Genomic DNA, 57,671 nt, shown 5'->3' with positions numbered 1-57,671 from the left:
TTTCTTTCAAGGTGCCGATGAAAATATTGCAATCGCACGTAACCATTGTGCCTTACCCGCATTACGCAAGGACTTCCTGATTGATCCTTATAATGTGGTTGAGGCACGAGCCTTACATGCAGACTGTATTTTATTGATTGTGGCATGTTTGTCTGATCAACAGCTAGAAGAAATGTCGAAAACAGCATTTGAACATCAACTGGATGTTTTGGTTGAAGTGCATGACGAAGATGAGCTGGAACGTGCCTTAAGGCTGTCTGAACAATGCATTTTAGGTGTCAATAACCGTAATCTAAAAACCTTTGATGTGGATTTAAATACTTCATTGCGGTTAAAAGCCTTATTACCAGCATCTCGTCTATTGGTCACTGAAAGCGGTATTGCCACACCTGCTGATGTTGAAATGATGCAGGCCAATCAGATTCATACTTTCCTTGTTGGCGAAAGTTTTATGAAACAGCCTCGTCCTGATCAGGCGTTTACAGAATTGTTTGGGAAACCTGAGCAGATTTAAATCACTATATATTGAGAAAACTGAGTTAATATAACTAATATTAACTCAGTTCTTTTATTATTTACTCTGACCAGTTAAAACATAAAATTCAGTTAAACCCTTTCTATCAAATAAATCTGTTTGCTTTGTTGATGATACTAATAGATTATCAATATCGCCTTTAGGTTCATCCCATAATGGATGATTAAATAATCGATCTAAACACCCCTTAATCCTTTCTTTTTGATCATTACTCATAACTTCCCGATATAGTAATTTCTTACGTTCATCATGTGTTATAAAGTTAAAAGCCATACCTAGAATACTTTCCAAATAAGGAGACCAAGTTGATACAGAACCTTTATGCCAAATTCTACGAGCCTTTAATTCTACATTTGTTAAATCTTTTCCACGAATATTATGCACCCAATGATTTAGATAACCACAATCTACTAATAAAGAAGCTAGCTCCTTAAAGTTTTCAAGTTCTGAATCACGATAATCAGTAATCGATTTAAAGTTTGCTGAAGATGGTTCTAAAAATAATGTATTTGAAAAAATTGTTTTTTTAAGTAGATCAATTGACAAGGCATATGCAGCATCTTTTGATGCTTCAGCAATAAATGGCTTTAATGCGGAAAGTTCAATAGCATTATCCATAATAGCACTTTTTAGCATTTGTTTAGCATCAGTTTTACTCTGTTGTTTTTCGGCAACCAGAAACTTAATGAAATTTTCCTCAGAATGCTGCCCTACTGCTTTCATCTCTGTAAATTCATCTAACATTTCTTTATAAATGACAGATAAACGATCTAATAAAGTTGAAGTATAGAATGGTATTTGCTTATGTTTAGAATGAGCCTCAAGATTAGTCATCATCAGGTCATCAAAAAGTTTTTTTGCTTTTAAAGGATCATCTGGTGATACATAAACTTTAATATCAACTTCACTCATATTATTTAATACTTGTCCTGCAAGCTTATGCTGTCCATCAAATAACTTAAACTTATGATCAATTAACCTTGCAATAGAAGGAGCTAACTGTGGATGATCTTTCAAATGATTACGTAAAGAAATTAATCTTTTATAATCAATTACCCTAGGTTGCAACCCTTCTTGATCATCATTTTCGAGCCATTTTATTGGAATGCGCCCATAAAAATACCCAACTTTTAAAATTTCATCAAAAAGTAAAGTAAATGTCCTTTCATCAGTTCCATCATCTACTACAATCTGATTGTCTTTTTTAGAAAAGCAAATATTTTTGTGTGAAATATCTTTAAGTTCAAATATATCTTGTAACTTAATTTTATTTTTCTTGGCATTAAACAATTGCTCAAGTTTTAAGTTATCTCGAACTTCATACAATGTTTGATCAGATTTCCTCCGATTATAATATTTTTTCACAATTCGAATGTTTGATAAATCAGTTTCGCCTTGTTTTGCATAGGGTAATATATGATCATATTCAATATCATCAATATTTAATGTAATAATTTCACCCGAGATAAAACATCTTAATATTCCATTTTGATCACTTTGTTGCTTTTGAACTTGTAATTTTTCAGAATCTGATAATTGTCTTTTCATCATTGACCTATTTAAAATTCATCTTTTATTCGTATGTTACTATAATTACAAGTAAAATTACATTGAATGCAATATAATGACGCAGACAAATTTAGATTTTTCGAGACCTATGAGTAACGATTCTTCCCTCTCCAAGTCACAGCAACAATTGTTAAAACAATTTAAAAAGCAAATTTCCAACCCTCAATCCAGCGGGGTTGCCAAACAGGCTGAGTCAAAAAAAACTCAGGTTGCTGTTGAAGAGTTGGAAGATACCGAGCTTTTTAAAAAAGCACTGGTCGGTGTAAAACCTATCGCCAATGATAATATTGCCAATACCAAAACCACCCGCAGCAAAAAGGTGGATGCCCAGACATTGGCAAAACGGGCCGCGGCTGAGGGTTCTGCCGAACAGGAACATACTGAGATTTCAGATACCCAGGCCATCCTGAATCCTGTTGCAAGCCAAGCTGCTTTAAGCTATCGGATTGCAACCTTGCAGCATAAAGTTTTTGAGGATTTAAAAGCAGGCAAAATACGCTGGTTTGAGGCAGTGGATTTACATGGATGTACCGTTGAGCAGGCACGGTCAGCCGTTTTGCAAATTATCCAGATCGCAAAAGATGAAAATCAAAATGTCATTAAAATTGTGCATGGCAAAGGTCCAGAAGCGATTTTAAAAACCTATGTCAATGGTTGGCTCAGACAACACCGTGATGTATTGGCTTTTGTCAGTGCACCTGAAAATCAGGGCGGTACAGGTGCTGTTTTGGTGCTGCTTAAACGTGCTGAAAAAAATCCAAAGTACAATCAGTAATCGGCAATTGCATCAAAACTCAATTTTTTAATCGTTTTCTGATACAATTGCCGTTTTGTTCAATCCACCTAAGTGAACATTGTTATGTCTATGCAGCAATCGTACGCAAATATCTTAACTGCCGTTGGTGAGGATTTAAATCGCCCAGGCCTAAAAGATACGCCCATGCGTGCGGCTAAAGCTTTTTCTTTTTTAACTTCTGGCTATAGCAAAACGCTTGAGGAAGTGACCAATAGTGCGGTTTTCCCATCCGATAACCATGAAATGGTATTGGTCAAAAATATCGAGTTCTATTCATTGTGTGAACACCATCTGCTGCCTTTCTATGGCCGTGTGCACATTGCTTATTTACCAGAAGGTCAGGTTCTCGGTTTATCCAAGTTTGCCCGCATTACTGAAATGTTTGCCCGTCGTTTGCAAATTCAGGAAAATTTGACCCAACAAATTGCAGAAGCAGTTACTGAAGTGACTCAGGCACGTGGTGTTGCTGTAGTGATTGATTCAGCGCATATGTGCATGATGATGCGAGGTGTTGGCAAGCAGGAATCCACCACCCGTACTGTTTCGTTTATTGGTGATTTTAAGACGGACAAGGAAGCTCGCCGTGAGTTTTTAAGTGCGGTTCCTGAAAGTTATTAACTTCCATATACAACCAAGCTTGCTCTAAGCTTGGTTGTACTAGTTCACTTTATTGATTTAATATAGTCACTTTGACTACCATCCCAATAACAATATAAGCAGTGTCCATTTTGGAAGCTATGCTCACAATTTATATAATTATATAGAATATGTGAACATTCTGGACAAAGTTCCGTCATCATTGAAGCATTCTTATAATATTGACTTAGGCACTCTTCACAGATAACTATTTCTTTCTGCATAATGGTTTACCTACTTTATATTCCCTTATACTAAACAATTAAATATCATTCCTACCAATCCTATGACATCACCTATTAACTCTCAAGCAATATTATTATCGTACTCAAATTTGAATATAGATGAAGCCAGTATTGACTACCCTCGTCCTGATCGCCTAGTTAAAGGCAACCCAGAACGCCTGACTTATAGCCTATATGAACATCCACACATGAGCTGTGGAATTTGGCAATGTGAGGTCGGGGCATGGAATATTGTATTTGCTGACAATAAACAGGAATTTTTTCAGGTGATTGAGGGTACTGTACGTATCCATGATGCACAAACCGATACGTTTATTGAAGTGGCTGCTGGAAATGCAGGTATTATTCCACCTGCATTTATTGGCACATTTGAAGTACTTGAAGCAGTTAAAAAGTATTATGTGATTGTAGAGGTTTGATCAATTCCGAATGCCTTGATCAAATGCTTTTCAAGTCTTAGAAAAACCAGGCATAACCCAGTCCAAATTTCGTCCAATTCTTATGGTCTTGCTGTTCAAAATCCCAATTTAATCGCAGGGCGTTGTTTGAGTTAAAGCTATATTGAAGCTGTGTGCCCACTCTTAAATTCCATTGGTTTTGATCCTGCCAATATGGCAATTCAATTTGCACCACACTATTCATGTGATCTGACCATTGATTCATACAGCCTACAGTTGGCCCCAGTCCAGCACGCCAACCTTTATCCAGAGAACGCCCACCTTGTAGATGTCCCTGTAATTGGGCATAACAGAGATGTTGACGATCATAATCTGCCAGACTATATCCCGCCTGCATATTCAGGTTAACCGCTCCATGCTGCTGTTCTTCATTAAATTGCCCATTATCGATTGCTTCCTGTTTCCAGCCAAAATTAAAGCCCCATGTCAATGGTGGTTTAAACGGTTGAATCGGATTATAAGAATTTACAGACAATAGGTCTAAATGTTCAAGCTTGAGTTGGTCATCACGATATTGAAGTCCACCATCTAGAAATAGCAGTTGTGTTCCCAAGCGGTAGCCGCCCTGTGGGTCAATCAAGTCGTGATAGGCCTGACGATGACCTATTTCCACAAAACTTTTTCCCTGCACCTCTCCCGCATTGACAGAAACATTACGGGCATGATGTCCCTCAACAGGTTGCATTCTTGGTCGTACAGGTTCATGACGCTGCTTATCTACATCAATCTGACTCCGTTCAGCCAGAAGTTGCCGTAACTGCGGCTGGGCAAAGTCAGCATCCACTTTACGACTGATATACTGCAAATATAAATCGTCATACGCCATTTCCAGAATTTTTGCCTGATCCTGAACACTATACGGATTTAAAGCTGCTGAAACTTGCTCTGCTGGCAAAAAAGCTATCTTATGGGCAACTTTTGCCAAAGCTGTACCATGTTGCTTGGCTTGGGAAAGAAGTTGGGTTTCCAGTGCTGGGCGATAAACCACATCCTTAACAAGATTTTGCTGATCGACAGCCTTTAAGGTTTCAATGGGAATGGCTGCATAATTAAACTGTTTTTTTAAGTTTAGGCTTGGGCGAACCAGATCAATCAATCCCAGCAAACGATAGGCACAGTTATCACTGGCAAAATAATAGGGAAAACTGACATGCTGCATTTCCCAGATATGCTCGACCAGAAAACGTGTTTCATCAGGTGTTAGGTTTAGCTCATACTCCCACAAGTCACGGCTTTCAAAGTCACCATATTCTTTCACCTTGCGATAATATGGCATCAAGGAATATTCACCTGGATATTGCCCTGTTAATCCTTTCCATGCATAAGACCAGTTATCTTCACCACTTACCGTTGCCGCATAGTTTACCGCATAGGACACCAGATTCAGCTGTTTTTGATCTTTTGGGTCTAAACGCAACAAGGTATGCCCAAACATTGAACTTGGATTGCCCATAAAATCTGTTGCATAAATCAAGGTTGCTTTATACGGTTTGATTTGATTCATCCATTGGTCAAATTCAGGACAATGAGCTACTGGAAGTTACTGTGGATCAATCCTGAGTTGCTGTATCAACCAACGACTCCGCGCGGGGAATTTACAGCGAATCGACTGGTTATCAGGTGCTGAAATAAATAGGGCTTGAATATCAGCCTGTAATTCATGCTTTAAATTTGTTTGGCCATCTTCAGCGTAGAAATAACCTTTATATACCACCTCGCTTTTTTTTGCCTGATCTGCATACATCAACCGCTGCCAAGTGACCTGTTGATCAAGTTGTTGCTGTTCAGCGTGGTTGAGGTAATTCTGGATATGGGGTTCAATGGCAGCATGTGTAAAATTACACATCAAGGCAGTCATCGCGCAGGTAACTAATTTCATTCAGCAACAAATATTTTAGGAATCATTAAAATTGAGTATAAGAAAACCCTGCCATCAGGACAGGGTTTTCTTGGTTCAACACATTAAACGTAAGCTTTAAGAACTGAATCTTTCGCCATTACACTTTGTAAAGAGTCTAAAACCTGAAGTGTATTCTTGTTTTTGCTTGAGTAGATTTCAGCAAAGTTGGCTTTTGAAACAGCAAAGAAGCGCGCCTTGTCTGTTGGTTTAATTTGCATGAGTTCAGCAAGTACATTTAAGCTTTCGCCCTGACCGACCGCCATATCACGCGCTAAAGATTCAGCATTTTCATTGGTAAAGGTCACGACCTGGGCAGTGACTGTACCACCCTGACGGCACCCTAAAGTACCAAATGTAATCCCAAGCAATTGGTTGGTAAAAATACCATTGGTTGTTGCAGCAAGAATTTTAGGCGCAACACCTTTTTGTCCCGCCCAAATTTGTGTACCAGCACCGCAACCAACATCATTATCAGCCATTGCTACACTTGATCCAGCTGCCAATAAAGCTGCCAATGCAATTTTTTTCAACATAGGAATGATCTCCAGTCCATTATTTTTTGATATTTGTTATCACTATTGTGTGGTGTAGTTTCACTTACACTTAAATTAAAATAGCGGGCTTAGTTTGTTTTAGCAAATAAAATTTGAAATAAATCTGAAATATTCATAACAAAGATGAATCAATCAAAAATCGCTGGGAACAGATGAAGCATTTTTGCCTAATGCAATCGCCAAGTCCCATTTTGATCACGCTCACCCAGTATTTTTAAGACCAGAACCAAGCTTAACAATAACAGTAAATACCAGGAACCAAGTTTCCCCCAGCCGACCATATGCCATGCATCAACCTGACTTGGATAAAGCCAGATTTTATAGAAAGTACTGATATTCTCAGCAATCCAGATCAGGAATGCGAGTATCAGCAAAATCGGCAGCATAGGAACCTTGAAACGATGTTGGGCGAGTTGAAAATATAATTTTGTTTTCCAGAAAATCACCACACTCCAGATAAATAATCCCATACGAATATCAGGAATAAAGAATTTGGTCATGAAATTTAAATAAGACAAAACTGCCAGGCACAACATATTGCCAAACTGGGGGAGATTTTCAAAAGACACCTGATACAGGCGGAGTGACCTTGCAAAAAAGCTGCCGACCGCAGAATACATAAAACCCGCAAATAGTGGCACCGTCAGCAACTTGAATATTGCAGGCTGAGGATATTGCCATGATGCAATCGCAGGATGAGTCAGAAAAATCTCCATCCCCATCGCCATAATATGGAATAAGGCAATGACCTTGGCTTCATCCCAGGATTCAAGTTTTAAATACAGCAGGCAAATCTGGATAATCAGCGCATAAAACAACAAATAGTCATAACGGTAAAAACCGTAATATTCCTGGCTTCCCATCGGTGCAGTCATTGCAAAAGCAATTAAAAGCAGCAATCCAAATAAGGCAGCCGAAGCTGCCCTACTGATAAAATTGAGTGGTAATACAATCAACTGCACGAAACTGATCCTAGCTGGTTTAGCCTTGAAATACCTTTTAAATATCAGCCTAGATATTTCGCGCTATATTCATGTACGGTATCCACAAAAATCTTTGGTTGGGCTGGATCGACCCATTGGGTAATACCATGCCCTAAATTAGCGATATAACCTGTTTTTTCACCATTGCGATAGGCATCATCCAGCATGGCTTTAACTGCTTTTTCAATGGATGCCGTCGAACCATAAAGCGTAGCTGGATCAAGATTCCCCTGCAAGGCGGCTCGTCCAGCAACCACATCTCTTGCAGTATAAAGTGGCGTTGTCCAGTCCAGTCCAAATGCATCTGCACCTGTTGTCAGCATTGCTTCCAACCATTGACCACCACCTTTGGTAAAGACAATAATCGGAATACGGCGACCATCTTTTTCACGCTGAAGCCCAGCAATGATTTTGGTCATATAGTTCAATGAAAATTCAACATATTCCCGATGTGCCAGCGCCCCGCCCCAGCTATCAAAAATCTGGATGGCCTGTGCACCCGCATCAATCTGTGCATTGAGATAATCAATCACTGAATCTGCTAAATGATCAAGCAAGGCATGTAGAACTTCTGGCTGTGCATACATCATATTCTTGGTAAAGCGGAACTCCTTGCTGGAACCGCCTTCCACCATATAGGTCGCCAAAGTCCATGGGCTTCCAGAAAAACCGATTAAAGGCACTTGCCCGCCTAAAGCAGATCGAATGGTCGACACAGCATTCATGACATAGGCCAGGTCAGACTTGGCATTGAGTTTCGGTAGATTCGCAACATCTTGTTCAGTGCGTACTGTTTTATGAAACTTTGGCCCTTCCCCCGCCTCAAAATACAATCCCAACCCCAGTGCATCAGGGACGGTTAAAATATCAGAAAATAGAATTGCGGCATCCAGTTCGTAACGGCGTAAAGGTTGCAAAGTGACTTCACAGGCAAATTCTGTATTTTTACATAGAGATAAGAAATCCCCCGCCTGCGCACGGGTTTCTCGGTATTCTGGTAAATAACGCCCTGCCTGACGCATCATCCATACAGGTGTGGTGTCTACAGGTTCACGTAATAAAGCTCGTAAAAAACGATCATTTTTCAACGTTGTCATTACCAATCTCTAAATTCTTTCATGTGGAACGCATCATAACAAAGTTAGCTTGGAATTTATAATTTCAATTCCATACAAACATTACACCTTTAAACAAAAATTTCGCTTTGACACAAAACTGCTACTGCAAGCTCCATTATTTTCTGTAATACTTGCAACATCTTATATCCCAATATGAATAATTCTTAAGGTTAAATTGCATGTTTGTACGCTCATTACTCGCTGTGAGTTTAAGTTCTATTCTTATCAATGTTGCTTTAGCTGCACCTACAACTGAGCAACCTTTAAATCCCAAAAAAATTTCAACCTCAGTTGAAGATCCAATTGATCCTTTAGCAATTGATGTTGCGTCATCTTCAAGTGCGGTCGCGCAGGCAGCCTCAGAACCACAGGCAGACACACAGGCGGCGGCTTCTGAACCACAACCCAATAATGCCGCCTCAACCGTTTCCCAGAATCTGGAAAAGGCTCCAGATTCAGCAGCAACATCCAAATCAGTGCCTACAGGCTGGAATCTAGACTCGCTTAATAATGCCGAGTGGTCTGAAAATATGCCAAAAGGCCAATACCCTGCCTATGCACGTGCCCATGTCATGTTGAACAATGCACATGCCTCACCAGGTGCGATTGATGGTGCCAATGGTAAAAACACGCTGAAAGCGATTGCGTCATTCCAGCAAATGAATGGCATCACCCCAACAGGTGAACTCACCAAGGAAACATGGGATGCACTGGTTTCCCAGCAAACTAAACCAGCCTATGTTGAATACACCACAACCGATGCTGATTTTAAAGGTCCGTATGCAGACTCAATCCCATCAGATTATGCGCTGCAAGCCAAAATGAAAGGCCTTTACTACACACGTGTGACAGAAATGCTCGGTGAAAAGTTTCACATGGATGAAAAATTCCTGAGACAGTTAAACCCAACCGCAACATTCAAAAAACCAGGTGAAAAAATCGTTGTTGCCAATGTGCGTAACGACTTGCCTGAAGACATTCATTTAATTGTGGCACATAAAGGCGCAAAACAGCTTTATCTGTTTAATAGCCGTAACCAGATGATTGCATCATTTCCTGCGACAATTGGTAGTTCTGACACGCCTTCTCCAACAGGTACCTATAAAGTGGTAGGTGTTGCGAAAAACCCATACTACAGCTACTCACCGTCAAACTTTGTTCAGGGGAAAAACCTTAAGCCACTGACCTTGCCGCCTGGTCCCAACGCACCTGTGGGCAATATCTGGATTGGTTTAAGTAAAAAATCATTTGGTATTCATGGTACGCCAAACCCATCATTAATTTCCAAGACCGCCTCACATGGTTGTATCCGTTTAACCAACTGGGATGCCAATGACTTGGGGAATAAAGTCCGTTCAGGTGTAACCGTAAAATTCCTTGAATAATTTCAGGGTTATTCCAAGTAAATTAAAACCGAATATTATTCACTAATATTCGGTTTTTTTAATCGCCAAGTTTTATTCAACAATAGGCAATGGTTGATAATAGATTTGATTACGACCTAACTGCTTGGCCCGATATAATGCCTTGTCCGCGGTCTGAATCAGGAAATCCTGACTAATTTTAGGATTACCATTAAAAACCGTAATACCCAAACTAATGGTGACATAGTTAGAGACCAGTGATTTCTCATGTACAATCATTAATCGGTCAATGGCGCGGTAAATATTGGTTGCAACCGCATAGGCACCTTGGGCAGAAGTCTCAGGTAACAGCACCACAAACTCCTCTCCCCCATAACGTGCAATAAAATCCATATGGCGAATCGAACTTTTGATCGTTTTCGCGATTTCAGAAATCACCTGATCACCCATCTGATGACCATAAAAATCGTTGTAGTTTTTAAAATAATCAATATCAATAAACAGCACAGATAACGACGTGCTTTCCTTACATGCCAAGTTATAGTAATGGGTAAACATCTCCTCAAAAGTACGACGATTCGACACATTGGTCAGTTCATCATGCTGACTTAGATGGAGCAGTTCGGAGGCTTGTAAGCGTAAGATTTTCTCATCAATCTCAGATATTTTTGATTTTATAAAAATCCGTCGCTCTTTAGAAGTCAGCATCACACTGATGGAAAAACCGAGGAGCAGGCTTCCAATAAAGGTGCGACCTATCATCAAAAGGTCATAGGGAATATTTAAAAAATAAAGAAAAAACAGGGTAACAATTGCCGCGAAAGAACCGATCCACAGCATATGCAAGGGTTTGATACCACTCAGGATAAAGCCCAGCATGTATAAGAAAGCAACCAGCACCATTGCCTGATTCTGCAACACCACATTAGAGACGCCGATCATCAACAATGAAGTCAGTACAATGGTAAAAAAAACAATCGTGCAGGCGGCTGGATAAAAGAAAATTCTTAGGTTTCTAAAACGGGAAAAGGCCCAGAATAAAAACAGTGCGGCCCCCACAACAATTAAGCTTAAAATGCTGTAGATAAAATCGAGGACAAAATGTGGACTTTCACGAAGAACAAAATAATTGGATGGCAAGATCAACAGTACGAAAATGGTATAGGTAATCACACCCTGACCAAAAAACTGAATGGCATTGACACGTGTTCGGTCAATATTGAATGCCCAAAACTCATCCTCCAACTTTTTAGGGAGTAGGGTCTGCTGGTTATTTGATTTAAAATGCTGGGCAACAAGCTGCTCTAGATCTTCTTTTGACCTCCGTAATTGATCAAGATCATACTGGTTATCCATCCTCAATACTCTTTTTATAATGCACTATTCTTATGCCGCATAAAAATAACACAAAATCGCATTTTGTCATGTGCTTTGGTTAACCACTTATCCGTAATTGTAGTTACCATTTTCACACCATATGCATTATTATTTGTATTATTTTTAAGTTTGAAGTACGCCTTGAATACTCTTACACTTTTACAACCAGATGATTGGCACGCACACTTGCGTGATGGTTTAGCCCTAAAACGCACTGTACCTGATTTGGCAAAACAATTTGCACGCGCGATTTGTATGCCGAACCTTGTTCCACCAGTCAAAACTGTAGAAGAAGCTTTAGCATACCGCGAGCGTATTCTTGCCCATGTGCCAGAGGGACTCCATTTCGATCCACGTATGGTGCTGTATTTTACTGATCATACCCCTCCAGACGAAGTTCGTAAAATTAAAGACTCTGAATTTGTGAATGCCATCAAGCTTTATCCTGCTGGTGCCACCACAAATTCGGACAATGGTGTCAGCGATATCCGCAAGGTGTATGCGGTAATTGAACAGCTTGAAGAACATCAGGTGCCTTTACTATTACATGGTGAAGTGACGCACAACCATGTTGACATTTTTGACCGTGAGAAACGTTTCCTTGATGAAATCCTCTCACCACTACTCAAACAGTTTCCAAAATTAAAGGTGGTATTGGAACACATCACCACCAGCGATGCAGCCAATTTTGTGCTTGAGCAGGATCGCAATGTTGCCGCGACCATCACTCCACAACATTTATTGTTTAACCGTAATGATATGTTGGTTGGCGGGGTCAAGCCACATTTTTACTGCCTGCCGATTTTAAAGCGTCAAACTCATCAAACCACATTACTGGAAGTTGCAACCAGCGGTAATCCAAAATTCTTCCTAGGTACAGACAGTGCACCTCATGCGCAAAATGCCAAGGAAAATGCCTGTGGTTGTGCAGGTTGCTATAGTGCACCGAATGCGATTGAATTGTATGCTCAGGCATTTGACCAAGTAGGTAAATTAGAGCGCCTAGAGGGTTTTGCCAGCATATTCGGTGCTGACTTCTATGGTTTGCCACGCAATACCTCTACCATCACGCTAGTCAAGGAAGAAAATACCGTAGCTGAATCATTTGACTATCTTGATGGTCAGAAAATTATTCCACTTCATGCAGGAAAAACACTGCAATGGAGAAAAGTGTGACACAAGCAGAAAGTAAAGCTCCTGTAATTGCCCAGCGTTTTCGTGGATTCCTACCTGTTGTTGTTGATGTGGAGACAGCAGGTTTTAATGCACAAACCGATGCACTTCTGGAAATCGCATGTATTCCAATTGTCTATAATGAACAGGGGCAATTTGTTCCTGGACCATCATTTCATGCCCATATCAATCCTTTTGAGGGAGCGAACCTTGACCGTCGTTCTTTAGATTTTATTGGGATTGATCCATTTAACCCAATGCGTGTGGCAATGGCAGAAGACGAACGTGGTGCATTGAAACGTATTTTCAAATCATTGAACGAGGTTCGCAAGGCACAGCACTGTACCCATGCGGTTTTGGTCGGACACAATGCCCATTTTGATTTAGGTTTCTTGCAGGCGGCAATTGCCCGTACTGGAACAAAGAACCAGAATCCTTTTCATAGCTTCTCTGTGTTTGATACCGTAACACTCAGTGCGGTCATGTTTGGTCAAACTGTCTTGGCGCGAGCGTGTATTCAGGCGGGGATTGAGTTTGATGGTAAGGAGGCACATTCCGCCCTATACGATACCCAAAAGACGGCTGAACTGTTTTGTTATATTTTGAACAAACTGTCACCCCATCTTCTTGACACTTTGGTGACAGAACCCTAATATACACCCACCTCAAGAAGTCCCTATCGTCTAGAGGCCTAGGACATCGCCCTTTCACGGCGGTAACCGGGGTTCGAATCCCCGTAGGGACGCCAAATATTAAAAAGCCACTGCATCAATGAGACAGTGGCTTTTTTATTTTTCATCATTTACTTTAAAATTTAAAAAAGAACTCATTGTTATTCTTAGCTTATTTTCTATCCTCATCTTATAATGTGAATACTAAAACTTATTAGTTAAACAAGATATGCAGATACGTTTATTTCATTTGGAAAATTCACGCTCACAACGTATCATCTGGTTTTTGGAAGAACTGAATCTTGCTTATGAATTAATAATCAATCAGCATTCATATACAAATAACAGTAAAAACTCACCGCATCCATTATCAAAATTTCCTGCGATTGAAATCATAGATCAAGGACAAAGTTACGTTCTAGCAGAAACGGCTGCAATTATTGAATATTTATCATATTTCAATCCTAAATTGGGGCAGTCAGGATTAAGCGGACAACAATTACAACATTTTTATTATTGGAAAAATTACTGTGAAGCAACTTTAATACCCGATTTGTTGCTCAAACAAATCTTTAAACAGATTGTGCAACGAACTCCTTTACCAGTGCGCTTCGTTTCTAAATTTTTAAAATATGGCTTTGATCAAGGCTATTTAAACGCTTCATTACAGCGACAAATGTGTATGGTTGATGAGCATTTAAAAGATCATGTTTGGTTTGCTGGAGATCAATTAACGCTTGTCGATATATTAATGTGGTTTCCGTTATTGGCTTGCTCTCAAAATCTAAAGCAATTTGAGCATATCCAACGTTATCTCCAACAAATAGAAAACAGACCCGCCTTTAAAACTGCTCTCATTAAAGGACAATGGTCTGCTTCTACTTTCCAAACTTATTGGACAACAGCGTGGTAAACCAGCTTATGCTGATTTACGTGAATTCACCTGTCCTTTGATCACTGCCTTAATATTGCCTTTGGCATAATTGAGGAACACCAGTAAAGGAGATAATTTCGGATTCGGTTTTTTACCCTGACCAATTGCCTTAAATTGCGCTGCGTACCAGATAATTTCCATAATGGCCATTTTATCAACCATTGGAATACCTGTTTTAATCTGGTTTACGGCATAACGCACATCATTGCCTGCAATTAAGCGATCTGTTAAATCAGTCTCAACTGCCAATGGACGGGCAATACCGATAAAGTCACATGCACCACTTTCAAGTGCAGCATTCATACCTGCAACAGTACGAAAACCACCTGTTACCATCAACTTACACGATACATGCTGACGAATCTTTTCGGCAAACTCCAGAAAATAAGCCTCACGTGCAATGGTACTGGCTTTGCGTGATTCAGCTTTTGCACCCGCCATGGCAGGTGCTTCATAGGTTCCACCTGAGATTTCAATCAGGTCAATCCCTGCGGCATCAATTGCCTTGAATACGGTGATGACATCTTCCTCAGTAATCCCGCCACGCTGGAAATCAGCAGAATTGAGTTTGACTGAAATAATAAAGTTATCAGAGGTAGCAGCACGTACCGCCTTATAAATTTCTAGCAAAAAGCGGCTGCGATTCTCAATTGAACCGCCCCATTGATCAGTACGTTTATTGGTCAGTGGCGATAAAAACTGACTGATCAAATAACCATGTGCACCGTGTAACTGCACACCCTCGAAGCCTGCTTTTTCACAAATGGCTGCTGCCGTGGCAAAACGCTGGATAATATCCAGAATTTCTTCATGCTTTAGTTCACGCGGTGTGCCAAACATGGTGGCCAGCATTGGGCTAAATGGCACAGCCGAAGGTGCAACAGTTTCCTTATTCAAACCTTTTGGACATTGACGACCTGGATGTGACAATTGAATCAATTGTACCATTCCATATTTTTTACCCACTGCCGCCCACTGTTGTAATTTCGCCAGATCACGTTCAGTTTCCACTGCAACCACACCTGGCTCATTCTTGGCTGCGATGTTGACCATGACATTGCCTGTAATAGCACAACCTAAACCACCTTTTGCCCAAGCCTCATATAAGCCGATATGCAAATCATTCGGTTGCCCATCATGATTGGCAAGCGCTTCACTCATGGCACCTTTGATAATGCGGTTTTTAAATGTGGTGTTACGAATCTGGATACTGTCTGCAATCTGACTCATGGTCATCCTCTGCTACAATTAGAGTATTTACTCTAATTTAATCTGATTATTGTGGGTGTCAAGGGTTCTTCCGATAAATTGACAATATCATATGTCAGCTTAATTACAAGATGCTCAGTACTGGCTGGCTGCGATCAACTGTCGTGTATATTCAGTTTGAGGCTGGGCAAATAATTGCGTGGTTTGTTGATACTCAAGGACTTTGGCCTGATGCATCACCATTACTTTTTGGCAAAGTGCTTGAATGACTTGTAAGTCATGACTGATAAAGATGTAACTGATCTGGTCTTGCTGCTGTAATCGGCGTAACAATTGAATCATGGCACGCTGTGTACTGCGATCCAGTGCAGAGGTAGGTTCATCCAATATAATGAGTTTGGGCTGCAACACCAAAGCTCTTGCCAATGCGACTCTTTGCCGTTGCCCACCAGACAGTTCATGTGGATATTGATGCTTAGCGTCTATTGATAATTCAACTTTGCTGAGTACCTCTTCAATTTTAGTTGTGATCAGTGCTTTTGAAATTGATCTAAGCTTTAAGCCCTCCCCAATGATCTGTTCAACTGTCATGCGTGGATTTAAGCTACTCAAAGGGTCTTGAAATACGATCTGAAAATCACGTCGTAAAGGTCTAAGTTGTTTTTGATTGAGTTGGTTTAAATCTTTGCCCTGAAAAATAATGTCTCCCTCACTGACAATCAGACGTGCAATCGCCAGAGCCAAAGAAGATTTTCCTGAACCACTCTCCCCGACGATGCCTAATGCCTCACCCTGCATCAATTCCAGATTAATCGCTTCGGCTGCCACTTTATAATGTTTAACTTGGTTGAATAAGCCGTGTTTAATTGGATATTTTACCGTGACATTTTCAAGCCTTAATAACGTTTCTGCTGGTTCCAATACCAAAGCCTGTCCAAAATCGTGATTGAGTAAATTTCGGGTATATTCCGTTTTTGGATGGTCAAAAATTTCAGAAATTGTACCTTGCTCTTCAACTTTACCTTGATTCAAAACCAGCACATGATCAGCATAACGTTTAACCAGATTTAGGTCATGGCTAATCAAAATCATCGCCATGTTACGTTGCTGTTGCAGCTTTTTAAGCAAATCTAAAATCTGTGTCTGCAACATCACATCTAGCGCAGTGGTTGGTTCATCAGCAATTAAAACATCAGGTTCTAAAGCCAGTGCCATTGCAATCATGACACGTTGCCGTTGCCCACCCGAAAGCTGATGCGGATAGCATTTGAGAATTTGCGTAGCATCCTCAATGCCCACATCATGCAGTAAATTGATCACTTTTTGCTGAGCTTCTGCTTTGGACAGACCTTGCAACACTAAACTTTCGCCAACGATCTTTTCCACCTTGTGCAAGGGATTCAGTGCGGTCATCGGTTCCTGAAAAATCATGGCAATTCGTTTACCACGAATCTGCTGTAATTGTTGCTGGTTAAGCTTTAATAGATCATCATTTTCAAATTGCACACTACCTTGCACAGCCAAAGTTTCAGGCAATAAACCCAATAATGCCAAAGCACTGATGGATTTACCTGAACCACTTTCGCCCACCATTGCCAACGTCTGAGCTGGATATAACTCAAAATTTAAATCATCAAGCAAGGTCTGCCCTGTTTCATTGGCAATGCAAAGCTGCTGCACTTTTAACAACGGCTTAACGTCTTGGGTCAAATGCATCACGTGCCGCCTCCCCAATATAAATCAGCAAAGACAATACAATCGCTAAAGTAAAGAAACCTGATAATACCAGCCACGGCGCATCCAGATTATTTTTGCCCTGTAATAACAGTTCACCTAACGAAGCGGCATCAGGCGGCAAACCATACCCCAAGAAATCTAGCGCAGTTAAAGCAATAATATTGGCGGTCAACATAAACGGAATCTGTGACAGACTGGAACTCATGGCATTGGGTAAAATATGCTTAAAGATAATTTGAACATCACTGACACCCAACGCTTGTGCGGCTCTGACATAATCAAAGTTTCGGGCACGTAAAAATTCAGCCCGTACCAATCCAACCAGTTCGGTCCAGCCAAATAACAGCATAATCAGGAACAGCCAATACACGCTGGGGCTAAACATACTGACCAGAATCATCACGATAAACAGCATGGGCAAACCGCCCCACACTTCCAAAATGCGTTGTCCAATCAGATCAATCCAGCCGCCATAATAGCCTTGTACTGCGCCAACCATAATGCCGATGACTGCTGAACATAAGGTTAAAGCCAGTCCAAACAATAAAGAAATTCGCAACCCATATAGGATTCGGGCAAATACATCTCGCCCCTGATCATCTGTTCCGAGCCAATTTTGCGTGCTTGGTTTTGAGGGTACAGGCATGGCAAGAGATAAATTGGGTGATTGATAGGAAAATGGCACAGGCGGAGAAATCATCCAGCCTTGTTGCTGAATCAACTGTTTGACCGCAGGATCTTGATAATCCGTTGCAGTTTCAAATTGCCCACCGAAAGTCGTTTCTGGATAATCTTTTAAAATTGGGAAATAAAATTTCTGCTGATACCGCACCAATAAAGGACGATCATTGGCAATAAATTCCGCACATAAAGACAGGATAAAAATAATCAGAAATACGATTAAACAGCGAAAGCCTAATTTATTTTGTCGAAAACGATGGAAACGCTGCTGCATTAAAGGCGACATTATTTACCACCTCTTGCTTCAAAATCAATCCTAGGATCAATCACTTGATAAAGCAAATCGCCAATTAAACGTAAGATCATGCCAAACAAGCTGAATAAAAACAAGGTGCCGAAAATAACAGGATAATCACGCTGGGTAATCGCCTCGAAGCCCAATAAACCAATGCCATCCAGATTAAAAATAATCTCGATAAATAAATTACCGACAAAGAAAATCCCAACCAATGCTTCAGGCAAAGCTGCCACAATCACCAAGATCGCATTACGAAAAATATGACCATAGAGCACCTGATGATCACTCAAACCTTTAGACCGTGCTGTCAGCACATAAGGTTTTTTCAACTCGTCAATAAACGAATATTTAGTCAAATAAGTGAGCGCTGCAAAACTGCCTAACACCATACTCAAAATTGGCAGACACATATGCCAGAGATAATCTTTAATTTTTTCTAATAGACTAAATTGAGCAAAATTTTCTGAAACCAGACCTTGTAATGGAAACCACTGCAAATAACTGCCACCCACAAAAAATACAATCAATACAATGGCAAATACAAATGATGGAATGGCATAACTCACTGCCAATAACAAGGAAGTCGATTGATCAAACACCAGACCATTTTTTTTGGCTTTCTTGATGCCCAATGGAATCGCAATCAGGTAAATCAGGAAAGTGCTCCACAATCCTAAAGACAAAGTCACAGGCAATTTTTCATAAAGCAGTTGGGTGACAGGTTTATCCTTAAAAAAGCTTATACCAAAATCGAATGTTAAATATCCCTTTATCATCAACCAGAAACGTTCATACGCAGGACGATCAAAACCATATTGTGCTTTAATTTTATCAATCATTTCAGGACTAAGCCCACGCGCACCCTGATATTGTGCCAAGTTACTTAGGCTGGACGAAGAACTTGTTCCTATGCCTAAACCCTGTGCATTTTGTATTTGCTGAATGGCTTGTTCGACAGGCCCACCTGGTGCAATTTGCACAATAATAAAGTTAATCAACACAATGAAAAATAATGTGGGAATCATCAATAACATTCTTTTCAGAATATAGTGAGACATTTAAATATCCTTGATTATTTTCATTGATGTTTTTGGAACGATTGATTTAGCTTGCTGGCTTTATCTGCATCCACCCACCAATATTCCCAACCCACTGAAAGTTTTGGTTTGATCGTAGGCTGCTGATAGATATCCCAATAAGCAAACCAGCGTTCAGGCTTGCCATAGGTCAAAATTTGATAATAACCTGCCCGTAATAAACGATCCAGCACATGGGTATAGAGCACCACCTCATCACGAGTTTTGGCGGCGACAATCTTGTCAATCATCTGATCAATCACAGGATTTTTGATACCTGAATAATTATAGTTATTCGACTCATCTGCGGCAGCACTGCTCCAAAACTGCGCCTGTTCTTTCCCTGGAGTCAGCGTTTGTGGCATTTTCATCACCATCATATCAAAATCCTGATGGCGAATTCGCTCCATATATTGTGGAACATCGACTTGTCGCAGATTAACCTGAATCCCCAAACGATTCAGGTTACGCACAAAGGGCATCAACTCCCGTTGTGGATTTTCCAGTTGCATAAGTAGTTCAATTTGAACCACTTTACCCTGCCGATCATATAACTTGCCATTGCGAATCACATAGCCCACATCTTTTAGGATTTTTTGGGCAATCAGTAAATTCTGACGGTTAAAACCACTGCCATCCGATATAGGATAACGCCAATCGGCCAAAACCACTTGTCGCATCACAGGATCAAGCTGTTTCAAAAAAGGCTGAATGATGTTTAATTCTGCTGCACTTGGCTTACCTGTTGCAGCCAAATCGGTATTATCAAAATAGCTTTGTAAACGTCGGTTTTGATTAAAAAATAATGCTTTATTTTGCCATTCAAAATCATAGGCATAGGTTAAGGCTTTGCGCAAATTAATATCATTTAAAGGTGAACGACGAATATTAAACACCAGACTTTGAATATCCAATGGTGTGCCTAAACGGGCTTTATACTTTTTAATCCAACCCGATTGCATCGCTGGAAAATTGTAAGCGGTCATCCAATTACGGATATTTTTTTCTTCATATAAATTAAACTGCCGAGATTTAAATCCCTCAAAACTGACCTCTAAATTACGGTAATAGATATATTTCAGCCGATCAAAATTATAACGCCCTTTATTGACAGGCAGGTCTTTTGCCCAATAATCTGGATTACGTTTATAAGTAATGCTACGTCCCGCATCAATACGCTCCACCATATAAGGTCCAGACCCTACAATCGGCTGCAAAGTAATACGGGTAAAATCCTTATTGCTCCAGTCCTGCTTGGAATAGATCGGTAGGCTTGCCACAATCAGCGGCATCTCCACATTGTTCCTGGATTTAAAAATAAATTTAACCTGATACCTGGAAATGACTTCTGTTTTTGCCAAATCGGACAAATACATTTGAAAACCCAGATTGGCTTTGGTCTGGTAGGTATCAAAAGTAAATTTGACATCATCTGCGGTGACAGGCTGACCATTATTAAAACGGGCTTTGGGATTTAAATGGAAAATTATAAATCGTAGATCATCAGGATCATAACTGACTTTTTCGGCCAATAAAGGATACATCACCCGTGGCTCATCCAAAGATCGATCCATCAAGGTATCAAACAGATAATTTACGCCCTCCGTGGCACTGCCCTTACCATTCATACTATTTAAATTGTCAAACGTTCCCAGACTGGACTGGCTAAGCACTCCACCTTTCTGTGCATTGGGATTGGCATAAGGCATGACATTTAAATTTGCATACTTTGGAGTCACATGAATTGCCAAATAAGGCGTAGTATATACGGCTGCAAATGAGAACTGAGCAAAAAGGCTTAGTCCATACAATAGACTAAGCCTCTTGGTAACAAGCAATCCAATCATGCGTAATTACAGGTTCGGGACTTTAATCACATCACCAATACGCAATTGAGTTTTCGGCGTTAGGTCATTCATCTCAGCCAGTGCATTAATTTCCATGCCATACTTACTCGCCAAGCCAATTAAGGTATCACCACGTTTTACCTTGTACTCTGTCACCGTCTTTGGAATGGAGATACTCTGACCACGCTGCAGGCTGGTATTGACTTTCAGGTCATTCAACTCTGCCAGTTCACGTCCAGACATGCCCAAACGGCTGGCAATGCTGTTCAGTGACTCACCTGCTTTCACTGTATATTTTTCGGTGTTCTTGCTTGATACCGCCTTGGTGTTGGCATTATTTTTACTGTTATCCGATTTGGTAGATTCAGTTTTCGGTAAATCACCTGTCAGTTTCAGTTTTTGCCCAATACGAACATTACTGTCACGAGACAAGTTGTTTAAGGCAGCAACATCTTCAAGCTGTAAGGCATAGCGGTTCGCAATACTGGTTAAAGTATCGCCAGACTTCACTGTGTAAGTATCTGGCACACTGTCTTCTTTGGCTTTGGTATTGGCACTGCTATTATTTGCTTTGGATGGCACATCACCCGTGAGTTTTAAGCGCTGACCAACACGCACACCAGCCGTTCTCTCCAGTCCATTCAAGTCCGCAATATAGTTGACGGTCAGGTCATACTTGCTGGCAATTGCATTCAGGCTGTCGCCAGACTGAACCACATATTGTTCAGGAACAGTCGAACCTGCTGGAATTTTGATAGTCTGCCCCAGACGAACACCACTACTGGACTTCAGCTTATTTAACTCGGCCAATTCATTCAGCGTGATTTTTGATTTTGTCGCAATACTGGATAAGGTATCACCACGCTGCACCGTATAGTTCTCAGTCTTGTAGCTGGTTGCAGCACTTACATTTTCATACTTAACCGTATTTTTAGGCTCGACAGCAACCTCAGTTTGTGACACCTCATGCAGAGGCACATTAATTTTCTGTCCCACCAACAAATTGCTACCTGCGGTCAATCCTGAAGTCAGATCAGCCAGTTCCTGATTCGACAAGGCATAGCGATCTGCAATCAGTTTGAGATATTCACCACGTTTCACCGTATAGGACTTGGTCGCCACTTTTTGAGCTGTGGATATCTTTGTGTCTGGCACACGTACGGTTTGTTGATTGTTACGCATATTGGTTTTAGGCTCAACCAATGTGAGTTTTTGCCCTACAAACAAGCCATCCGTTACAGAGAGATTATTATAGTCAGCCAGTTGTTTGAGGCTTAGATCAAAACGCGCCGCCAAATTGGTCAGGCTGTCGCCTGACTGCACCACATAACTTTCTGGCTTGCTTTCCACTGCTTTGGAGGTATCAGCTTGTGGTTTTGCATCATAGAGATACAGGCTTGCCCCGACAAACAGTGTTCCTGTTGGATCAATCTGGTTCCATTTGGCAATGTCACGCCAGTTCACCCCATTCTTTTGGGCAATTGAGGCCAGCGTATCGCCAGGCTGAACGGTATAGGTACTGCGCTTGCCTTTTGGTGCAACCACCACAACATCGGTATCGGTCTTGATGTAGGGCTTACCCTGATTACGCTTGGCATCTTCACTATTGGCAATTTCTGGGCTTTCAGCCAAGGTTTTTGGATAAGCAAAGCCCTTGCTGACTTCCTGACCTTTCTGATCGGCAACCGATTGGCTGGTCTGAATGGCGGTCAGCTTAATCTTGCCATCAAATGGATCAACAATTTCTGTTCCCTGTGGGGCAATGGCCTTAATTTCAGCAACCACCTGATCTTTTTCAGCCTGTGTTGCCTGCGGTTCCAGAACTTGTGTTACCGTCTTCTTCTCACCCTCCTGCTTCACCGCAGCAACAATCTGCTCACGCTCCTGCACTGAAATTGGCGGTTCAATCCTGACAGGTTTAACATTTGGTGCTGGGGTAATCGCCACAGGAATACGCGGTGCACTCGGCACATCCGCCGCCGCGGCAAAAGAGGCCAACGCATTTGAACCCATAGGAGTGGCTATCTTGGTCGGCGTTTTTGTTGTTGTGGTAACGGGTACAGTAGTATTGGTCTTCGTGGTTAATGGTGGCGGTGGTGTGGTGGATGGCTTAACAATTTGCCCCACATTACTTGTAGTTGAGGTGGTTGTACGTACTGTGGTTGAGCTGGTCAATGGGTTCATTGCAGGTGGCGGCGCACTACTTGCCCAGAATCCACCAGAACCTGCCTTGCCAGAACGTAATTTTGCATCAATCGATGGACTTAAATCCGCAGGAATCAAGATGCGCATTGGACTCATCGGGTCAACCATCTCACCACGGTAGGCGGGGTTCAATGTATACAGTTCAGCACGGCTTAGCCCCGTAATTGAAGCAATCTGGTTTAACTCAAGCGGCGCGGACAAGGCAACTTCACGAAAGTGAGGTCGGTTGGCAATTGGAGGTAATGCCACACCATAAGCGCCTGGATTTTTAATAATTTGTGCAACTGCCAGAAAACGCGGAACATAGTTCATGGTTTCCTGTGGCAATTTCAAGGACCAGTAGTCGGTTGGCAACCCTGCCGCCTTATTACGGTTAATTGCCTGCTGGATTCGGCCTGGCCCTGCATTATAGGCAGCCAGTGCCAGTTCCCATGAACCAAATTGATTATATAGGCTGCCTAAAAACTCATAAGCGGCACGTGTGGACTCAACCACATCACGGCGGCCATCATATAAACTGGTTTGCTGCAAACCGTAGATACGCCCCGTACTTGGAATAAACTGCCACAAACCCGCTGCTGCCGCACTACTGGTTGCCGCTGGGTCATAAGAGCTTTCAATCACGGGCAAAAGTGCCAATTCAGTCGGCATACCACGGCGTTCAGCCTCTTTTACAGTGTGGTATAAATAACGGCTGGCACGCGCACTTAAACGGTCCAGATAAGGTTGACGGGAAATAAACCAGCTACGCTGTGCCTCGATACGCGAGTCCCAATGGTTTAAGTCCATCTTGAAACCCACAGTCATCCTTTTCCAGACATCACCATGTTTCAAGACCAAAAGACGGTCGCCCTCCACCGCACGCATATCGGTTGCGGAAAGCAGGTCTTCCAGGGAATCCAGACTGCTTGCATCCAAAAAGCCTGAACCCACTTGTTTTGAAGATGAAACCTTGCTTGTCTGAGGGGTTGATGAACAACCTGTGGTAATTCCCAACGCGGCTAGAGCGGAAGTGAGTACAGTAATTTTGAATAATGATGTTGCAGATGTTTGCCACACCAATGTGCTCGATTTATACATAAAAACTTCCAGTCAACTCACGCTAGTTCTTTTTCAATTAGCCATTGTAGTAAAGCATGCCGCTTAGACAAGGCAATAATTTAGCGTGATTTGCATGGAAATGTTACAAGAAATTAAAAAATATGTGTTTTGTAACGTCCAGAGGAAGAATTTCACCTTACAATACAAGAAATAGGATGGAAATGCTAAAATCTTCCATCCATACGGGCAAACTACAGTGTTATTCCAATTGCTCAAGGTCACAGCAGAATATTTGTCTAACCCGATTTAGATGGCAATGCTGGAAACTTTTTATTCCATTTATGATTTAGGTTCAAATATGTCACAAACAATCACACTCTATGTTGATGGCGCATGCAAGGGCAACCCAGGTTTAGGGGGTTGGGGTGCATACATCATTACCGAACAGGGTGAACACAAGCTGTGTGGTGGCGAACCAGAAACAACCAACAACCGCATGGAACTGACTGCTGCAATTGAGGGAATTGCCTTTTGCCCTACTGATGCACGCCTAATCATCTGGACAGACTCCAATTATGTCAAGCAAGGCATTACTGAATGGATTCATGGCTGGAAAAAGAAAAACTGGAAAGATGTCAAAAATCCAGACCTCTGGCAAAAGCTTGATGCAACCTGTGTTAACCGTGAGATTGAGTGGAACTGGATCAAGGGCCATGCAGGTCATGCTGGCAATGAGATGGCAGATCAACTAGCCAATCTGGGTGCTGAACAGACTGCCAAGCAACTAAAATCCACAACACAGGCTAACGCTGATACAAAAAAGTCTGAACCAGACTGGCTTCTGGATGATCCTTTTGGTTTGGATATGATGATGGCGGATCAGGATGAAATTGTAGAAGAGCTTGAAATAGAAGTAAATGTTCAGGACAACATGGCTGAAACAGAGATATTGCCCGACACCTCAGCAACACCAACAGGCAGGCTACATCCACAGATTGTTGTGACTGAAGCCAAGTTAAATCTTCAGGGTCCGCGTCAGTTGATTCTGGATACCGAAACCACAGGTTTTTATTATCAGGATGGCGACCGCATTATTGAGGTGGGCGCGATTGAAATGATCAACCGCAAACTGACAGGCAGCTCGATTCATATTTATATCAACCCTGAAAAACCTGTCGGTGACTCAGAGGCCATCCACGGCATCACCGACGATTTTCTACAAGACAAGCCCAAATATGCAGCGATTGCCGATACCCTATTTGCCTATTTAAAAGGTGCCGAGATCATTGCACACAATGCAACTTTCGATATGAACTTCCTCGATATGGAATTCAAGCGTGTTGGCCTGCCCTTACTTTCCGAAGTGTGTGAAGTGACCGACACATTGGCACTGGCAAAAAATAAGCATCCTGGCCAGAAGAACTCTTTGGATGCCTTGGTGAGACGTTATGAAATTCCTGCACGGGACCGTACTTTCCACGGTGCGTTACTGGATGCCGAGATTCTGGCAGATGTCTACCTTGCCATGACGGGTGGACAGGTTTCCTTTGATATGGATGCCCTGTCACAAACAGAACAAAGTCAAAATAAAACCACCCGTCAACGTGTTCAAATTGAGCTTCCTGTCATTTATGCATCAGGCGATGAATTGGCCCAACATGAGACATGGGTCAAACAATTTGAGCAGAAACATGGAAAGCCTTGCTTTTTTGCAAAATAAATTTGCTGATCAATGTTATTTTTTGTATTTCAAGCTTTCAAAGTTACGCTATATTAGCCTATAGAAGATTTAAACCTCCTGTTGCGGGAGGTTCATGGATATAACAACTCAGGAAAGGTGTAGGTCATATGTCTTACCAAACCTCGATTCATTTCGACCCAACGGCATTACTAATAATAAAAAATGAAATCGACAATTCGATTAAATTGGTGGAGACAGCAGTTAATACGCTTGCTGAAGAACAAGCCTTACCTTTTGGTATTGATGACGCACTCAATCAGTTTGAGCAATGCACACAGGTGCTTGCCCTGATTGATATGCCGCATTTGTCACAGATCACCCAGTATTCGGCTGAGTTGATGCGCAAGATCATGGCTCAACCGCAGCAAATCAAAACCAGTGATGTGGTTGCCCTCAGTGAAGGCACCACTATGCTGAAGCGCTATATCGAGTTTATCTGCCTGCGTGAAGTCAAGGTTCCCCAGTTCCTGCTTGATACCCTGAACCGTTTGGAAAAGGCGCTGGGAAAACCAATCACCAAAGAAGGCCAGACCATTCAGCCTTTGCTGGACTGCATCACACCAAACTTTAACCTGCCACAGGCGCCAAGTCTGGAACAATCCCAATATATTCACCAGCTTTACAAGCTATGCCTAAACAAACTGATCAAGCAGGCGGAAACGCCACTGGACTTGCAGGGCATCAAGCTTGTTGGTGTCTACCTTGCGGGCATGGCTTCAAATCTTCCAAGTCAGCAATACTGGCAACTGGTCAATGTTGGTTTAAGCCACATTGAAGAACTGCTGATCACCGAAGCGCGTTTACGCACCCTGATTCAGGTTGAAACCAATATTGGCAAATTCCTGGCACAGCAGTCTGCCTACCAAACCAACCTGAGCGATCTTGCAGATATTCTCAGCATCTGCATTAGTCAGGAAGATGATGTTTCCCAGCATATCCGTGAACAGCTCAACATTGGCGATGAGTTATTAAGCGATACCCAGTTGCAGGTGCTCAGCCGTCATTTGTATGGCCCTGACTATGAAACCATTCATACCATCAGCCAGTTGATGACCAATGAAATGGCGCAGATTCGTAATGAAATTGAATACAATCATCAGAATATGTCAACTGAGAAAACTCAGGAGCTACAACTGAAGCTGAACCAGCTTGCGAATGTGTTCAAGGTGCTTAACCTGAACGAGGCGGCAAAAGAGCTGATCCAGCAGGCTGAAAAACTCAGTCAATCCAATACACTAACGGATGTGGCTTCAGTACAGCAGTTGATGAACAGTATTTTAGCGTCGATGAACTCAATCGGCATTTTGGAACGTAACTACACCTCTAGCCGTTTGCAGTTGCGTGTCAACAACATGCATATCTCACTAGACCGTTTAGATGAAGCACATAAGGCGTTGTTGACTGAGACAAAAACACTGATTGAGACACTGACCCAAACCCTAAGCCTGTATGTTCAGGATCCAGCCGCACATAGCCTAGAGGCATTGCCAGAGTATCTTAAGGAGTTATCAGGTGCTGCCCTGTTCCTTGGCAGTTCTGCTCAACAGACAGCATTGTTGACTGCGGCGAACTTTGCCCAGAATCGCTTAAACCAGAATCTGGCTTTGGACGCAGAGCAGGTGAACTGCATTTTAAATGTGGTTGCAGGTCTGGATTTACTGGTGGATAACCTTAAGAATAAACAACCCGTATTGCAATCCATGTTTGATGTGGCATTATCAAGCAGTCAGCAATTACAAAGCATCGCCGCATAATGACTCAGCTCTCACTTGCTTATATTTTTCAGCACCAGAAACTGTTAGTTGATGAAAACCTGCAACTGCCAAAGGTTGAAAAGTTAGCAAGTGACCTCCCCATCCATCACAATGATCATGTCATTGCACGTGATCTGCTTGAACATGAATCTGTTCCCGATGGCTATCAACTGATTCCAATTCGGGAACTGATCCAGTTATGGTCCACAACAGAATTTCTACAGGCCAGCCGTGCGGTGCAACTGCTTGAATGGCGGCGTAACCATAAATTCTGTAGCCACTGTGGACATGCCACGGAAATCCATCCCAAAGAATATGCTATGGTTTGCCCTGCCTGTGGCTATCATCAATACCCACGTGTGCAGCCCTGTGTCATTACCATTATCACCAAAGGCAATGATGAAGTGTTGCTGGCAAAATCAGCGCATAAGCATTATGGCAATATGTACGGATTGATCGCGGGATTTGTTGAGGTTGGTGAAACACTGGAGGAGGCGGTGCAACGGGAAGCGTTTGAGGAAGTCGGTGTCAAGCTTAAAAACATCCGCTATATGTCAAGTCAGCCGTGGCCATTTCCAAGCAACCTGATGATCGCCTTTCATGCAGAATATGATTCAGGTGACATTCAGCTCCAACTTGAAGAAATTAGTGATGCACAATTCTTCAAGTTTGACCAATTGCCTGAAATTCCTTTTAAAGGCAGTATTGCCCACAGTATGATCATGCAGGTCATAGAAAGTAAAAAAGCATCCTAAAAGATGCTTTTTTAGTCTTTAGGACTCTAACGCCTCTTCGAGAAAATGCAGAATGGTGCGCTTGGTCTTGAAGTAATGGCTCATCAAACTGGCAAGTGTTGCCACGATGGTAATATGACCTGTCTTTGGAATCACGGCGATATGACTATGATTGCCCTTTTGTCTCAAGGCAATATCCAGATCAAGCGTATTTTTTCTTTCCACCAACTGATCCTGTTCCGCCACCAGCAAATAATGCTTGATTTGGTTCGGTTCAATAAAGTAATAAGGCATCACCTGCTGATAGGAAATCTTCTGGTCAAAGGCATGTTCGGATAAAGGATCGCCCACATAGTCAAAATGGTAAGGTCCAGCCAGACCCACAATCGCCTTGATCTGGTCTTTATATTTAAAGTTTTGTGACTGGGCTGAATAGACAACCGACATCACATTAAAGGCCCCTGCCGAATGCCCCATCAGAATCATGTTGTCAGTTGAGATATTCAGCTTGTTTTGATTTTGGGTCAAATAATGAATGGCCTGCGCAAGGTCATCAATAAAGGCTGGAAAGATATGTTCAGGCGCAAGATGATAGTTGATCACCGCAACATCATAACCCTCACGTGCGAATGTCTCACCAATAAACAAATAATCACGTTTATTGCCATGCTGCCATGAACCGCCATGTACAAAGACAATCAATGGCCTTTGCTTTTTGGCATTTTTACTGCGATATAAATCCAGACGCTGTCTTGCTTTTAAACCGTAAGCCAAATGCTCTTCTTTTTCAAAAGTGTCCTTTGGCGTCAAATAATTGATTGAATAGCTGGCAAAATCATACAGGCGAAATTCCTGATATAAGTTTTTCGCCCGTATCACGTTTTCTTGTACTTGCTGAATAAGTTGCTTCATAAATTAAGGTGCGGTTGGTGTCGTCGTCACGGGTTCATCTTGATCAGGATCAATTGCAACTGGTGTTTCAACTAAAGGCTGTGTTGTCGCTGCACCGACCATTGGCGTGGCAGCAGATGAGTTCATCGTCCCTGAAGATTGATCAATGTTGTCAATCAGCGTGACAATTTTACTCACATTGCCCACTTTTTGTAAGACATCATCCAAATCTTTCACTTCAGCGGTATTAAGGCGCCCCATCACATACAGCACACCATTTTCAGTATGCACCAGTACCTTACTGTCAGAAACCACAGGTGCTTTCATCAGTAGGCCACGGGTGTTCGCCGTTACCGTGGCATCCTGCATGATGGTGCTATAGCTTACTTTATCGCCTACAGTGATGTAGTTGTGAACCGCCTTAACATCGCTCATGGCGCGCAGGTTATCTTCCGCCAACTGTTTTAAGTAAGGATCAGGAACCTGGCCAGTCAACAAAACATTACTGTGGAAACTTTCAATATTGATGCGTGACTGCTTAAAGCGATGGTCTAGTTTGTATAGGTTGATATTTGCAGTACGCTTGATTGAAGAATCAATAAAAACCTGCCCTAGACTACGTTCACCACTGCTTGTACCAACAGGCGCCGATCCTGTTCCACCAGAAATAAAACTCGCACATCCCGATAAACTTGCAACGCAAACCAACGTCATCGTTAAACGTTTCAACACTTGGCAAGACTCCCTATCCACTAACTTGTTCAATCTACTGCACTTGTCTTGAAATGACTCAACCGTATCTCAATCCAAAGTAAACGCATGTTTAATCCATTGCTGATCATACTGCAATTTTGAAAAATCTGGTTGTACTGTTTTTGCAAGTTTCTGTGGAAAATCAAAACAGATCACATCAAAACGACAGTCAAAATTGTAATAATTGGGATATCTTTGTAAAAAGAACTGGGCCGTCTTGATAATCTTGCGTTGCTGTGAATACGAAATCACTTCACAGGCCTCTGCATAACTGCCTGCTGAACGGGCTTTCACCTCCACAAAAACCAGCTCATTGTCGCGTTTGACAATCAGGTCAATTTCTCCAAAACGTGAATGGTAGTTTTTATTGACATATTGATACTGCTGGGACTGTAAAAATAGCAATGCTGTTTGTTCTGCCCACTGTCCCAAAAGATGTTTCTGCTGTTCCATTGTGCCCATATCTTATTTTAAAATTTCAATGCTATTTTTTTGCTGTCTATAACAATAAGGCTGCCTAGAGATTTTATGGTCTTTTAGCTCAATTGCACCTGTGCGCCCAACAAAAGAGAACTGCACCTGTCCAGTTTGCTCAAGGAACTGTTGGCTCATGCTCCATGCATCCCCCCCAAAAGCCAGCAAACGTTGAAATGCCATATTTTCAGGCTGTTCCCTGTAGGCTTCAATCAAATCTGCCCATTGACCATTATATAACGCGGGTACATCACAGAAACTCAATCCCAAAGGTATGAACTGCCCCTGTTCAATACTCAGGGGTGTCGCATAAATATTCTTCTCAGGTAATGATCCCAGTTGTTCCATCCATTGATGGTCACCCAATAGCAACACACCCTCTTTTCTGGAGAGTTTTTTCGGTAACTGATTGACCATTTCAATATCTGAACCAAACTCAGCCATCAATGCCACTAAAAAAAGCTCAGTGGCTGACTCAGTTCCTGTCTGGCGTAAAACAAATAGTTTTTTCACCCCATCTTTTTTCAGTAGTTGGTTGAGGGCAACCGCATCATCCTGCTTGGCCAGACTATATTGCCAGACATTGGCTGACTGTGTGTTGACATCATTGAGGGCCAGTACGGGAATTTTGGGACTAAGCTGTATAACGTTTTCAATTTCAGGTCTTGCCAATGGCCCAACAATCAGTCTGGTCTTATTGGTGACTTTTTTCTTAAAAATTGAGTCAATGCTATTTTTTGCGGAATCTACAAAAATAATTTTTTCTTTGCTGCCAGATGCTGTATAAGCACTCAGGAAACCACGTTTGATGCTCTGGCCTGCTCGCGCCATCGTGCCAGATTCAGGTAAAATCACCAGTACGTCCGCATAGGCTGGACTCATACATGCTGCCAAACACAGTAGCAGCCAATATTTTTTGTAAGACATGAGGGAGTTACCTTTTATGAGTGCTCAATTATTTGTTGTAGCAACCCCGATTGGGCACTTGGATGACATGACCTTTCGTGCAATTGATATTTTAAAGTCTGTATCGGTGGTTGCAGCAGAAGACACTCGTCAATCTGCTCAATTATTCAAGCACTATAATATCTCAACTCCGCTAACAGCGTGTCATGATCACAACGAAAGTAACAAAATTGATCAACTTCTCCAAAAAATGCTAAATGGTGAAAATGTTGCCTTAATTAGTGATGCTGGCACGCCCCTGATTAGTGATCCAGGTTTTAAACTGGTTCGTGCAGCTCAGGAACATGGCATTCGTGTGATTCCTGTACCTGGTGCCTGTGCTGCAATTGCGGCATTAAGTGCGGTTGGCTTGCCAAGTGACCGTTTTAGCTTTGAGGGCTTTCTACCATCCAAAGCATCGCAACGGATTAGCCAGCTTGAAAAATTAAAAGATGAAACTCAAACCCTGATTTTCTATGAAGCACCGCATCGTATTTTAGACAGTGTAAAAAATATGGCTGAGGTATTTGGGGAAGACCGTCCTGTCGGTTTTGCCCGTGAAATTACCAAGACTTTTGAGACCATCAAAAAAATGACCTTAAAAGAATTGGTCACATTTATTGAAAATGATCACAACCAGGAAAAAGGTGAAATTGTGGTTGTGGTTGGTGGAGCATCTGCGGAAAAAGATATGGAGCAGGATAAACTGGATGAGTTGTTAAAACGCTTATTACAGGATTTATCGGTAAAAGCGGCATCACAATTGGCTGCTGATTTAACAGGTATTAAAAAGAAAGTGGCTTATCAACGCGCTTTGGAATTGACTCAAGATAATAAATAATACTTACAAAAGATACGTAGGAAATGGCTATAGACTCATTACCCATGTTAGGTCCCCATGAAGGCAGAGAACTTGAATTGCTGCTTTCTGGTGAAAAACCAATTGCCTTTTTTTATGAGGGTATTCCTGATGAGTTTTTGCCTTATCTTGAATCTGGCATTTTAAAATCCAGAATTAAGATGACCACAACTCGTATCCCCAATATACAGATAGAAAATGTTCTTATTTATAAAAATGTTGCAATAGAACAAGTGGATGAATTAATGGCTGTCATTGAACAATCCCTCAATCAACCAAAAGCTGGGCTTGTGCCAGAGCTTGAGCGAAGAATTGGACAATTGCTGGGCTATCGAGAGGAAGATATTGAGCACTATATCCAACATATCCTCAGAAAAAAATAGCCCTAAAAACTACCCTTTTAAAATCAGACTTTTATTCCTAGACTATGACGGTCCTGCTTACGCTCTGCTTTCGCCTGCTTAATCACAACCAAACCAGAAGAAACACCAAGATAAGCAATCACAAAAGCCACCAATAAATCAGGGAACATAGTCCCAGTTCCAAATACACCAACAGCTGCGACGATAATCGCAATATTGGCAATGGCATCATTACGGCTACATAACCATACCGAGCGCATATTGGCATCGCCATCACGGAATGCATAGAGCATCAATGCACAGATAACATTGACAGCCAATGCCAGTACACCAATCGCCCCCATGAGCATTGGTTCAGGTGTTACACCTAGCCACCATGACCAGAATACTTTAACAATCACAAAAATACCAAATGCGGCCATGGTAATCCCTTTCAGTAAAGCTGCGGTTGCTCGCCAATACAGGGTCATGGATAGCACTGCCAATGAGATGGCATAGTTAGCGGCATCACCTGCAAAATCTAGCGCATCTGCCCACAATGACACAGATCGTGCATGTGATCCTCCAATAATCTCTACGAAGAACATCAATGCATTTAGAACGAGCGCAATCCACAAAGCCTTTCTAAACTTTGGACTAATTTTTTGTGTTGGTGAACATGTTGTATTGCAACCACACCCTGCCATGACTTTTCTCACATAATCTTTTATAGTGATTTAAAACCCTAGAGTAACTCCAGAGTCAAGCATGATCAGTTTTAGCATTGGACAATTGGCAAAAAAGTCAGGTGTATCTGTAGATACGATTCGGTATTACGAAAAAATTGGGTTGCTGGAAAAAGCCCAACGAACGGCAGGAAATTACCGTCATTATTCGGAACAAATGCTTTCAGAATTGTTATTTTTAAAACACTGCCGAGAACTGGGCATCACCATACAAGATATTCAAAAGCTTAAGGGTCTAGCCGAAGATCCGAATCAAACCTGCATGGAGGTAGATCATCTGATTGATCAATATCTTGCCGAGGTTTCACAGAAGATTAAAAATCTGGAACATCTCAAACAAGATCTAAGCCATTTAAAACAACAATGTTCACAACATCGTACCATTGAACAATGTGGCATTTTAAAAGAGTTACACCAACCACTTGAGTGCGAACATGAGTCACACCAACATAAAAAAGCACCACAACCGTGATGCTTTTTTATGTCAATTCAGACTTAATCTTGATGCTCACCTGGCGGAACTTCAGTAATGCGCCCACCACGTGCAAGAAACGCAGCCACTTCATCTTCTAAAGCCTGGCGCTGTTTCTGCTTCGCAGTCACGGTTAAAGTTTCCGCTTCAGCAAGATCAGCGTCATTGGCGCTCGATTCTTCACTCTCTGCACCACTTTCCGCCGCTTTCGCCTCTTCGTCGTCTACAGCAGAATCTTCTGTGTTTTCGTCGTAATCATTCATTTCCGTCATCTTCATCTCCCCACAATGACTCAACTCTCATCATCGCTATTTGGCCATCAGAACTAGGTGGAATTTAGCAAGCTCTTCAGATTTAGCAAAGCACAATATTTGTTAAAACGTACTTTTTATGACCAAATTCACTCTGATTTATAAATGATTGTTTAAAAAATATCTACTATTTTTTAACATGCATATTGTGTGTCTTTCAATGTTCCTAATCCATTGGCTTGTTGCATAAAACGATCCTTAAACCAATCGAACTGTTCAACCTGTTTCAGACCAAAATTTCTTGCCCAAACAAAAGGAAATAATTCTGAACTTTCAATCCATCCAATCGCAGACATGCTATGCATCATGGCATCATTTTGCCCCTTACGTTGGTGTTCATAACGCAATAAAGTTTGTTCGTTGGCCCACACACCACGTTTTAAATCGTGTAGTAATACATCACACAATACCGCAGCATCTAAACAGCCAATATTCACCCCCTGTCCAGCCAAAGGATGAATCACGTGTGCGGCATCACCAATCAATGCCAGACCCGATTTAATATAACGCTGAGCGGCACGTGCTTTTAATGGGAATTGTGCTCTAGAACGCACATCAACCACTTCACCCAACATATGTAGACTTTCTTGCGTCAATAGTTGCATAAACGCTTGATCGCTGAGTGCTGAATATTCATCGGCATAGTCATCAGGTAAAGTCCAAACAATCGACTGCCAATAACCGTTTTCTTGAGGATCAAGACTTGCCATCGGTAAATAGGCCAATGGTCCTGTCGGTAGGAAAATCTGTCGAGCCACATATTGATTCGGGCGCGTGGTTTTAATCGCACAGCTGATCGCGGCTTGCTTATAATCCAATACATCTAGATCAATATACGCCTGCTCACGTACAAAAGAATTTGCACCATCTGCACCAATCAGCAACTTGGTTTTTAGTGTTGTACCATCTGCCAATTGAATTGACCAGCCTTGTGGAATTTGTTCGATCCGAATGACTTTGACTTGGGTTCGATAGTCTTTAAGTTGTTGCAGCATTTTTTGTTGAATCGCAACATTCAAAACGCTTGGCTCGACCATTGAACCTAAAGCCTGATCTGATTGAGGTTGCTGTTCAGAGGCATGGCCAAAATTAATTTCACCATAGCCATTTTTATTCCAAACTTGCATGCCTGAATATGGCATTTGACGCGCTAAATCATTCCAGACATTGACTGTTTTGAGTAAGTGAATCGTCGCCTGACTGAGTGCTAATACACGCGGATTCATCACAGCCAGCGTTTTTTCTTGATCAAGCACAGGTGCAGCATCCAGCACCGTCGCCTGCACCCCACCTTGCGCTAGCAGTAAAGCTGTTAAACCACCAACTAATCCACCACCAACGATGACAGCATCTAACATTTCACTCATGCTTTTAGTCCCATCGCATAATTGGCAACCAAAGGCTTAATTCCTGGAATTACATCAAATGCAATCAGTCCGGTATTGCGTAATAATTTCAGCACTGGATTTTGATTGCTAAAGCTGCGAACGACTGAATCACAGAATTTAATGACACGTTGTTGGTCTTTTAATCGTGCTTGCTCATAGGCGAGTAAATTTTCAGGCGCGCCAATATCATCTGATTTTGCCAGTTGTTCCATTAAGAAACGAACCAGTACATCTGCATCACGCAAGCACAGGTTAAAACCTTGTCCAGCAACGGGATGAATGGTATGTGCCGCATTCCCCATTAGCACTACACGCCCAACGGCCTGTTTATGTGCCAAAACCTGAGCCAATGGATAGCTAAAACGCTTACCCGTTTTTTCAAATTTACCAGCACGATCACCATAGGTATGCTGTAAAGCATCAAGGAAGTGCTGATCATTGTCTTCACCTAACCACTCGGCTTCAGTGCCTTTTTTCACAGGCCAAACCACTGAACGGCGGTATTCACCTGGTAAAGGCAATAGAGCTAATGGTCCCAATGCACTAAAACGTTCAAAACCAACGTGCTGATGAGGTTTTGAGGTCTGTACAGTGGTGACAATAGCCACTTGATCATAATCATACTCATCGACACCTACGCCAATCGCTTGTCGGCAGAAAGAGTCACGACCATCAGCAGCAATCACCAATCTAGATTTTAAAGTATGTATATATTCACCATTACGTATGGCTTCGATGTGTACCTGATCTACATCTTGAGTCAATGAAGTCACTTGCACACCATCAATCAATTCAATCAGAGGCTGCTGGCGAACCTGAGTCAGCAATACACGACCGAGCCAAGCATTTTCAATCACCTGCCCAAAGCTTTCTACTTTTTCTTGTTCTGCCACCAAACGAGCCTTACCAAAGCTACCCTGCTCGGTAATATGCACTTGCAGAATTGGCGTGGCATGTTGCTGTAAGGCTTCCCACAAACCTAATTTTTGGTAAATCTGTACGCTACGGCGTGACAATGCGGTGTTACGCGCATCAAAGCTGGAATGATAAGGGGCAACATTTTCATCATCGTAATTTGGATATTTCACAGCTTCTAATAGCTTTACTGCGATATTAGATTTTGCCAACATTAAGGCAAGGCTGAGTCCAACCATACCTCCACCGACAATGATGACTTGTTGCTGCATATCGTTATTCCTTATCACTTTTTCGTCATTTCAACTATCTTACTCTAAGCACAAGCAAAAATGGAGTGTAGGCTTTGTTTGCGCTGTGTATTTTATTAATAATTTCCATAGTCCCCTTATACAATAGTCTATGATGAAACAGAACAAACCGCCTTACTCATCTTCATCCAGTTTTCTGAATCTGGTAAATTAAACATAATATCTAAATACCAAATTCCAAAAATTGCAGGCAACAATAAGAAAGATGCATGTATAAACCTCATTACTGCCATAAAAACAGCCCATTTCCCATAATAATATTTAATTTTTCGTATCGTTTTTTTATGAGGAGCAGGATACTGTTTAAATAAAAAAACAGGGAAACAGTCTCTCCACCAAATAAAAAGAAGAACAGTAGATGCAATTAAAGGAAAAACAACCATTACACCATAAAATAAAATTTCATATCCAAATGGAAAACATGCCGCCCAAAAAATGATAGATTCAATCCAATATAGGATTGAAATAAATAAAAATAGAATAGGTAAAACCCATAAGCTATGTAACGCAATTATTTTTACTCGCTCTTTAAACGTATATTGTGGAGCATATTCACTCATTATTATTCTCTTTTAAATGATAAAAAGGCTTAACTCCATTTAAGCCTTTTGATTTTTTATTCTGCTTGAGCCATTAATGCTTCAATCTCTTCAACCGTTTTCACTACATCCTTGGTCAGAACTAACGGTCCATTTTCAGTCACAACAATATCATCTTCAATACGAATGCCGATACCACGCCATTTTGCATCAACCGTTTCATCGTCTGGTGCAACATATAAGCCTGGTTCAACGGTCACGACCATACCTGCTTCATAAACACGCCAGTCTTCACTTGTCTTGTATGCACCGACATCATGTACATCCATACCGAGCCAATGCCCTGTACCATGCATAAAGAATTGACGAAACGCTTCGCTTTCAACCAATTCATCCACATTACCACTGAGTAAACCAAGATCAACCAGACCTTGGGTTAAAATTTTAACAGCAACTTCATGCGGATATTTATAGTGATTGCCGATACGGGTTGCATCAATTGCAGCAAGTTGTGCTTCAAGAACCACGTTATATAACGCTTTTTGTTCAGGACTAAATTTACCATTGACGGGGAAAGTTCGGGTGATATCCGACGCATAGAACTCATATTCACACGCTGCATCAATCAGAACTAAATCACCATCTTTTAAGGGCTTGTTATTTTCAACATAATGAAGAATACAGGCATTTTCACCACCACCAACAATACTGTTATACGATGGAACACAGCCATTTTTACCAAAGATATAATTCAGTTCCGCTTCAAGCGCGTATTCCATCATCTCTGGTTTTACGCTTTGCATGGCACGGGTATGCGCTTCAGCACTGATATTGGAAGCAATCTGCATCAGCTCAATTTCTTGCGCCGATTTTTTTAAACGCATCTCATCAACAATACGATCCAATTGAACCACTTCTGCGGGTGCAGCGCCACCACGACGTTGTTGTGCATCCGCTTTTTGAATCCACTGGCTTACACGCGCATCAAATTCAGCATTCTGCCCAATACGATAATAAAGACGCTGTTTATTTAAAAGCTTGTCGATGATTTCTTCATCCAACAAATCAATTGCATAAGCCTCATCTGCATCATAAATTTCAATCGCACCATCCATACCCGCACGATAACCATTCCAGATTTCCATCTCACGATTACGTTCACGACAGAATAAGCTATAGCTATATTCCTCGCCCTCTGCAAAGGTTTCGATCACAGCAACAGCTTCTGGTTCTGCAAATCCAGTCAGATAATAAAAACTACTGTCTGCACGATATTTATAATCCGCATCGCGGTTACGATACATTTCTGCCCGAGTCGCAATAATGGCAATGCTATTGCTGCCTATGTGTTGAGCAAGAAGATCACGGCGTTGTTTAAAATCGGCTTGACTTAATTTCATATTGTCCTTCTGATGAAGATGAATGATTGTAAGTATCTTTATTTATAAGCTGTTAAGGCACCGCCCGAGTTAACTCGGACGATGTGGGGTAAACATTTCAACGACATTTTGTGCGTCGCCAATATCACCCTGATTCTTACTTTTTGCATGGAAGTTTTGTAGTAATGAGCTTTCGGCTACAGCAATCTTTTTACGGCCAATCGACAGACTCACAGGAATCAGCCGTACAAACTCATACAGTTCCTGATAGCTTTCCTCGCCTTCTTCATCATTGTCTGAATCTTCGAACTCAACAGCAGCAACATCTTGTAAATGTTCAATCAGCTCTTGTTCTTCTGCACGAATATGACCCGAAGCCAAACCAAAACCAAGAACCACACCAGCACACCAATCCGCCAATGCCTGAACACGGTCTGCAAGCAAATGAGTGTCGTCTGGCAATAATGGTAGATAATCCAGCTCATCATCCGATAAAGCATGGGAAACATCTTCCGCCTCATCTGTCAGGCTTTCCAGCGCCTCTGGCTGTAAAGCAGGCACATTCAGGGTGTTTAATATTTGTGACCATTCATCGGAGGTCGGCGCCTGTGTCACACAAACTATACCTGTGAGTAAACCATGTAACTCACTAGGGCTTGAAATTTCCTCAATCCCATCAAAATGGGTATTCCATTCCGTCCAACCTGAAATATCGTCTTGCATTCGTTTATCCAATCTCTATACTGCTGTATATATTACCTTTGATTGCAACTCTGTGCGACCTTCGTTATGTTAGAACAATTACAGCGTCTACAAGCGCATATTGGTGTTTTAAAAACACGCTTACATCATTTAGAGCGAGAAAATGTATCGCTCACTGAAGCCAAACAACTCGCTGAAACTGATCATCATGCACAAGTTGTGCAGAAAAATAGCATCATCACGCAAAAGCAGGAAGAAGTTGATAACTTAACTGAACAACTGACTCAGTTACAAGATCAATTTAAACAACTGAATACTGATGCAACAACTTTGGCTGAACGTTATGGACGTTTAGAGAAAAGTACCACTGATCTTAAAAATCGCTTTCAGGAAATTCTGGCGGAACGTAATGATCTACGTGTCACCAAGGAAAAACTACAGGCACAGCAACGTCATAGCCAACAAGAAATTCAGGACTTGCAGCAGGACCGTGACCGCTTGTTGCAGAAAAATGAGTTGGCAAAGTCTAAAGTTGAGGCGATTATCCAGCGCCTAGCTGTTCTTGGTACAGCCCAGGATCAACATGCACAAGAGATTCAGCAACTCGCCCACCCAAATGCTGAAACACAAGAGGAGACCTGATCATGAGTGAACTGATTGTTGTCGAACTTCGCCTAATTGAACAGACGTTTCGGCTGAACACGACTGAAGAAAAGCGTGAGGAACTGGAACGTGCTGCTGAATTACTGAACCAGAAATTTCATGATATGCGCCGTAATGCCCCACGTGTTGAACATAACAAACTTGTGATTATGGTTGCACTGCAAATGGCTCAGGAAGTGTTTAGCCTGAATAAATCTTTGCAGGAATATGCACATTGTGAACACCTGCTCCAGACCATTTTGGAAGATGTGGAACAGACTGTGTAGAAAAATACTTAAATGTTAAGATTATTTGCACAAAGCCCCATCAATTGGTAAGTATCTTTACAGATAATTGATCTGCAAGGATTGTCATCGTGTAAAGATCCGTTATACTAAAACTGTCTCTAGGGTGTTCGCCAGTACGTCTAGTCCCCTGCCGATACTTAAATTTATGGATGTGTTCTGTGTATTTTGAGTGTATGCCTGCCTTGAGTAGGAAACCCATTAAGTATACGTCACCTCCACCTTGAACTCATCGGGTTCAGGGTAACGACCATGCAGCGGCACCTCTGGAGCATTTTATTTTTAAATAAAATTATAATTTAAACCGATAGTCTGGATTAAAACCCAGTTCCTGTTTAGCTTTTATATTTCGATAAATTAAATCATCTTCAACAACTTGATAAATCCCCTGTCCATTTTCAATCGCCAGATATGCAGCATAAGCAGCCGCATCCACATGAATCCTACACAATTCAGCGGCCAAACAACCTGTCGCATTTCCATAAAGTTTTCCATATCTCAAAATGACGGCATCCACATCGCTTTCCATGACCTGTTGTTCCAATGCACAAATACCCTCTGCATTTAGCTTTAGTACAGGATGACTGGAATTCAAGTCAAGCGCTGAACTTTCATCATAAAATGGCTGATCGGGAACATAGGCAAATGCGATACTTTGTGCGATGAATCGGCATTGAAGTTTACTTAATGCTTGAAGCAGATGACGTGTACCGAGTTTACGAATCCTTGCATTATTCAATCTTGCCTGTTCCATTAAAGCGGGATTCAGGCCATAAGGTAGATCAGTCAGTTGATGGATCACCACATCTGGAGTAATTTTTTCTATAATTTCCTTAATCTGCTGATCATTAAAAATATCAGCAATTACAGGTATAACCCCGATAGCCTCCAGAAATTTCGCTTTCTCAATTGAACGGGTCATACCATAAACAACATAACCCTTTTGTTTCAGGATTAAGCAAAGTTTATAACCTATGGCACCTGTAGCTCCAGCAATAAAAATAATTGGCTGTTTATCGAATGGCTGAGTCGTTTTTTTCATCATCATATCCACATAAAAAAGCGATAGATTAAGTCCGTATTAAGACTATTATTCTATCGCTGATGTTTCTAATCCAGATTATCTATTATTCATCACTTGTTGCACATTCATAATTACTTGGCTCTTGTGAGCAACGTACCTGCTTCAGCAACTTCATCATATCCTTATCGTAAAAACCCTCTTTGGTCATTTGAATACGTGCTTCACGCATCAATCTGACATAGCCAGGCTTGTCACTCTCATTCAGGCTTAGCCAATATTGATTAGGAATGTCTGCTTCGATCTTATCGACAAATTGAAACGCTGGTGTGAGCTGTTTAGAGATAATTTCCCGTGCAATACTGCCCATGCCTGCTGGAAACTTGTTGCGCTGCATAATAAGCGTACCTGTCACCTGAATCACAGGAAACTTGATAATACCACCGACCACCTTGCCTGATTTATCGGTCATGCCTTTCTTGAGTTCAAGCGGTTCAAACAAAATGGCTGGCCCTGCCATAATATCCACTTCTTTATTATTAAATTTCCCACCCACACTGATTAAATCCACAGATACAGGCTGCGCCCCGACATTTTGTACCAGTTTCTTTTGTGTTTCATCGAATTGGAAAACGGCAACTTTCTTACCCGCCGCCTTAGCCAAGGTATTGATATTGCGGTCTGTCACTATGATATAGGCCGCACCAAGTGGAACAATACCCACCACTTCATAATCCTTGTTTATCATTTTTTCATCAAATTTTGGATTGGCCAAAACCTGAATCACGGCACTAAGCTGCTTATAGGTTTGTAGTGCCCCAATTGCATCAATACTGCCAACAAACTTGTTGAACTGTTTGGCGCGTAAATTACTGATTCCTGCTCCATCACAGCGTTTGCTACGGAAGTCTTCGGTGAGTACCGCTTCATTGGTATAAACTTTTAAATTCACCAAAGTTGAAGCTGACTTTTTAAGCTTGGGATAATCAAAATCCAGCTTAAACTGCAAATGCGATGGTCGAGTCACATTCATATTCACGCCAAACTGCTTGGCTACGCGGACCATTCTCGGAATTTCAGTAATATAGCTGGTGGCCTGCTCGAAAGCCTCACTGTGTTCACCATTGGGCGAAAATACACATAAGGTGACCTGTTGTGGAATCTGTTGCCATGTTTTTGGATCATTTAACAGTTGCTTGATTTTATTTTGTGAGTGCGCTGAAAGGGTTAAATCCAGCTTTCCCTCAGGGGCAGCATGGCTGGTATTCATCAACAATGGTGAAGATACCATCACAGTTGAGATGAGAAATGATTTCATAAACTTGGTGAATTTATTGTTTTGCATACTTGCTATCCTTAGCTATTTCCCAATAGTTTTATTCAAGTTACGGCTAAAGCATAAAAATAGAATTGACTGTATTTATTTGGATCATGTCAGTTGAGTCAAAAATAAAACCCTATTCTCAACTGATGAGAATAGGGTTTTATTTAAGGGAATTGACTAAGATTTATTTAATCGTAGCGCATTGACCACCACAGACAATGAGCTGAGTGACATCGCCACGGCTGCAAACATTGGCGTAAGCAATAAACCCGTCAGTGGATAGAATAATCCTGCTGCGACAGGTACACCCAATCCATTATAGACAAAGGAGAAAGCAAGGTTCTGCTTCATATTCTTCACGCCCAGTTTGGCCATATGAACAGCTTGGGCAATGCCCTGAATATCACCTTTAACCAAAGTCACCTGCGCCGTTTGCTTGGCAATATCCGTGCCCGTACCCATGGCAATGCCGACATTGGCCTGTGCCAGTGCAGGCGCATCATTAATACCATCACCCGCCATTGCCACGATTTTGCCCTGAGCCTGTGCCCGTTTCACAATCTCCAGTTTTTGTTTTGGATCAAGGTTGCCATAGACCTTTTTAATGCCTAATGCTTGTGCCACCATCTGCGCATTTTTATCGTGGTCACCTGTTGCCATGATCACATCAATTCCATCAGCATGTAGTTGGTCAATCACGGCTTTGGCATTGTCCTTAATTGCATCATGAATCGAAACATAGGCAATCACCTCTTGCTCTGACATCAGGAAGCTAATGACATCACCCTGTGAGCGTTTTTGATCAAGCTGCTTGCCTAAAGCATCTCCCAATGTTAAGCCCAACTGTTCAATCAGTTTCTGGCTGCCAATATATAAGGTCTTGCCCTCAATATTACCTTTCACACCAAAACCTGTGACATCTTCAAAATCAGTAACATTCAATAACTGGTTTGTATCCACCAACTTGGTTAAGGTCTGTGCAATCGGATGGGTCGAATACTGCTCAATGGAGGCAATCCACAACTCAATTTGCGTCTGGGTAAAGGTTTGAGAGAGTGGCTGAATTTCTTTAAGGCTTGGCTTGCCCTCGGTCAGTGTTCCTGTCTTATCAATAATCAGGGTATTGACCTTGCTCAATGCTTCAATCGCTTCCGCATCTTTAAACAACACCCCTTTCTGCGCGGCACGGCCTGTGGTTGCCATCACCGACATTGGCGTTGCCAAGCCCAATGCACATGGGCAGGCAATGATCAGCACCGCAACCGCACACATCAACGCCAGATCAAACTGTGCCTGACCGAAAACCATCCATGCAATAAAAGTCAGAACACTGATACTGAGTACCGCAATCACAAAATACTTTGCCACCACATCAGCAATCCGTTGTAATGGTGCTTTGGAACGCTGTGCATCGGTAACTATCTGAATCATTTTTGCCAATGTGGTATTGGTCCCCACCGCAGTCGTCTGGATACGGATAGAACCTTGTTGATTAATGGTTCCACCAATCACTCGGTCATCCTTTTCCTTTTTCACAGGAACTGGCTCACCCGTCATCATGGACTCATCGACATAAGTTTTTCCATCCACCACCACGCCATCAAGGGGAATTTGTTCACCCGATGAAATTTGTAAAATATCACCTTGTTTGACCATGGCAATATCGACATCCACGACCTGATCATGTTGAACCAGTTTAGCCTTGCTTGGCTGTAAACGTAACAAGGCTTTTAGGGAATTGGCAGTTTGTGAACGTGCTTTCAGTTCCAGAATCTGTCCCAACAAACTCAGCGAAACAATCATACAAGCTGCTTCAAAATACACTGCCACGCCATGCCCTGTTTTGGCTTCTACAGGAATCAAGGCTGGGAAAATGGTTGCTATCACACTATAAATAAATGCTGCAAGTACCCCAACCCCAATCAAACTCCACATATTCAGATGGCCTGTTTTATAGGACACCCAACAGCGTTGTAGAATTGGATAACCCGCCCAGAGCACCACAGGCAGGCTTAACACCAGTTCAATCCAAGGCTGTATATGCGGTGAGATAAAGACATGAATATGCGAACCCATTGCCAGAATCATCACCAATAAACTAAGTGGCAAGGTTGTCCAGAAACGCTTGCTAAAATCCACCAGTTCAGGGTTTGGTCCCTCATCCAAAGTGGGTTGCATCGGTTCAAGTGCCATGCCGCAGATTGGGCAAGTGCCTGGGCCTTTTTGTACAATCTCAGGGTCCATCGGACAGGTATAATCCATATCCATTGCTCCCTCGGGAACTGGACGCTGATCAGCGGGAGTTAAATAAAATTCAGGGTCCTGTTGAAATTTATCCAGACAGGATGGATTACAGAAATAATAGGTTTTCCCCTGATATTCTGTTTTTAAATCTGTGCTGGTTTTGACTGACATCCCACAGACAGGATCAATCTCGGTTTGATGATTATTTGCTTCATGCTGGTGTTGATGCTGCCCTCCACCACAGCATGAGGAATTTTTTACCTCTTCTTTAACAGGTGATATTTCTGGTTTAGCGCCGCAACATGAATTACTTTTTTGCTCAGTCAGTTTTGGTGTACAACAGGATAAGTTTTCGACAGGCTCATCTTTCTGTTCCAATTCAGTTCCACCACAACACGACGTTTGCTTGACTGGCTTTTCTTTGGAACAACATGATGAAGCTGCCTGCTGCTCTTCTTTAAGGCTTAGATAATTTTCAGGCTGCGTACTAAACTTTTGCTGACAGCCCGCTGAACAAAATAAATAACGAATATCCTGATAATCAAAATAATGCTTCGACGTTTCAGCCACCTGCATTCCACATACAGGATCAGTATATTCATAAACAATTGCTGTTTTCTGACCTGAACAGCATGATGAAGCTTGTTGCTGAGTCATCACTACACCTATCTTTTATTTTTTGATGGTTATAGGATAAAGTCTGTACCCAGGTACAGAGTCAAGCATTTTTTCAGGCTATTTTTAAGGAACAGGCACATGAACTTGACCATTGGTAAACTGGCAAAGTCCTGCAACATCAACGTCGAAACCATTCGTTATTATCAGCGTATAGGTTTAATGCGTGTACCTGAGAGCACACAAAGCTATCGTTACTATCATCAACAGGATGTGGAAACCTTAAGCTTTATTCAGAAAGCCAAAGATGCTGGCCTACAACTGAATGAAATCAAGGAATTACTTACCTTAAATCTGGAAGATCGTATTCAGGTAAGGCATGTGATTGAACAACGCTTAAGCAAGATAGATGAGCGGATACAGGAATTGCAGGGACTAAAACAAAGGCTTTCAAGCTGGCTAGATGAATGTAAAACCACAGAAAATGATTGCTGCCCGATATTGATGGAACTTAAACAATAAATTGAACTTATTTTATATGACAAGCACCTGATGATTATATTCAGGTGCCTGCGATTTTGTTATTTATACAAATGACCAAACTACATTTTCATCCCGCTGTTTGAGCAGGAAACTGGTCTGTTGATCATCTTCTACTACGATATGTTGATTCGAAATCATTTTTACCTTAAGTAGGGTATCATTTTCATAGACCAAGTCATTTTTGCCCTCTTTGGTTAGGACAAGCATTTGATCAAGCACAATTAGATTTTTAGATTCCAACATCGTTTTCCCTCTACAATTGTTTAGCAAATTCTGAGTATTTTTATAAAGTCGATAATTTTATATCCTCTCGAATCGTCTATTTATAAGAACTATTCGCACTTCAAAACACTCATTTTAATTATATAAATACATGAAACTGACATCTTATGATGCTATTTCACGCTGGGCATTTTAGCCTATTTTTTAAGCAAGTAAATGTTTTTTGTCGGACATTTGACAAAAAATGTCATTTTGTGCAAAAAAAGGCAGTTCAAATTAATGCTTTATTATCAATATTTAATTGTATTGGCAAAAAAACCTGCATTCTTAAAACCAAGTCACACACATAGACCAAACGTAAAAGCATCGCTGAATTTAGTTGAGAAGTATCCAAAATTAAGCTGATTTGCTTGACTAAAAGATTCATTCCCGCATCCTGTGCCAACTGTTGTTGCTGCTGTAGGATTTCAATCTGTGATGCACTCAGCAACATACGTCCTGAACAACTGAGACTGAGCAATACCTCCAAAATTGGTTCACACACTTTCTGGCTCAAACTCATCTGGGTAGAAGCAAGTTTAGCTTGCTGCTGTTTTTTCTTTGCCAACAGTTGCTCAATACGTCCAACGATACTTTCTTTTAAGGTCCTTTTTGGTTCAGCCAGTTGGTCAAAATCAAGGTTAAACAGTCGAGTCTTGCCATTTTGAGTGATCAACAAACTCATGGGTGATAGAACCAATTGATGCCCTTTAATTTGGCAGTATCCAAAAATAGAGTGGGCCTGTAGCATTTGGGTACATAAGCGTTCAAGCTGACGAATTTTCTCTAAGTCTTGTATTTTCCAGTCCAAACGCAAATGCAATGTTGATCGGTTTTGGTCATAAACCGTCCACCACAAGCATTGTTCAATTTCATCTACTTGAGGAATGTCATAAGCAGAGATATTGAGCAGTACGATTTGATCAATTCCGTCTATAGTCTGTAACTGTTGCTGCCAATGCTGCTGTAATGTCCGCCAATCATTGAACCCAATCTTTTGGTAGAAACTAAAGTCTTCAAGCTTACTTAGGCTATTTAAAGGCAAGGCACGACTTGTTCCTGATGCAGATAAACGTCCATCTTCACTAAACCGAGGTTGCTGCAAACATACTTTTTTCTGCATCAGTTGTTGGGCTGTCAGCATCCAGATACTCTGCTGTGACCATGCATTATGACGGGTAAAGTTTGGGTCATTATTTTCAGCACGTGCCAAAGTGACTTCAAAAGTTTTAGGATTTTCCAATTCTGAAAAATACAGGCTCATCCCGCGTGCTCCCCCAAGCGTCCGCCACCAACGTGCGCCTAAAGGCAAAAGCTCCAAATCAGCTTGTTCTTCATCGAGCTGATAATGCTGTCGCAGCTTCCCTCTCAATTTTAATAGCTGTTCACCTTGTGCATGTTCCAACCGATAGAGATAAGCACTCATCTGTGCCAAATACAGTAGCGTATCATGTTCTGAACTGTGCTCATCACGATTTAACAGTCGGCCCACCTGCCCGCTGAGTTGTCTTAACATTGCTGCTAGACGTGGCAATGATTCACTACGGGCTGACATATTGAGTAAATGCAGTTGACGTGCAGTCATCTCATTGACATGGGATAGACCAAATTCAAGCAATTGCGCTAAATCATCTTTTAATTCAACAATAAACTGGCGTTCACTCTCACTTAAAATCGCAGGGTTCTCTGCTTCACTCAGTTCCAGTTCAGCCCACAATTTTCCTTGCAGACGCTGAACTTCACTTAAAGCAGCCAGATAGTAGGCAGGTTGATCTTTTTCCAGATTAGACAGCATACCTGTGAAACCTGCTCCCGCGACATAGATGATGTCCTCAGCCAAACTCTTGATCCGAATTTTTAAGCGGTAGCCCTCTTCCAACAATTCCGTTTGCTGTTCTTGCTGCCAAAGACGAGCAAATTTAATCGCTTTTTGGGTTTGGGCTTTGCCTATTTTCTTGGCAAGTTGACTTAAATCGAATACCAGAATCTCTTCAATAAGGTTGGGTTTATTTAAACTTACTTGAGGCTGTTCGCTAGATGGAACAACCGAAATCTCAACCAATTCAGGTGTATCTTGGATCTGGTTTTCAGTATTGTCCTGAACTGGATTTCGTAGATGTTGTTGTAAATACAGTACTGCGGCAACGATATGCTTACATGCACCTGTTGCAGGGCAAGTACATGATGCATTGATCAAGCCTGTAGCCGATAAACACACTTGCTGGCCATCACTCTCAATCGTGATCTGTTCAGCTTGCTCAGCCTGTAAAGTGACCTTTTGCGCTTCAATATCCTTTAAGGCACGGCGTACCAAGCCAGCATTGGCATAGGTTGCAAGGCTGTCTTGATCATAAGCCAAATATTGTTGTTGCCAGCTCATTGCATCACCTCGGCCATCCATTCCGCAAAATGTTCAGGTGTTAAAGCTGCCACAGACATGCCTCGTTCATTGAGTTTTTGTGCCATTTGAATGTCATACACTGGATTTGCCTGTTCATCCAAAGCGGCCAAGCCCAGTAATTTTACCTGCTGGCTTTGCAAGCGACTGATCGCATTCAGCAAATGCGCCACTGAACCGCCCTCTTCAAAATCACTAATCAAGGTAAAAATAGTCCGATTGGGTTGAGTCACAAAACGTTCACAATAATTCACTGCTTTGGCAATGTCTGTTCCGCCGCCCAACTGCACCGTTAGCAATACCTCAACAGGGTCATGCGCCATATGCGACAAATCCACGATATTGGTATCAAATAGTACGAGATGCACTTTAACAGCAGGTAAACTCGCCAAAATACTGGCACAAATCGCACTATACATCACCGAGTTCATCATCGAACCACTTTGATCCACACACAACACCGCCGTCCAAGGTAAATGACGCTGTACCCGTGCATTGAAGAATGGCTGTTGAATAATCAGCTTATTTAGATCATGGTTATAATGTTTTAGATTTTCCCGAATGGTACGTCGCCAGTCGAAGTTCTGACTATTGGCAATCAATGAACGACGAAAACGGTTACGACGACCATGAATCGCATTGATAAAATTCGGTTTTAAGCGTGCAACAATCTGCTCCACCACCGTTTTAATGATCTCTCGAACAGCCTCTCGGGTCTGCGCATTCATTCGCCCACGCATAGTCAATAAAGCCTTTGCCAACTGAGGTGTGGGTTCCAGACTTTTTAAACTTTGCGGATCTTTGAGTAAGGCATCTAACTGATACCGTTCAACTGCTTGGGTCTGTACACGCTCAAAGGTACTTTGTGGAAATAGTTTGCGTGCCTGATTGAGCCAGTTAATTGCAGTGAGTTGTGAATCATCAAGTGAACCATGACGTGATTCTCCCGCTACATGTCCGCGCTGTTCATACTCTCGGTTGTATAAATAGTCGAGGGTTCGCTCCAAGCGAAGTTGTTCTGCATCGAGTTGCACTTGATTCAATGCCCGATCACTATAACGACCTAAAATTAAACGCCAACGGGCTGCAAGGTCTTTAGAATTTGAATCATCCATTACGCTAACCAACCCTGTAAATTTTGCTCAACTAAAAACTGCTGTAGTTGTTGATTTAACTGCACGCCTTGCAACATTTCAGCCTGCGACACTTCACTGATATATTGAGAAATATCCAGACTTGAAACATCATTCAACTGTGCAATTTGTTCCGCAAAAGCTGCCGTTTCTTTTGGTTTAAAATGGGTAAATGCTTGGCGCAGATCAGGTAAAATCGTGACAAAAGCAGCCTCATCCCACTGCAACAAAAGCTGGTTCAGTAACTGTGCCATAGCAGGATAACGCAATAATAATTCAGGAGCACTTTGCATCATGCCAGACAGATATGCCACTGCATGTTCAGGGCTTGCACCGATGCCAAAATGTTGCTGAATCGATTGCTGCAAGTCTAGCTCAGCGAAATCACCATCAATAAAACGTAACGCATCCACTGCACCAGCCAACACATCTAGCTTTTGCCAATCGGTATGTAAACGCGCCAGGGTTTGATAGAACTGCGCCAACAAATCAGCCTCACCACCAACCACGCGCTGAATCTGTTTAGACAAATTGCGTAACTGCAACACTTGATTGAGAATCTGCTGCTGTTGATCTGCGGGTGGCGTTGCCAATTGTGAAAGCAAGAACAATGCGCTTGGAATCACCTGTTGCAACAACGCTTTTAGTTCAGGCTGCTGTTGGAAAGCCAGAAAATCCTTACCTGTCCATAAATTTAATAATTTTTGCCCACATTGAATGACCGAGTCCAAATCAGGATCATTGGGTAAATACTGTTGAACTTCCGCAAAAAGAATCGGGATTTGTTTATGTAATCCCATCAATGCTGCACGAATTAAAAGCTGTACCGCAAGATGTGAAGATCGCCCTTGTCCAGACTGACAAAAAGTCTCTTTCAGTTGCAATAACTTCTTTATAGCAATGGTATTGAGATCACTTCCTAATTCTGACAACTCAATCAATCGAGCTTCAACATGCGGCGTCCATGCATAGTCCCATTCTTCAAACAGCAGATGTAAACGTCCACCTCCCAAGAAATCTGGACCACTCACGGATTTGGCAAACCCCACTTGTAAAAAATCCAGTAAATGCAGAAAACGACTGCGTAAACGATGTTTCTGATTGCGGAACACATCCAGTTTCGCGCGTTTGCTGGTGGTTTCATCCAGTTTAAAACGATGGATTTTGGCCAACTCATAGACTTGTGCTAAAAGTGGCGGCGTTTGAGTAGATTGAACCACCTGCCCTAAATGTGCCCCACTTAAAATCTGGCGCAGTAAATGCTGGAATGCTTGCTGCCCTTCATCTAGACTGCCTTTGACAAAACTACTTTGGCAAGCATCAATCAAGTCGAAACGGCTGATTAAATGATGCTCTCTTAAAGTCGCTAACCTGATGGCCTGTTCGGTAGCATTTTTAACGGTAATAAAACTACTGTCTAAAATCTGTTGTTCACGCAATTGCCTAGAAAAATCAGAAAGCAACTCAACGGTCAAGGTTTGCCGTTGTTCAACTTCATTTGCAGAATCATCCATCATTTGCTGCCAACAACGTTGGTAAAATGCAGGTGATGGCATCCCTGAAGCATAACCATTTAAAGCATCCAAACGATCAAAACTATAACGAATTAACCAAGCTTGATCCTCCTGATCAGCTGACTTTATTTTTTTGATTTTCTTTGGTTTTGTCGTGAGAATTTGTGCTGCCAATTCCTCAATTAACGCCAAGGTATGGAAGCCCCCTGTAATAATGCAGATTGTGCCCTTATTATTCTCATAGCACTCTAAAATGCTCTGCAACATGCATTGTTCACGAATCAGCGAGGCATCAGTTTCCAACACACTGTCTTCATAGTCCAGACGAGACATGGCACACCAAACCAAAACTTCATGGAAAAAGTTTTGCCAGTCATTCATTTCCTGTTTGGGCTTTAACTCAAATAGATGATCCCAAAGTTCATCATGGTTACGGCAATGCAACTTGTGTGCTAAAGCTTGTAAATACTGACTATGCGCTAAATAGCGCTCTTGTTGTAGGCTACGGCTTTGCCATGTTTGTTCAGCAAAAGCCTGTAATTCATGCTCAACCTGACTGCTCCATGCCAAATCAATAAACTCAACCTTGGCATTGATTTCTGGCGCATAACGTAACGCGACCCATTCAGGTGAATAATCACAAAATGGATAGTAGGCCGTACGACTTTGTTTCTGCTCAATCGTTTCCTCATTTACAGCATCAACATTCCGTTCAATGATCTCGGTTTGACACAATACGGCCAAGGGCGGCTGACTGTCTGGATGTTGTAAATCTGCAATTAAACGGTTAAATGAACGCGGTGCTTCAATCAGCACATGCGTAGCTTGCAACTGCTGTAATGCCTGTAACGTAGCGTATGCACAGGCTGGACTATGATGGCGAATCGGTAAAAAATGAATACCCTTTTCAGCCAAAGCCTTTTGCCATTCTAAGGCTTGTCGTAAGCGTTGAGGTATCGTCATATCTTTATATTAACCATTCATTAAAAGAGCTTGCAGAAGCATTTTATTGCACAGCCACACTTTGTATCGCTAAAACAAAAGTTTACGTGTAGGCGACACCTTACTTTTCATAGGTGAGGAGTGTACTCCGCAAGGTAACAAAAATCCTTTGTTGAGCAGAGGGTACATCCTTGTAACCCCTGCTCAACGGCGGCATCCATGCCGCCCCCACGATAGCTAATCAAAACTAGAATTTTAGGTTATATTTACTCATCCACATTCCACTACTGCCAAAACGTCTTCCCAGCATCAAAAAAAGCTTTCCAGGTTGCATTCTGTTTCGCCCGTTCACGTGCCACATTATCCATATAAAAACGCATACGCTTGGCATCATCCACATTATCCTTGAGCACCACGCCAATCAACTGCCGCGCAATCGCTGCCCCACTCAAGGATTGATTACCTAGATAATAGCCCTCCAAAGCCGCTGCATAGGCAATATTCACCGCCTCCGCTGTTGACATCACTGCATCAGGGGTTTTAATTGATGTACCATCTTTGGTTGTGCCTTGGCGTAATTCTTGGAAAACTGTGACTAGTAGATCGACCACAGATTCAGACATTTGAATCTGACCAAATAAATCCCCTAACTCACGTTTTAACTGAGTCAATACTAATTCACGCTCAAACACAGGGTCAGCAATCGGGCGAACGGTTTCAAAATTAAAACGACGTTTCAGTGCCGATGACATCTCGTGTACCCCCCGATCCCGTAAATTGGCAGTGGCAATAATATTAAATCCTGCTTTAGCATAAACACGACCTTGCTCACCTAGCTCAGGAATCATCATGGTCTTCTCAGACATGAGAGATACCAGCACATCCTGAATTTCAGGTGGACAACGGGTAATTTCCTCAAAACGAATAATCTTGCCTTGTTGCATCGCTTGATACACAGGAGATGGTACTAAAGATTTTTCATTTGGGCCCTCTGCAAGTAATAAGGCATAGTTCCATGAGTATTTTAAATGGTCTTCGGTTGTTCCCGCTGTCCCCTGAATGGTCAGTCCAGAATCACCGCTAATCGCAGCTGCCAACAACTCAGAAAGCATGGATTTTGCTGTACCAGGCTCGCCCACCAACATCAAACCTTGTTTTCCCAATAAAGTGACAATGGCTCGATCTACCAAGGCATCATCACCATAAAATTTACGGCTGATGGCAAGTTTTTCATCACCGAGAATGAATTGACGCACTGCATGTGGTGAACGTAACCAACCTTGTGGCTTGGGTGCATGATCATGCTCAGTTAATGTGGATAGTTCTTCTGCAAAGCGTTGTTCAGCACTCAGTTTAATAATGTCTTGTTGATTCATATCTTTACCATTTTCTACCAAGGTGTTTTCTTCTGCCATTCAGGATCAAAACCAGAACATGCCTCAGCAACTTTTAAATAATCCGCATAGGTCTCAGCCAACAACACAGGCGGAACATCTGCCAGATTCATCCCACTGTCACGCCAAGAACGCACATTTTTTTTCTCAAAACTCAGGTCATACAAGACCGCTGCAAGATTTTCTTCTGGTACATAACTACCACTAAAACGAATCACAGCAGATAAACCAATCTGGCTAAAGGGCTTAAAGTAACTATCAAAGGAACCGCCATCTTCAATCGAGGCACGTTGATAACCCAACTTGGTGATCACACCACGTAAGGTGAAAGTATCGGTCAACCAGCCTTTACGATCTTCAATCATCTCAGCCTGTGCTTCAAAAACTGGAAGCTGGTGTGTCATTTGTTCAAACAGAAACTTCTCTTTATAGTCTTTAAAATGTGCTTGCCATGCCTCAGCATCTTGAGCACTGATCAGAACCACATGCGCAATTTTGATCTGGCTATCTGCCGACAATTCAATTTCATCATCTTCCAGATTTAACAAACTGCCATCATCACTTGGGCGGAAGCTTTGTAAAACTTCACCATCAATAGAAATTTCCAACCAAACCAAACGTTGAATCAAACGCTTCATAATCGGATGTGCAAACAGGTATTCTTGCCAGTCTGCACTGCTCCAGACACGTTCACTACACATCGCTTCGTATAAACGCTGTGTCTGCAAATCAATGACCTGCTTAAATTCTTTCTTACTGCTGCTAAATAATGCTTTGGCTTCTTTAATTAAGCTCTCATCATCGCCTTGTCGTGCAGCAGGCAGGCTTTTGATGATCTTGCCATCTTCATTCTTCAGTACAAATTTATCTTTTTCATCCACATAAGCAGTCAGAATCCGTGAACCATATTCTAAACTCAGTACACCTGCATCATCCAAGCCCGCGGTTGGAATGGTACGATCTGCCAACTCATCACTGCTCCATTGATTACGCTCAGCAATTTGCTCAACCAGTTGTTTTGCCAGATTCTGAACCGATGCAGTACGGTAACGACGTGAAAGGCTGAGTAGCAATTGAATCATAAGTGGATCATCACTGACCGAAAAACTACTCAACATTGCTTCAATTTGCGCACGACGTTGATAGTGTTGCTTCATATAATCCTGCAACAATTTCACCGCAACACTGCCCTGTGTTTTAAAGGTGAGTGCCAACATACCTTTGCTTTTTATTGCAGAGCCTAGATAGATCGCTAGACGTTCGCGTTTAATTTCCTCAACCACTTCTTCTAACGTGATGTGCTCATAACGCCCATAGTACTCTGGGTACTTTTGTCCCCAACGCTTAAATGAGTCCTGATAGGATGTCAACCGACTCGGTGCTTCTTTAGTTGCAACCTCCATCGCCTCTTCTAAAGTTGGATTACGTGTATCTTGGTAGATGAAGCTTTGTAGTAAATGTAGCGAAAGTGTTTGCTGACTCTTTTCATTAAGCAACCCCATATAACGCTGCAACAAGGCATTTGGAATCGGATCTTTTAATTTATCCGCTAAAATCACCCACCATTGAATAATTTTAGGATCAACTTGGCTGCCATCCTGCCATTGGGCTTGAGGTAAATGCTGTAAATCAAACCAGCTAAAGCTACTGACAATTTTACCTTTTAGCCCTTTTTCAGCATCTTTCAGCAAAGTCTCAGGTGAAAGATAGCCACTGATATCTTCCCCTAATTGCTCCAAAGCCGTCAGAATTGCCGCAATAACAACTTCTTTTTTCTCTTTTTTCAACAACTCATATAAGGCAGGTACAGCGGCTTGATGTTGTAAACGTGCCAACCATTCAATCGCGGTAATACGAATTTCCTGTTTACCATTTCCTAAGGCTTCAATTGCCCTTAAATGAATATCAGGTAATTTTTTCAAAACTTCCTGAGCATCGAAACGTAAACGTTTACCATCCCCTAAAGCAAACTCAAGCAATCGTGGAATAAACTGTTTTGGCAATTGTGGGAAACGTTGCAACACACCAATTGCATATAAAGCTTCAAAACTACGATAACGTGATTCACTTTTATCAGGTAATAAACCCAACGCTTCAGAAATAAAGTCTAAATGCTCCATGAAAAAAGGAGCAACCTTGTCATCATCTGCAATATAACTACTCAAGGTTTCATAGTAATAGTTTTCTAAATAACTCTCAGCGATCATTCGCGCAGGCTTTTCAAAACCAACCTGTTGCATCAACTGCTCAAGCTGACGTAACTCAAGATTTTCGTAATGATGTGGTTTTAGCAAACTATTGAATAAATCATTCCAGTTAATCCAGTTACGTCCGTGATAACTTAAACGTAGCGCATGTTCCAAGCCATACTCAGGCAAGTTTTGCAACTTATTCTGGTGGGTCAGGATATTATAGTGATGACCATGTATCTGGGTTCTTTTCTGACCATTAATTGTGGAAAACAACTGCTGGCTAATCTGCTCTATTTTGAGTTTTTGCAGCTCTTTGTAATTACTTTGTGCCCAGGTACTTTTATAGGATGCAGTCTTATTATCTTCTATTTCCTGCTCAGCACGCTGTCTGGCTTTTTCCAGTAATGCTTGATAATTTTCCACAATGATTGGGATAAAACTTTCTGGAATCTCCTGCGTTTCGATGGCTTTAATTTCAGGTAAGGTGTAATCAACCTCAACCACCTGCTGCAAGCTTTCAAGACGTTGTAAAGCAGCAATAATCAACACTTGCACCGATTTTAATTTTTCACTGTCTGCGGCTTGTTGCAAAATGTCTCGGTTTTGCTCACCCAGACGCGCCAGTAAATCCGCCGCAAAACTGCGCTGCTTGCTCTCACCATTCAACAGGAAATGTTGCAAGTATTGCTGACTTTCAGTTTGGTTAAGCTGTGACAATAATACCGTTGCCTGTTCACGAACTGTTTTGCTTGAACTGAGCGCAAGGATAATTATCAGCTCAGTTTGTTGTTGTAACAAGTCTGGATGCTGGGCAATAAACTCTAAAAAAATCCCCTGTGCTGCGGCAGATAGCTTCGGTAAAATCTCACGAATCTGTTCGGCATGTTCAGTAAAAAACGCAACACTATCTGATAACTTAAATAAAACATTAAGCTGATCATGATGATAGTTATTGACGCCATCTCGCTCAAACAGTGTTGCAATAAACCCCTCACTGTTATTTTCAGGCTCAGATAAATAAAGTTGTTTTAATACTGCTAGTGTCCAAAGATCACGATGTGATTTTTTCTGGCGATCATCAAAACTTTGATGGTTAAAACTGATTAATAAACCATCTACCAAAACATAGCTAAACCACACAGGGGTTTGTTTGGACAATTGAGAGTAATTTCGTTGTTGAGTGGCTGCTTCCAAGAATTTGCCATAACGGATAATTTGTTCACTGTTGAGTTTTGAAAAAATATTGATATACAGTTTATAACGTGCGTTTTGAGAGGCTTTGCATAATTTCTCCTGAGCTTTGGTCAGTTCTGAAGAGGGCCAAAACCAGCCATAGGTGCCAGGACTGCCCAACAATGCGCAGGCTTTATCTGTCGCTTGTTGTTGTAAGGCCAGTAAAACCTCAGGATTTTGTCCATTTACAACATAGTTTAAAACCTGATTGGGCAATGATGCATCCACCTCTGCCAAAGGTTCAACAA

Annotated in this window: 48 protein-coding genes, 1 tRNA gene, 1 other RNA gene and 1 pseudogene (2 of these 51 cut by a window edge); 19 read left to right on the top strand and 32 right to left on the bottom strand. The window is 41.8% G+C overall.

Annotated features, from left to right (window positions below):
• A protein-coding gene (gene trpC / locus N5J47_RS03495) for an indole-3-glycerol phosphate synthase TrpC (protein WP_279959210.1) crosses the window boundary here: on the top strand, window positions 1–514 show its 3' portion. Its footprint begins 293 nt before the window's first position; only the last 514 of its 807 coding nucleotides appear in the window; its start codon lies off the left edge, out of view; it ends in the stop codon at window positions 512–514.
• Window positions 515–571: 57 nt separating this feature from the next.
• On the opposite strand, the gene N5J47_RS03490 is transcribed toward trpC, so the two are convergent.
• On the bottom strand, window positions 572–2,083 hold the full coding sequence (locus tag N5J47_RS03490) for an HNH endonuclease domain-containing protein (RefSeq protein WP_004759653.1): 1,512 nt from the start codon (window positions 2,081–2,083) through the stop codon (window positions 572–574).
• Window positions 2,084–2,192: 109 nt separating this feature from the next.
• Here N5J47_RS03490 and N5J47_RS03485 point away from each other — a divergent pair, with 109 nt between their 5' ends.
• The 3 genes from N5J47_RS03485 (at window position 2,193) to N5J47_RS03475 (ending at window position 4,200) form a co-directional block, all read left to right on the top strand.
• Window positions 2,193–2,879 carry a Smr/MutS family protein gene (locus N5J47_RS03485; protein ID WP_279959211.1) on the top strand — a complete coding sequence of 229 codons (687 nt, stop codon included), beginning with the start codon at window positions 2,193–2,195 and terminating at the stop codon, window positions 2,877–2,879.
• A gap of 90 nt (window positions 2,880–2,969) precedes the next feature.
• Window positions 2,970–3,518: a GTP cyclohydrolase I FolE gene (gene folE / locus N5J47_RS03480; protein WP_279959311.1), complete on the top strand. Its 549-nt coding sequence runs from the start codon at window positions 2,970–2,972 to the stop codon at window positions 3,516–3,518.
• A 304-nt stretch (window positions 3,519–3,822) separates the two neighbouring features.
• Window positions 3,823–4,200 (top strand): cupin domain-containing protein, encoded by a 378-nt coding sequence (locus N5J47_RS03475; RefSeq protein ID WP_279959212.1) that lies wholly within the window; start codon window positions 3,823–3,825, stop codon window positions 4,198–4,200.
• A 37-nt stretch (window positions 4,201–4,237) separates the two neighbouring features.
• Here the strand turns inward: N5J47_RS03475 and N5J47_RS03470 are convergent.
• The 4 genes and pseudogenes from N5J47_RS03470 to hemE all read right to left on the bottom strand — a co-directional run bounded on the left by N5J47_RS03470 (window position 4,238) and on the right by hemE (window position 8,773).
• Window positions 4,238–6,118: pseudogene (locus N5J47_RS03470) on the bottom strand (DUF4105 domain-containing protein).
• Window positions 6,119–6,201: 83 nt separating this feature from the next.
• Entirely contained in the window at window positions 6,202–6,672 is a 471-nt protein-coding gene (locus N5J47_RS03465; protein ID WP_267980918.1) for a DUF3015 family protein, read from the bottom strand.
• Between the two features lie 188 nt (window positions 6,673–6,860).
• Complete coding sequence (locus N5J47_RS03460; protein ID WP_279959213.1) at window positions 6,861–7,655, bottom strand: DUF817 domain-containing protein; 795 nt, start codon at window positions 7,653–7,655, stop codon at window positions 6,861–6,863.
• 44 nt (window positions 7,656–7,699) lie between these two features.
• The gene (gene hemE, locus N5J47_RS03455) at window positions 7,700–8,773 is read right to left on the bottom strand and encodes a uroporphyrinogen decarboxylase (protein ID WP_279959214.1); all 1,074 of its coding nucleotides are present in this window, start codon (window positions 8,771–8,773) and stop codon (window positions 7,700–7,702) included.
• 200 nt (window positions 8,774–8,973) lie between these two features.
• Between hemE and N5J47_RS03450 the strand changes: the two genes are divergently transcribed.
• The gene (locus tag N5J47_RS03450) at window positions 8,974–10,179 is read left to right on the top strand and encodes a L,D-transpeptidase (RefSeq protein WP_267980921.1); all 1,206 of its coding nucleotides are present in this window, start codon (window positions 8,974–8,976) and stop codon (window positions 10,177–10,179) included.
• A gap of 72 nt (window positions 10,180–10,251) precedes the next feature.
• On the opposite strand, the gene N5J47_RS03445 is transcribed toward N5J47_RS03450, so the two are convergent.
• Window positions 10,252–11,514: a diguanylate cyclase gene (locus tag N5J47_RS03445; protein WP_279959215.1), complete on the bottom strand. Its 1,263-nt coding sequence runs from the start codon at window positions 11,512–11,514 to the stop codon at window positions 10,252–10,254.
• 162 nt (window positions 11,515–11,676) lie between these two features.
• Here N5J47_RS03445 and pyrC point away from each other — a divergent pair, with 162 nt between their 5' ends.
• From pyrC to N5J47_RS03425, 4 genes are all read left to right on the top strand, one after another.
• On the top strand, window positions 11,677–12,711 hold the full coding sequence (gene pyrC, locus N5J47_RS03440) for a dihydroorotase (protein WP_267980923.1): 1,035 nt from the start codon (window positions 11,677–11,679) through the stop codon (window positions 12,709–12,711).
• Window positions 12,696–13,361 (top strand): ribonuclease T, encoded by a 666-nt coding sequence (gene rnt / locus N5J47_RS03435; protein ID WP_279959216.1) that lies wholly within the window; start codon window positions 12,696–12,698, stop codon window positions 13,359–13,361. Before pyrC ends, rnt begins: the two co-directional genes overlap by 16 nt.
• Before the next feature lie 19 nt (window positions 13,362–13,380).
• Window positions 13,381–13,456 (top strand) — tRNA-Glu (locus N5J47_RS03430).
• A gap of 152 nt (window positions 13,457–13,608) precedes the next feature.
• Complete coding sequence (locus N5J47_RS03425) at window positions 13,609–14,292, top strand: glutathione S-transferase (protein WP_279959217.1); 684 nt, start codon at window positions 13,609–13,611, stop codon at window positions 14,290–14,292.
• A 6-nt stretch (window positions 14,293–14,298) separates the two neighbouring features.
• On the opposite strand, the gene N5J47_RS03420 is transcribed toward N5J47_RS03425, so the two are convergent.
• The 6 genes from N5J47_RS03420 to N5J47_RS03395 form a co-directional block, all read right to left on the bottom strand.
• Window positions 14,299–15,543, bottom strand: a complete 1,245-nt coding sequence (locus N5J47_RS03420; RefSeq protein ID WP_279959218.1) for an NADH:flavin oxidoreductase/NADH oxidase family protein — start codon at window positions 15,541–15,543, stop codon at window positions 14,299–14,301.
• Window positions 15,544–15,657: 114 nt separating this feature from the next.
• Complete coding sequence (locus tag N5J47_RS03415; protein ID WP_279959312.1) at window positions 15,658–17,238, bottom strand: dipeptide ABC transporter ATP-binding protein; 1,581 nt, start codon at window positions 17,236–17,238, stop codon at window positions 15,658–15,660.
• Complete coding sequence (locus tag N5J47_RS03410; RefSeq protein ID WP_279959219.1) at window positions 17,216–18,226, bottom strand: ABC transporter permease; 1,011 nt, start codon at window positions 18,224–18,226, stop codon at window positions 17,216–17,218. The genes N5J47_RS03415 and N5J47_RS03410 overlap by 23 nt, the downstream gene beginning before the upstream one ends.
• A complete protein-coding gene (gene yejB, locus N5J47_RS03405; protein WP_279959220.1) occupies window positions 18,226–19,296 on the bottom strand; it encodes a microcin C ABC transporter permease YejB in 1,071 nt (356 codons plus the stop codon). Before yejB ends, N5J47_RS03410 begins: the two co-directional genes overlap by 1 nt.
• Before the next feature lie 20 nt (window positions 19,297–19,316).
• Window positions 19,317–21,161, bottom strand: coding sequence for an extracellular solute-binding protein (locus tag N5J47_RS03400; protein ID WP_279959221.1), 1,845 nt, complete (start codon window positions 21,159–21,161; stop codon window positions 19,317–19,319).
• 6 nt (window positions 21,162–21,167) lie between these two features.
• Window positions 21,168–24,446, bottom strand: coding sequence for a LysM peptidoglycan-binding domain-containing protein (locus N5J47_RS03395; RefSeq protein WP_279959222.1), 3,279 nt, complete (start codon window positions 24,444–24,446; stop codon window positions 21,168–21,170).
• A 319-nt stretch (window positions 24,447–24,765) separates the two neighbouring features.
• Here N5J47_RS03395 and dnaQ point away from each other — a divergent pair, with 319 nt between their 5' ends.
• The 3 genes from dnaQ (at window position 24,766) to nudC (ending at window position 28,657) form a co-directional block, all read left to right on the top strand.
• On the top strand, window positions 24,766–26,127 hold the full coding sequence (gene dnaQ / locus N5J47_RS03390) for a DNA polymerase III subunit epsilon (RefSeq protein ID WP_279959223.1): 1,362 nt from the start codon (window positions 24,766–24,768) through the stop codon (window positions 26,125–26,127).
• A gap of 128 nt (window positions 26,128–26,255) precedes the next feature.
• The gene (locus N5J47_RS03385; RefSeq protein WP_279959224.1) at window positions 26,256–27,902 is read left to right on the top strand and encodes a chemotaxis protein; all 1,647 of its coding nucleotides are present in this window, start codon (window positions 26,256–26,258) and stop codon (window positions 27,900–27,902) included.
• Window positions 27,902–28,657, top strand: a complete 756-nt coding sequence (gene nudC / locus N5J47_RS03380; RefSeq protein ID WP_279959225.1) for an NAD(+) diphosphatase — start codon at window positions 27,902–27,904, stop codon at window positions 28,655–28,657. Before N5J47_RS03385 ends, nudC begins: the two co-directional genes overlap by 1 nt.
• A gap of 18 nt (window positions 28,658–28,675) precedes the next feature.
• Here the strand turns inward: nudC and N5J47_RS03375 are convergent, their stop codons facing one another.
• The 4 genes from N5J47_RS03375 to N5J47_RS03360 all read right to left on the bottom strand — a co-directional run bounded on the left by N5J47_RS03375 (window position 28,676) and on the right by N5J47_RS03360 (window position 31,681).
• Window positions 28,676–29,548: an alpha/beta hydrolase gene (locus tag N5J47_RS03375; RefSeq protein ID WP_279959226.1), complete on the bottom strand. Its 873-nt coding sequence runs from the start codon at window positions 29,546–29,548 to the stop codon at window positions 28,676–28,678.
• Window positions 29,549–29,551: 3 nt separating this feature from the next.
• Complete coding sequence (locus tag N5J47_RS03370) at window positions 29,552–30,259, bottom strand: BON domain-containing protein (RefSeq protein ID WP_279959227.1); 708 nt, start codon at window positions 30,257–30,259, stop codon at window positions 29,552–29,554.
• A gap of 69 nt (window positions 30,260–30,328) precedes the next feature.
• Window positions 30,329–30,733 (bottom strand): YraN family protein, encoded by a 405-nt coding sequence (locus tag N5J47_RS03365; protein ID WP_004678091.1) that lies wholly within the window; start codon window positions 30,731–30,733, stop codon window positions 30,329–30,331.
• A gap of 12 nt (window positions 30,734–30,745) precedes the next feature.
• The gene (locus N5J47_RS03360; protein WP_279959228.1) at window positions 30,746–31,681 is read right to left on the bottom strand and encodes a penicillin-binding protein activator; all 936 of its coding nucleotides are present in this window, start codon (window positions 31,679–31,681) and stop codon (window positions 30,746–30,748) included.
• A 16-nt stretch (window positions 31,682–31,697) separates the two neighbouring features.
• Here N5J47_RS03360 and rsmI point away from each other — a divergent pair, with 16 nt between their 5' ends.
• The gene (rsmI, locus tag N5J47_RS03355; RefSeq protein WP_279959229.1) at window positions 31,698–32,540 is read left to right on the top strand and encodes a 16S rRNA (cytidine(1402)-2'-O)-methyltransferase; all 843 of its coding nucleotides are present in this window, start codon (window positions 31,698–31,700) and stop codon (window positions 32,538–32,540) included.
• A gap of 23 nt (window positions 32,541–32,563) precedes the next feature.
• Entirely contained in the window at window positions 32,564–32,941 is a 378-nt protein-coding gene (locus N5J47_RS03350; RefSeq protein ID WP_279959230.1) for a hemin receptor, read from the top strand.
• A gap of 23 nt (window positions 32,942–32,964) precedes the next feature.
• Here N5J47_RS03350 and N5J47_RS03345 read toward each other — a convergent pair whose 3' ends face one another.
• Window positions 32,965–33,606: a cation transporter gene (locus N5J47_RS03345; protein ID WP_279959231.1), complete on the bottom strand. Its 642-nt coding sequence runs from the start codon at window positions 33,604–33,606 to the stop codon at window positions 32,965–32,967.
• A gap of 61 nt (window positions 33,607–33,667) precedes the next feature.
• Here N5J47_RS03345 and N5J47_RS03340 point away from each other — a divergent pair, with 61 nt between their 5' ends.
• Window positions 33,668–34,117: a MerR family transcriptional regulator gene (locus tag N5J47_RS03340; RefSeq protein WP_151716217.1), complete on the top strand. Its 450-nt coding sequence runs from the start codon at window positions 33,668–33,670 to the stop codon at window positions 34,115–34,117.
• 23 nt (window positions 34,118–34,140) lie between these two features.
• On the opposite strand, the gene N5J47_RS03335 is transcribed toward N5J47_RS03340, so the two are convergent.
• From N5J47_RS03335 to N5J47_RS03310, 6 genes are all read right to left on the bottom strand, one after another.
• Window positions 34,141–34,389 (bottom strand): hypothetical protein, encoded by a 249-nt coding sequence (locus tag N5J47_RS03335; protein WP_005202358.1) that lies wholly within the window; start codon window positions 34,387–34,389, stop codon window positions 34,141–34,143.
• A 173-nt stretch (window positions 34,390–34,562) separates the two neighbouring features.
• Window positions 34,563–35,795 carry an FAD-dependent monooxygenase gene (locus tag N5J47_RS03330; protein ID WP_279959232.1) on the bottom strand — a complete coding sequence of 411 codons (1,233 nt, stop codon included), beginning with the start codon at window positions 35,793–35,795 and terminating at the stop codon, window positions 34,563–34,565.
• Window positions 35,792–37,003, bottom strand: coding sequence for a 2-octaprenyl-6-methoxyphenyl hydroxylase (gene ubiH / locus N5J47_RS03325; RefSeq protein WP_279959233.1), 1,212 nt, complete (start codon window positions 37,001–37,003; stop codon window positions 35,792–35,794). The genes N5J47_RS03330 and ubiH overlap by 4 nt, the downstream gene beginning before the upstream one ends.
• A 128-nt stretch (window positions 37,004–37,131) precedes the next feature.
• Window positions 37,132–37,602 (bottom strand): hypothetical protein, encoded by a 471-nt coding sequence (locus N5J47_RS03320; protein ID WP_279959234.1) that lies wholly within the window; start codon window positions 37,600–37,602, stop codon window positions 37,132–37,134.
• 56 nt (window positions 37,603–37,658) lie between these two features.
• Window positions 37,659–38,981, bottom strand: a complete 1,323-nt coding sequence (pepP, locus tag N5J47_RS03315; protein ID WP_279959235.1) for a Xaa-Pro aminopeptidase — start codon at window positions 38,979–38,981, stop codon at window positions 37,659–37,661.
• Between the two features lie 69 nt (window positions 38,982–39,050).
• Window positions 39,051–39,683: a UPF0149 family protein gene (locus N5J47_RS03310; RefSeq protein ID WP_267980944.1), complete on the bottom strand. Its 633-nt coding sequence runs from the start codon at window positions 39,681–39,683 to the stop codon at window positions 39,051–39,053.
• A 66-nt stretch (window positions 39,684–39,749) separates the two neighbouring features.
• Between N5J47_RS03310 and N5J47_RS03305 the strand changes: the two genes are divergently transcribed.
• The 3 genes from N5J47_RS03305 to ssrS all read left to right on the top strand — a co-directional run bounded on the left by N5J47_RS03305 (window position 39,750) and on the right by ssrS (window position 40,886).
• Complete coding sequence (locus N5J47_RS03305; RefSeq protein ID WP_267980945.1) at window positions 39,750–40,304, top strand: hypothetical protein; 555 nt, start codon at window positions 39,750–39,752, stop codon at window positions 40,302–40,304.
• A gap of 2 nt (window positions 40,305–40,306) precedes the next feature.
• Window positions 40,307–40,591 carry a cell division protein ZapA gene (locus tag N5J47_RS03300; protein ID WP_279959236.1) on the top strand — a complete coding sequence of 95 codons (285 nt, stop codon included), beginning with the start codon at window positions 40,307–40,309 and terminating at the stop codon, window positions 40,589–40,591.
• Window positions 40,592–40,704: 113 nt separating this feature from the next.
• Window positions 40,705–40,886, top strand: a non-coding RNA gene (ssrS, locus tag N5J47_RS03295) — 6S RNA.
• Window positions 40,887–40,901: 15 nt separating this feature from the next.
• On the opposite strand, the gene N5J47_RS03290 is transcribed toward ssrS, so the two are convergent.
• From N5J47_RS03290 to N5J47_RS03280, 3 genes are all read right to left on the bottom strand, one after another.
• On the bottom strand, window positions 40,902–41,651 hold the full coding sequence (locus N5J47_RS03290; protein ID WP_279959237.1) for an NAD(P)-dependent oxidoreductase: 750 nt from the start codon (window positions 41,649–41,651) through the stop codon (window positions 40,902–40,904).
• A gap of 85 nt (window positions 41,652–41,736) precedes the next feature.
• Entirely contained in the window at window positions 41,737–42,975 is a 1,239-nt protein-coding gene (locus N5J47_RS03285; RefSeq protein WP_279959238.1) for a putative solute-binding protein, read from the bottom strand.
• 156 nt (window positions 42,976–43,131) lie between these two features.
• Complete coding sequence (locus N5J47_RS03280; protein ID WP_279959239.1) at window positions 43,132–45,855, bottom strand: heavy metal translocating P-type ATPase; 2,724 nt, start codon at window positions 45,853–45,855, stop codon at window positions 43,132–43,134.
• 99 nt (window positions 45,856–45,954) lie between these two features.
• Here N5J47_RS03280 and N5J47_RS03275 point away from each other — a divergent pair, with 99 nt between their 5' ends.
• Entirely contained in the window at window positions 45,955–46,335 is a 381-nt protein-coding gene (locus N5J47_RS03275; protein ID WP_279959240.1) for a MerR family transcriptional regulator, read from the top strand.
• Window positions 46,336–46,398: 63 nt separating this feature from the next.
• Here the strand turns inward: N5J47_RS03275 and N5J47_RS03270 are convergent, their stop codons facing one another.
• The 6 genes from N5J47_RS03270 to N5J47_RS03245 all read right to left on the bottom strand — a co-directional run.
• Complete coding sequence (locus N5J47_RS03270) at window positions 46,399–46,599, bottom strand: hypothetical protein (protein ID WP_267980952.1); 201 nt, start codon at window positions 46,597–46,599, stop codon at window positions 46,399–46,401.
• 250 nt (window positions 46,600–46,849) lie between these two features.
• Window positions 46,850–48,997, bottom strand: coding sequence for a hypothetical protein (locus N5J47_RS03265; RefSeq protein ID WP_279959241.1), 2,148 nt, complete (start codon window positions 48,995–48,997; stop codon window positions 46,850–46,852).
• A complete protein-coding gene (locus N5J47_RS03260; RefSeq protein ID WP_279959242.1) occupies window positions 48,994–50,130 on the bottom strand; it encodes a VWA domain-containing protein in 1,137 nt (378 codons plus the stop codon). The genes N5J47_RS03265 and N5J47_RS03260 overlap by 4 nt, the downstream gene beginning before the upstream one ends.
• Entirely contained in the window at window positions 50,130–52,625 is a 2,496-nt protein-coding gene (locus N5J47_RS03255; protein WP_279959243.1) for a DUF5682 family protein, read from the bottom strand. Before N5J47_RS03255 ends, N5J47_RS03260 begins: the two co-directional genes overlap by 1 nt.
• A 263-nt stretch (window positions 52,626–52,888) precedes the next feature.
• Window positions 52,889–53,980: an AAA family ATPase gene (locus N5J47_RS03250; protein ID WP_279959313.1), complete on the bottom strand. Its 1,092-nt coding sequence runs from the start codon at window positions 53,978–53,980 to the stop codon at window positions 52,889–52,891.
• Between the two features lie 14 nt (window positions 53,981–53,994).
• A protein-coding gene (locus N5J47_RS03245; protein ID WP_279959244.1) for a DUF4132 domain-containing protein crosses the window boundary here: on the bottom strand, window positions 53,995–57,671 show its 3' portion. It continues 94 nt past the right edge of the window; the window shows 3,677 of its 3,771 coding nt (coding positions 95–3,771); its start codon lies beyond the right edge, outside the window — the gene reads right to left on this strand; it ends in the stop codon at window positions 53,995–53,997.

This window comes from Acinetobacter sp. GD03645 (assembly GCF_029845285.1).
GTDB classification, from domain to species: Bacteria; Pseudomonadota; Gammaproteobacteria; order Pseudomonadales; family Moraxellaceae; genus Acinetobacter; species Acinetobacter corruptisaponis.
The sequence above is the reverse complement of the archived record's forward strand: the minus strand, read 5'-3'. Positions and strand labels throughout refer to the sequence as shown.

Bases quoted from the DNA above. Each gene is read 5' to 3' on its own strand.
- N5J47_RS03490 (WP_004759653.1), bottom strand. From the start codon at position 2,083: ATGAAAAGACAATTATCAGATTCTGAAAAATTACAAGTTCAAAAGCAA.
- N5J47_RS03485 (WP_279959211.1), top strand. From the start codon at position 2,193: ATGAGTAACGATTCTTCCCTCTCCAAGTCACAGCAACAATTGTTAAAA.
- folE (WP_279959311.1), top strand. From the start codon at position 2,970: ATGCAGCAATCGTACGCAAATATCTTAACTGCCGTTGGTGAGGATTTA.
- N5J47_RS03475 (WP_279959212.1), top strand. From the start codon at position 3,823: ATGACATCACCTATTAACTCTCAAGCAATATTATTATCGTACTCAAAT.
- N5J47_RS03465 (WP_267980918.1), bottom strand. From the start codon at position 6,672: ATGTTGAAAAAAATTGCATTGGCAGCTTTATTGGCAGCTGGATCAAGT.
- hemE (WP_279959214.1), bottom strand. From the start codon at position 8,773: ATGACAACGTTGAAAAATGATCGTTTTTTACGAGCTTTATTACGTGAA.
- N5J47_RS03450 (WP_267980921.1), top strand. From the start codon at position 8,974: ATGTTTGTACGCTCATTACTCGCTGTGAGTTTAAGTTCTATTCTTATC.
- N5J47_RS03445 (WP_279959215.1), bottom strand. From the start codon at position 11,514: ATGGATAACCAGTATGATCTTGATCAATTACGGAGGTCAAAAGAAGAT.
- rnt (WP_279959216.1), top strand. From the start codon at position 12,696: ATGGAGAAAAGTGTGACACAAGCAGAAAGTAAAGCTCCTGTAATTGCC.
- N5J47_RS03425 (WP_279959217.1), top strand. From the start codon at position 13,609: ATGCAGATACGTTTATTTCATTTGGAAAATTCACGCTCACAACGTATC.
- N5J47_RS03420 (WP_279959218.1), bottom strand. From the start codon at position 15,543: ATGAGTCAGATTGCAGACAGTATCCAGATTCGTAACACCACATTTAAA.
- N5J47_RS03415 (WP_279959312.1), bottom strand. From the start codon at position 17,238: ATGCATTTGACCCAAGACGTTAAGCCGTTGTTAAAAGTGCAGCAGCTT.
- N5J47_RS03410 (WP_279959219.1), bottom strand. From the start codon at position 18,226: ATGTCGCCTTTAATGCAGCAGCGTTTCCATCGTTTTCGACAAAATAAA.
- yejB (WP_279959220.1), bottom strand. From the start codon at position 19,296: ATGTCTCACTATATTCTGAAAAGAATGTTATTGATGATTCCCACATTA.
- N5J47_RS03400 (WP_279959221.1), bottom strand. From the start codon at position 21,161: ATGATTGGATTGCTTGTTACCAAGAGGCTTAGTCTATTGTATGGACTA.
- N5J47_RS03395 (WP_279959222.1), bottom strand. From the start codon at position 24,446: ATGTATAAATCGAGCACATTGGTGTGGCAAACATCTGCAACATCATTA.
- dnaQ (WP_279959223.1), top strand. From the start codon at position 24,766: ATGTCACAAACAATCACACTCTATGTTGATGGCGCATGCAAGGGCAAC.
- N5J47_RS03385 (WP_279959224.1), top strand. From the start codon at position 26,256: ATGTCTTACCAAACCTCGATTCATTTCGACCCAACGGCATTACTAATA.
- nudC (WP_279959225.1), top strand. From the start codon at position 27,902: ATGACTCAGCTCTCACTTGCTTATATTTTTCAGCACCAGAAACTGTTA.
- N5J47_RS03375 (WP_279959226.1), bottom strand. From the start codon at position 29,548: ATGAAGCAACTTATTCAGCAAGTACAAGAAAACGTGATACGGGCGAAA.
- N5J47_RS03365 (WP_004678091.1), bottom strand. From the start codon at position 30,733: ATGGAACAGCAGAAACATCTTTTGGGACAGTGGGCAGAACAAACAGCA.
- N5J47_RS03360 (WP_279959228.1), bottom strand. From the start codon at position 31,681: ATGTCTTACAAAAAATATTGGCTGCTACTGTGTTTGGCAGCATGTATG.
- rsmI (WP_279959229.1), top strand. From the start codon at position 31,698: ATGAGTGCTCAATTATTTGTTGTAGCAACCCCGATTGGGCACTTGGAT.
- N5J47_RS03350 (WP_279959230.1), top strand. From the start codon at position 32,564: ATGGCTATAGACTCATTACCCATGTTAGGTCCCCATGAAGGCAGAGAA.
- N5J47_RS03345 (WP_279959231.1), bottom strand. From the start codon at position 33,606: ATGGCAGGGTGTGGTTGCAATACAACATGTTCACCAACACAAAAAATT.
- N5J47_RS03340 (WP_151716217.1), top strand. From the start codon at position 33,668: ATGATCAGTTTTAGCATTGGACAATTGGCAAAAAAGTCAGGTGTATCT.
- N5J47_RS03335 (WP_005202358.1), bottom strand. From the start codon at position 34,389: ATGACGGAAATGAATGATTACGACGAAAACACAGAAGATTCTGCTGTA.
- N5J47_RS03330 (WP_279959232.1), bottom strand. From the start codon at position 35,795: ATGAGTGAAATGTTAGATGCTGTCATCGTTGGTGGTGGATTAGTTGGT.
- ubiH (WP_279959233.1), bottom strand. From the start codon at position 37,003: ATGCAGCAACAAGTCATCATTGTCGGTGGAGGTATGGTTGGACTCAGC.
- N5J47_RS03320 (WP_279959234.1), bottom strand. From the start codon at position 37,602: ATGAGTGAATATGCTCCACAATATACGTTTAAAGAGCGAGTAAAAATA.
- pepP (WP_279959235.1), bottom strand. From the start codon at position 38,981: ATGAAATTAAGTCAAGCCGATTTTAAACAACGCCGTGATCTTCTTGCT.
- N5J47_RS03310 (WP_267980944.1), bottom strand. From the start codon at position 39,683: ATGCAAGACGATATTTCAGGTTGGACGGAATGGAATACCCATTTTGAT.
- N5J47_RS03305 (WP_267980945.1), top strand. From the start codon at position 39,750: ATGTTAGAACAATTACAGCGTCTACAAGCGCATATTGGTGTTTTAAAA.
- N5J47_RS03300 (WP_279959236.1), top strand. From the start codon at position 40,307: ATGAGTGAACTGATTGTTGTCGAACTTCGCCTAATTGAACAGACGTTT.
- N5J47_RS03290 (WP_279959237.1), bottom strand. From the start codon at position 41,651: ATGAAAAAAACGACTCAGCCATTCGATAAACAGCCAATTATTTTTATT.
- N5J47_RS03285 (WP_279959238.1), bottom strand. From the start codon at position 42,975: ATGCAAAACAATAAATTCACCAAGTTTATGAAATCATTTCTCATCTCA.
- N5J47_RS03280 (WP_279959239.1), bottom strand. From the start codon at position 45,855: ATGACTCAGCAACAAGCTTCATCATGCTGTTCAGGTCAGAAAACAGCA.
- N5J47_RS03275 (WP_279959240.1), top strand. From the start codon at position 45,955: ATGAACTTGACCATTGGTAAACTGGCAAAGTCCTGCAACATCAACGTC.
- N5J47_RS03270 (WP_267980952.1), bottom strand. From the start codon at position 46,599: ATGTTGGAATCTAAAAATCTAATTGTGCTTGATCAAATGCTTGTCCTA.
- N5J47_RS03265 (WP_279959241.1), bottom strand. From the start codon at position 48,997: ATGAGCTGGCAACAACAATATTTGGCTTATGATCAAGACAGCCTTGCA.
- N5J47_RS03260 (WP_279959242.1), bottom strand. From the start codon at position 50,130: ATGGATGATTCAAATTCTAAAGACCTTGCAGCCCGTTGGCGTTTAATT.
- N5J47_RS03255 (WP_279959243.1), bottom strand. From the start codon at position 52,625: ATGACGATACCTCAACGCTTACGACAAGCCTTAGAATGGCAAAAGGCT.
- N5J47_RS03250 (WP_279959313.1), bottom strand. From the start codon at position 53,980: ATGAATCAACAAGACATTATTAAACTGAGTGCTGAACAACGCTTTGCA.